The following is a 48,024-nucleotide window of genomic DNA, read 5'->3' as shown; positions in this document are numbered from 1 at the left end:
CCGGGCCCCGCCGGGGGCCCCCCCCCCCCAAATTGCGCGGCGGGGGGCGGGGGGCCGGCGGCCCCCCCGGCCCCCGGCCCAACCCGGAGGGAGCGCCGTGGGCGTCAGCCTCAAGGACGTCGCGCAGCGCGCGGGAGTGTCCATCAAGACCGTCTCGAACGTCGTGAACGGCTACCCGCACGTCACACCCGCGATGCGCGCGCGGGTCCAGCAGGCGATCGACGAACTGGGCTACCGGCCCAACCTCACCGCCCGGCACCTGCGCAAGGGCCGCACCGGCATCATCGCGCTGGCCCTGCCCGAGCTCGGCAACCCGTACTTCGCCGAGCTGGCCGGCGCCGTCATCGACGCCGCCGCACGCCACGACTACACCGTGCTGCTCGACCACACGGCGGGCGAGCGGCGCAAGGAGATCCTGGTGACCCAGGGCTTCCGCACCCATGTGATCGACGGACTGATCCTCTCGCCGATCGAACTGGAGGCGTCGGACCTGCTCGCCCGTGACGACAGTTCACCCCTGGTGCTCCTCGGGGAGCGCGAGTACGACGCCCCGTACGACCACATCGTGATCGACAACGTGGCCGCGGCGCGCAGCGCGGTGCGGCACCTGGCGGGGACGGGACGCCGGCGGATCGCCTTCATCGGCGCCCGCAGCGAGGTCGCCCGGCAGCCAGCGCACCTGAGACTGCGCGGCTGGCGCGAGGAGCTGGCCGCCTGCGGGCTCCCGCACGGCGACGACCTCGTCGCGACCGCCTCCGGGTACGGCCGCGCCGACGGCGCCCAGGCCATGGCCGACCTGCTGGACCGCGGGTCGCTGCCGGACGCGGTCTTCGCCTACAACGACCTCCAGGCCATCGGGGCCCTGCGGGTGCTCGTCACCCGGGGCCTGCGCGTGCCGGAGGACGTCGCGCTCGTGGGCTTCGACGACATCGAGGAAGGACGCTACGGCACGATCACCCTGACCACGATCTCGCCGGACAAGAAGGCCATCGCCCGCCAGGCCGTCGACTGCCTCGTGCAGCGCCTGACCGGCGCGCCGGACGCCCCGCCGCGCCGCGTGCGCCCCGGCTTCGACCTGGTCGTCCGCGAGTCCACCCTGGGCCGCGGTCACTGACCGGCCGTGCGCGCCGAGCGGGCCGGCTCGGCACCGTACTGCCCGGCGCCGAAGTGCAGTTCCGGCGGGGGCCGCGTGAACGGCCCCCGCCGGGCGGTCCACTCCACGACGGCGCCGCTGCGGCGTACGCGGACCGACAGGTGACCGCGGCAGCCGCCGGTGCACTCGGGTTCCCCCCGCTCGACGCGGCGGCCTTCGACGGTGGCGGCCGGCGGGCCCGGCCGGCCCGGCGGCAGCGCCCACACCGCGAACGGCCCGGGGGCATACGTCGGCGATACACGCTGCTGCCTAGGCTCCGGGTATGCACGTACCGACCGTCGAGGACGAGCCCCGCCTGGCCGGAGCGCCGGCGCTCGTGAAGAGACGCCCAGGGCTCAGCGCCCGGCTGAAGCTCACCCTCAGCTACGCCGGGTTCCTCGCCGTCGCCGGCGCGCTCCTGCTGGCCGTGGTGTGGGGGTTCCTGCTGCGCTACGTGCCCGACAACTCCCAGGGCCTTCTCGGGGTCTCTCCCAACCGCTACCTCCTTGTGCACACCTTCGCCCCCGCCGCGGCCGTCGCGATGGCCTTCCTGCTCTTGTTCGGCCTGCTGGGGGGATGGCTCCTCGCCGGCCGGATGCTCGCACCCCTCACTCGGGTCACGGATGCGGCACGGATGGCCGGGAACGGGTCACTGTCCCACCGGATCCGCATGACGGGCCGCCAGGACGAATTCCGCGAACTCTCCGACGCGTTCGACGCGATGCTGGAACAACTCGAGTCCCACGTCGCCGAGCAGCAGAGGTTCGCCGCGAACGCCTCCCACGAACTGCGCACCCCGCTGGCGATCTCGCGCACGCTCCTCGACGTCGCCCGCAAGGACCCCGCACAGGACCGGGGCGAACTCGTCGAACGCCTCCACGCCGTCAACACGCGGGCGATCGACCTCACCGAGGCCCTCCTGCTCCTCAGCCGCAGCGACCGGGGGAACTTCACCCGCGAGAGCGTCGACCTCTCCCTCGTCGCCGAAGAAGCCGCCGAAACGCTGCTGCCCCTCGCCGAACAGCGCCGGATCACCCTCGACGTCTCCGGTGGGGCCGCCCGGACCAGCGGCTCCGCGGAGCTCCTGCTGCGGGTGGTGACGAACCTCGTCCAGAACGCCATCGTCCACAACCATCCCGCCGGCGGCACCGTGACGGTCCACACCGAGACACACGGCGACACGAGCGTGCTGCGGGTGAAGAACACCGGCCATCCGCTCCCCCCGGAACTGGTACCGACCCTCACCGAACCCTTCCGGCGCGGAACGGAACGCGTACGCACCGACGAGCACGCCGGCGTCGGCCTCGGCCTGGCCATCGTGCAGAGCATCGTCCGCGCCCACGACGGGACCCTCGACCTGGCCCCCCGCCCCGCCGGAGGTCTCCTCGTCACGATTCGGCTTCCCGGCACGCCGTAGGGCCCGGCGGTCAGACCCTCCCGGCGTCCTGGCCCGTGATCGTCCGGCTCGGCGAGGACACCGCCGGGCGGCTCCTTCCGGCGCTCCCCCTCCTCCTCGCCCTGGCGGCGCGCTGATGCGCCCGGCGGACGGCGGAGTCGGCGTCGAGGTCCCACGTGATCAGCTCCCTCGCCTCCGCCCGCTCCTGGAGCTGGGTGAAGATCCGCTGCCACGTCCCGTCCCGCTGCCAGCGGTGGAACAGGTCGTACACCCGGGCCCACGATCCGTACTGCCCGGGCACGTCCCGCCAGGGGACCCCGGTGCGGACCCGGAACCGTATGCCGTCGATCAATTGCCGCCGGGTCCATATCGGCGGCCGACCGACCTTCTTGCCCTTCGGCAGCAACGGCTCCAGCACAGCCCACTGCTCGTCCGTCAGATCTCCACGCGCCACGAACCAAGATCATCTCACATTTTTTCTTTACCAACCGTTCGTTCCAGATTGTGTTAGCCTCCGATGACAGGCGGGACCGAGCCCGCGGAAGCCCCCTCGACACACACGCATGGAGCACACATGTCCCACCGTCTGGAATCCAAGGTCGTCATCGTCACCGGAGGGACGTCGGGGATGGGCGCCGCCTTCGCCCGCCGCGCCGCGTCCGAGGGCGCGACCGTCGTGATCGGCGCGCGGGACAAGGCCCGCGGCGAGGCGACCGTCGCCGGGATCGAGGCCGAGGGCGGCCGCGCGTTCTTCCTGCCGACGGACGTCACCGCCGAGGACGGGGTCGCCCGTCTCGTCGACTACGCGGTGACCGAATTCGGCGGCCTGCACGGGGCGTTCAACAACGCCGGCGGCGGCGACAACCAGCGCACCTTCGGCACCACCGACGCCGCCTTCTGGCACCACATGATCGCCACCAACCTGACCAGCGTCTTCTACAGCCTGAAGCACGAACTCCCGGCGATCGCCGCCTCGGGCGGCGGATCGATCGTGAACAACGCCTCGACGGCGGCCGTGGTGGGCGACGCGGGCATGCCGGCCTACGTGGCCGCCAAGCACGGCGTGGTGGGCCTGACCCGCTCCGCGGCGCTCGACTCGGCCAAGGCGGGCGTCCGCGTCAACGCGCTGGTCACCGGGCTGATCGACACCCCGCTGTGGCGTGCCGCCGTCCAGACGTACCCCGGGATCGAGGACCGGTTCCTGGAGCGGATCCCCGCCGGACGGGCGGGCGCGGAGGCGGACGTGGCCGCCTTCGCCGCCTTCCTGCTCAGCGACGAGAGCAGCTTCGTCAACGGCGCCGCGCTCGCGATCGACGGCGGCTTCACCGCGCAGTGAGCGGCCCGGCGGGCCCGGGTCAGCCGAGGGCGTCCAGGGCGGCGTCGACGACGGCCGTCAGCGCCTCCCGGTCGGGGTTGACGGCCCCCATGACCCGCAGGCCGTGCATCGTGACGACGAGGTACCGGGCGAGGTCCCGCGCGTCACGCTTGCCGGACACCTGGCCGTCCGCCTGGGCCTCCGCGACGACCTGGGCCAGCGCGTCCTCCAGCAGCGCGGTCGTCGACTCCACGTGCGCGGCGACCCGCGGATCGTGCGCGACGCGCTCCATGGCCGCACCGACGATCAGACAGGCCCGCCGGCTGCCGTCGCGCGCGATCTCGTCGACCGCCGCGACCAGGACCTCGCGCAGCAGCTCCCGGCCGGGCGCGCCGGCCCGGAGGGCCTCGACCAGGGGCAGGGCGTACTGCTCCCGGTAGCGGTCCATGGCCGCCAGGTACAGCCCCTCCTTGCTGCCGAAGGCCGCGTACAGCGAACCGCGCCCCACACCGGTGGCGTCGACCAGGTCCTGCACCGACGTGCCCTCGTAGCCCTTGCTGCGGAAGGCGTTCATCGCGGCCTCCACGGCCCTGCCGGTGTCGAACTCCCTCACGCGTGCCATGCGCCGGAGTGTACGCCTATCAGGAACGAACGGTCCAGTTTCTACCCGGGTCACGCCGGCCGCCGGAACGCCGGGGCCGGGACCGTGGACGAACTCGCCGACGCCCTCGTCCTTCACGCCGAGCAGTCCGCCACCCGCGGTGACGACACCGCCCTGCTGCTCATCCAGGCGCGGCGGAAGGGCGGTTGACGCCGCCCGGGGCATCACCGGCCGGCTCGCTCCGGCGATGCCCCGGGTCCCTCCCGGCGGGAGGAGTGACGGCCTTCAGCCGACGCGACGGGCCCTGACGCCGTCGGCCTCGAAGTCGTAGACGTACCGGTTGATCCGCAGGCCGTCGACCGCGCCGACCCAGATGTGGTCGCGGCCCTTGCCGACGGCGACGGTGTAGATGGTCGCCTGCGGGAGCGCGTTCTTCAGCGTCGTGAAGTTGCACGGAAGGGCCTGGGTGCAGGCGCCCTGCATCTCGCCGCCCGAGAGGAACCACTCGCCGGTCGTGGCGGCGTTCAGGTATCCGCTCCACTGGTTCGTCGGTGAGACCGCGGGCGGGAGCCACACCAGGGTGGTGTAGGTGTCGGTGGGCGTCAGCCTCGGATTGATCTCGATCCTGATGCTCGGCAGGTTCCGTGTGCCGCCGTAGCCGACGTTCTCCTCGGTCTGGAAGACGTGGAACCCGAGCGCGGTCAGGTCCCGGACCCGGCTGCCGTAGAAGTCGACCTCGTTGCCGAAGTCGACCTTCTCGCTGGGGGAAACCTCGATTCCGAGGCTGCCGTTGCCGTAGGGCGGCCTGGAGAGGGATCCCGTCGCACCGTACGCGTACGGGCCGTCCCTGAGGTCGGCGACGGGGGAACCGATCGTGTTGCGGGCGATGACGCCCCAGTGGCCGGAGTCTATGGAGCCTCCGGAGTATCCGTCCGCGACGGCGGACACCGATCCCGTGAGGGCCGAGGTGACGATCGTGGCGAGTGCAACGGCCACGAGCGTCCTTCCCCGGCTCAAGCCAAGACGAGCCTTCACAACCCATTCCTTCCGGGTAGCCGAAGGGTCCGGTGCGCCGCCCGTGCCGGTGCGCCGCGCGGCGTGTGGCAGCGCGGCACGACACGGCGGCGGCCGAGTCGTGACCCTTCGCGTTTCAGCAGAACTTGGTGAGTGGTGGTGGATTGCGGGGGATGCGTTCGAGGTCACTGCCTCCCGTACGACAGGGGTCGCTCCCGGGGGAGTTGACATCGACGTCGTGGGCGAGGCGGACGGTCATGCGACGGCCGGAGCCGTCCACGAGTCCCCTGGTCCCAGCCGAACCCGAAATGCACATGACGACCGTTACATGCGGTGACGTGGGACGCATCCCGGGTGGGCCGTTCGTAGCGGAGCGTGCACGCCTCAGGTCCCGGCGCTAGGCGTTTGCCTAATGACTTTAGGTATGCGCATAATCGCTTACGGAGGAAGGGAGGGCACACCGTGCCACGCGTAGGACTCACCGCGGAACGCCTGACCCGGGCGGGGGCGGAACTCGCCGACGAGGTCGGCTTCGCCCAGGTGACCGTCTCGGCGCTCGCCGAGCGGTTCGGCGTCAAGGTCGCGAGCCTGTACTCGCACGTCAGGAACTCGCAGGACCTGAAGACCAGGATCGCCCTGCTCGCCCTGGAGGAACTCGCCGACCGGGCGGCCGAGGCCCTCGCCGGCCGCGCGGGCAAGGACGCCCTGGTCGCCTTCGCGAACGTGTACCGCGCGTACGCCCGGGAGCACCCCGGCCGCTACGCGGCGGCGCAGCTGAGGCTCGACCCGCAGACGGCGGCCGCCAGCGCCGGCGTCCGGCACGCCCAGATGACACGGGCCATCCTGCGGGGCTACGACCTCCCGGAACCGGACCAGACGCACGCCGTCCGTCTCCTGGGCAGCGTCTTCCACGGCTACGTGAGCCTCGAACTGGCGGGGGGCTTCGACCACACACCCGTCACCGCGCAGGAATCGTGGTCGTGGGCCTTGGACTCCCTGGACGCCCTGCTGCGCGAGCGGTCGACGTCCTGAGGGCGCACGCCCCGGCACCTCCCACCCAACGGACGGGCACCCAGCCCACGGACAGCCACTGGACAGGCAACGCACCATGCACACGGACCGGAACCTGATCACCACCCCCGTCACCGAGGAACTGCTGCGCGGCGCCCTCGACGTGGAGCGCACCCGCCACGGGCTGCTCCCGCACCGCCTGCCCGCCGCGGCGCGCCGGCAGATCCCCGACGAGCAACTGGCCGTGGCGGAGGCCCAGCCGTCCGGCGTGCGGCTCGCGTTCCGCACCCGGGCCACCACGGTCGAACTGGACACGCTGCCCACCAAGCGGGTCTACCGGGGCTTCCCGGCCCCGCCGGACGGCGTGTACGACCTGCTGGCCGACGGCCGTCTCACCGCCCAGGCCACCGTGGCCGGCGGCAACGTCCGCGAGATCGTCGACATGGTCACCCAGGCCGCCGAGCTGCGGGAGGGGCCGCCCGGCACCGCCCGGTTCGGCGAACTGCCCCCAGGGGACAAGGACGTCGAGATCTGGCTCCCGCACTCGGAGATCACCGAGCTGATCGCCCTGCGCACCGACGCCCCCGTCGAGCCGTCAGCGCCGCGGGGCCGCAAGGTGTGGCTGCACCACGGCAGTTCCATCAGCCACGGCTCCAACGCCGCGCATCCGACGGCCATCTGGCCCGCGCTGGCAGCCGCCGAGGGCGGAGTGGAGCTGGTCAACCTCGGGTTCAGCGGCAGCGCGCTGCTCGACCCCTTCACCGCCCGTGCGATGCGCGACACTCCGGCGGACCTGCTCAGCCTCAAGATCGGCATCAACATCGTCAACACCGACGCGATGCGCCTGCGCGCCTTCACCCCGGCGGTGCACGGCTTCCTCGACATCGTCCGCGAGGGCCATCCCACGGCACCGCTGCTGGTCGTCTCCCCCGTCCTGTGCCCCGTCCAGGAGGACACCCCGGGCCCGCTCGCCCCGGACTTCGAGGGCGGCAGGCTGCGCTTCAAGGCCACCGGCGACCCGGCGGAACGCGCCGCGGGCCGGCTGACCCTCAACGTCATCCGCGAGGAGCTGGCCCGGATCGTCGCACAGCGGGCGGCCGACGACCCCCACCTGCACTACCTCGACGGGCGCGAGCTCTACGGTGCGGCCGACTACGCCGAACTGCCGCTGCCCGACGAGGTCCACCCCGATCCCGCGGGACACCGGCGCATCGGCCGGAACTTCGCCCGGCTGGTGTTCGCGGGCACCGGCCCCTTCGCCTCGGCGGGTCGCTGACCCGCAGCCGCGGGTCAGCGGCTCCGTTCATCGGCTTGTCGCATCACGGCATGAGATCCATCGATTTGCTTCACCTCATGCACGGATCCACCATGGCAGCGCTACCTCAGGTCGCCCCCGCAGAAGTCCGGCAGGCAGTACGGCATGTCGCGCGGAAGACGGCGAACACCGGAAAGGTGGAGACATGACCATGGACGCCGTGTGGGTCCGTGGCGTGAACGGCCTTCAGATGCACCACGTCACCGACCTCCAGGACGCCGGCAGGTTCCTGGGCAACGCAGCCATGGCCCTGCGGGCCGCCCACGTGCGGACCGGCGCAGAGCACTACGAGGGCCTCGCCGCCGAGCTCAAGGCCCTGGTCACCCGGGTACGGGAACTGGAGGACCAGGCCCGCTCCGCGATGCACGAGCTGCACGAGACCGACCCGGACCGCTTCGTCCGCTGCCGCGAGGGCCACGAGCCCTGGCCCGGCGAGATCCAGGCCGGGTTCATCCCCCGCCACACCTGCCGCGACGAGTGCCTCCACCACGACCGCGGCGTGCTCGAGGCGATCATCCAGTGCACCTGCGGCAGGCCGCCCTGCCAGGCCTGCGAGATCGACGGCCGCCTCCCCGCCCGTTGATCCCCGCCCGGATCACCTCTCGGCGGCCACCGCGCCGCGACCGCGCGCAGCCGAGGAAAGGACTCCCGATGCACAAGCCCCCGGAGCGGAGCGGGCTCGACCCGGCCGGCCACCGTCTCCACGAAGACACCGCACACCTCCTGGCGGCGGGCCCCGCCACCCCCGTCGAACTGCCCGGAGGCGTCCTCGCCTGGTCGGTCACCCGCTACGACGTACTGCGGCGGCTCGCCGACGACCCCCGGGTCTCCCGCGACGCGAGGCAGCACTGGCCCGGCCTCGGCGACCTGCCCCCGGACTGGCCGTTGTCGCCCTTCCTCGTCTCGCCGACGGTGCTGAACGCCCACGGTCCCGACCACCGCCGGCTGCGCGCCGTCATGGAGCGTGCGTTCACCCCCGGGCGGACGGCCGCCCTGGGGGCGAACCTGCGGCACAGGACGGAGGCCTACCTGGAGGCACTCGGCACGCCGGGCTCCGGGCGGGTCGTCGACGTCCGCGCCCGGTACGCCCGGGTCGTCGCGTGCGAGACGCTGTGCGACCTGTTCGGCGTACCGGAGGACCGCTGGGAGCAGGCCGTCCGGGCGATGCGCGCACTGCTGGAACCGCCCTCCGACCCCGGGGCCGCGGCCTCCGGCGCGGACGAGTCGATGGCCTTCTGGGCCGCGCTGCTCGCCGAGAAGGCACACCTGCCCGGCGACGACATGACGACGACCCTGGTCGAGGCCCCGGACATGACCGACGAGGAACGGCTCCTGGCCCTCGTCGTCACCGTCGCCGGGGGCGTCCCCTCGGCCACCGACCTGATCACCAACGCCGTCATCGGCCTGCTGCGCCACCCGGCGCAGCTGAGGGACGTCCTCGGCGGCGCCGTGCCGTGGCAGGCGGTCGTCGAGGAGACCCTGCGCGCGGACTCCCCCGTCCGGCACATGCCGCTGCGGTACGCCGTGGAGGACATCGACCTCGGCGCGGGCGTGCTGATCCGCCGCGGCGAGCCGATCGTCATGGGCTTCGGCGCGGGCGGCCGCGACCCGCGCAGGCACCCTGACGACACGGACGCCTTCGACGTCCGGCGGCGCGACAAGGACCACGTCGCCTTCGGCCACGGCGTCCACCGTTGCGTCGGCGAACCGCTGGGACGGCTGGAGGCGGAGGCCGCCCTCCCCGACCTGTTCGAACGCTTCCCCGGCCTGCGGCCGGCGGTGCCCCTGGAGGACCTGCGACCCCTGCCCACCTTCGTCTTCAACGGGAGGACGGAGCTGCCGGTCCGCCTCTAGAGCGCGCCCGCCGCGGTCCCCGGCGCACGCGGGCCCGTGGCGACGGATCCCAGCGCAGGCGGACGCCGGTGAGGCGGGCGATGGCCCGCAGGTGCGGGCCCGTGTTGCCGACGTACCAGATCCGCCGGTCCGCGTGCGGCCACGCGTAGGCCGGGACGCCGTCGTCCAGCAGGGCGGTCAGCCGGGGCCCCAGTCTCAACTCCTCTGACAAAGTCACAAACTGACGCGGTAGCATGTGAACCATGAAGGCCACCCTCGTGAAGCGGGCGTTCAAGTTCCGCTTCTATCCGACCAATGCGCAGGCGGCCGAGCTGTCGCGCACGTTCGGTTGCGTGCGGAAGGTCTACAACCTTGCTCTCGCAGCGCGTACCGAGGCGTGGACGCGGCGGGAGCGGGTGAACTACAACCAGACGTCGGCGATGCTGACAACCTGGAAGCAGACCGAGGAACTGGCGTATCTCAACGACGTCTCCTCCGTTCCGCTTCAACAGGCCCTGCGTCACCTGCAGACGGCGTTCACGAACTTCTTCGCCAAGCGGGCCAAGTACCCGCGCCTGAAGTCGCGGAAGAGGTCGAGGAAGTCGGCGGAATACACCACCAGCGCGTTCCGGTTCCGGGACGGCCGGTTGACGCTGGCGAAGATGGCGCAGCCGCTGGACATCGTGTGGTCCCGGCCGCTGCCCGAAGGCGTGGCTCCGTCCACCGTGACCGTGTCCCAGGATCCGGCCGGCCGCTGGTACGTGTCCCTGCTGTGCGAGGACCCATCCGTCGCGCCGCTGCCCGCGGGCGGCAACGCCGTGGGCGTTGATGTCGGCCTGGACCACCTGCTGACCCTGTCCACAGGAGAGAAGGTCACCAACCCGCGACACGAACGCCACGACCGCGCCCGGCTCGCCCTGGCGCAGCGGCGTCTGGCGAAGAAGGCCAAGGGCGACGGGGCCAACCGCCGCAAGGCCCGGCTCAAGGTCGCCAAGATCCACGCCCGCATCGCCGACCGGCGCCGTGACGGGCTGCACAAGCTGACCACCCGACTCGTTCGTGAAAACCAAACGATCGTGATCGAGGACCTGGCCGTGCGCAACATGGCCAAGAACCGGAGCCTGGCCCGCGCCATCAGCGATGCGTCGTGGGCCGAGTTCCGGAGAATGCTGGAGTACAAGGCCACCTGGTACGGGCGGGAAGTGATCGCGGTCGACCGCTTCTTCCCCTCGTCCAGGCTGTGCTCCGCCTGCGGCACCATGCAAGGCAAGATGCCGCTGCACGTGCGCACATGGACGTGCGACTGCGGCACGACCCACGACCGGGACGTGAACGCAGCGAAGAACCTGCTGGCCGTCGGACTGACGGTGTCAGCCTGTGGAGCCGGTGTAAGACCTCAACGGAGAACTCCGGGCGGGCAGCCGGCGACGAAGCAGGAAACCCTACAGCGCGAGCCGTAGGAACCCCCTCCTTTCAAGGAGGGGAGAAGTCAACATGAAGCGCTCCACCTGCAGTTCGGCGACGTCCAGTTCTTCGTGCTGCAGGTAGCCAGCCACGATGCTGGGGTTGTGTGGGCGGTACCAGCGGCCGGGCTCGGGCGGGCGGATGCACTCCAGCAAGAACTCGACACTGGGCGCCCCGGGGGTGCCGGGAGCTCCCGCGCACGTGCGTGACGCGCGGCAGGGTCGTCACGTACGGGCGCGACCCTTTCAGTAGCGTGTAACGCCGCCTCAGGCACGATGGCCCCTCCGGATCACGACCGTACGGCGGCCTCGCGACTGCGCAGGGGCTGTTCCGGCCGGACGGCCTGTGCCGGGGTCGGTGGAGTGTCCTCCGCGGTGGAAGGGGGTTTCGTGGGAACACCCATCCCCGATCTCGTACGGCTGCGTTCCCGGCGCACGGATGCCAGATCGGACGGGGCGGGCCGGGCTGTTTCCACCATACCCGCGACCGGTGCGCCCGGCGGCCCGTGACCTGCGACGACGGGCCGGGCCGGGCCGCGCCGCGGTCAGACGTCCGCCGGGAACCCGGGCCCGCGGGCCGGACCGGAGGCCGCGGCGGTCGCGGTCAGCGGACGGGTGGCGGCGGCCGCCTCCTCGGCGGGCGGTGCCGGCGCCGGCACCACGACGGGAGGCCTGCGGACGACGGCTCCCGAGACGACCGCCAGCAGGGCGAGCACGACCACCCCGGCCCCGTACACCGTCGCCGTGGAGTGCAGACCGAAGGACGGCACGGCGAGCCCGGCCACTACGGCGGGAACGCTCAGGGCCAGGTAGCTCACGACGTAGACCGAGGCGAACAGTTCCGCCCGCTCGGTGGGCTGGGCCAGTGCCGCCAGGGAGCGGAAGGCACCGAGGAAGGCGGCGCCGAAGCCGAACCCGGCGAGACCGGTGCCGAGGAAGAACAGCGCCGTCGAGGGCCCGGCGAGGGCGAGCAGCGTGAGCCCGGTGCCCACGGCGAGCACCGCCGAGCCGCCGGTCATCATCCGCCGCGGCGTCACGTCGCGCACCACCAGCGAGGCGACGGCCGCCACGCCGAAGAGGGTCGTCACCACCAGGCCGCCGACCAGGTGGCTGCCGATGTGCAGCACCCCGGCGGTCAGGGAGGGGCCGAGGGCGAGGTAGAGACCGCCCATCGCCCAGGTGGCGACGAGGCAGGGCGTCGCCGCCAGGAAGGTCCGGCGGGCCTGGACCGGCACGGCCGCCCGGGGCCGCAGCGAGGCCCAGGCCCCCGGGCGCGGGGAGACGGGATCGGGCAGGAACAGCATCAGCGCCGCCAGCACCACGAACACGGCGGTCAGCACGACGAAGACCAGCCGGGTGGGGGCCGGGGCGTACTGCACCAGCAGACCCGCGCCCAGCGCCCCGCCGGCCAGTCCGGTGGCGGGCGCCACGGTGTTCAGCAGGGAGCCGAGGGGCGAGGTGGGCGACGGCTGCAGGTCGATCAGCCCCGCGCTGATGGCCCCGGCGGCCGCGCCCGTCGCCACGCCCTGCAGGATGCGGGCCAGGAACAGCGGTCCGACGCCGTCCGCGGTGAGGAACACGAGCATGGCCGCGGCCTCGACGACCAGCGCCGCCAGGAGCACCGGCCGCCGGCCGACGTGGTCGGACAGCCCTCCGACGGTGAGCAGCGCCACCAGCAGCGCCAGCACGTAGACCGCGAAGACCGTGGTGAGCACGATCGGCGAGAAGCCCCATTGGTGCTGGTAGACCACGTAGAGCGGGGAGGGCGCACTGGAGGCGGCCAGGAAGGCGAGCAGGGTGGCGGCCAGCAGCCAGAAGCCGACCGGACGCGGCATCCGCCTCGCGGTGCGCTGGGTGTGCATATCGGTACTCCCGAACGGTTCCAAAAATATCGAACCATTCGAGGGTAAGCACACACGCGCCGATTGTTCAACTATTATCGAACCATGACTGGAGCCCCCCGGGAGCTGCCGCACCCCGACGCCGCGGACCTGGTGCTGACCGACGTCCTCTTCGCCCTGAGCGACCCCTCACGGCTGGATCTGGTGCGCCGGCTGGCCGACCGTCCCCTGGAGGGGTCGGCCTGCCAGCCCGTCAACGGGGAGATCCCCAAGTCCACGCTCTCCCACCACCTCAAGACGCTCCGCGAGGCCGGGGTCGTCCGCAACGACCCGCACGGCCGGCAGCGCCTGGTCAGTCTGCGCCGCGAGGACCTGGAGCGCCGCTTCCCCGGGTTGATCACCGCCCTCCTCGACGAGCCGGGCGCCGCACCGCCCGGGCCGATCGAGTTCTGACCGGGCGGCTCAGCCGGCCACCGGGGCGGTGCGCGACGCGGGCCGTGCGTCCCGGTAGAAGATGTCGATGTCGACCTCCTCGCCGCCGACGGTGACGGTGTCCCACGGACCGCTGTCCCGCAGGGTGCGCAGCGTCTCGCTCCCGAGCCTGTCCAGCTGCTCCCGCAGGGTGGTGTCGTCCGGCATCCCGGCGATGCGCGGGGCGAGCCGGTCCCGGATCGCGCGGAGCTGCTCCATGAGGGCGTCGAGGTCGGCCTCGCGGTCCGGCTTCCCGGCGGCGGACTCCTCGATGCTCCGCGCGATCTTGTCCTTGATCGCCTGGCCCACCCCGTTCTCGTCCGTGGTGATCATCGCGTTCCAGGCGCGGCTCTTGTGCCGGTACTGGAGCATCGACATCGCCGCCTCGTGCCGTACGAAGTCCGCGTCGCGCAACGGCCTGCCGCGCCAGGTGCCGCTGAGCGTACGGGCGAGCGAGACGGCCGAGGCCAGGCCGCTGTTCAGGCCGCGCCCGGGCCAGAAGTGGATGGCGTTGGCGGCGTCCCCGAGCAGGAACCCGTACGTCCCCGGGGTGGCCGCGGTCGCCGGGTGGAGGCGCGCCGTGAAACGCGGCCGCTGCACCATGTCCAGCCGGAAGGCGGTGATCGCGGTCAGGTCCTGCTCGTCGACGTCGAAGAGCGTCAGGCCCTCCTTGACGCGCTGCCAGAGCGCCGAACCCTTGATGAGGGCGGGCAGGAAGAACGTGCTGTGGGTGGAGCAGTGGAAGTCCCCGTGGCCGTCGCGGCTCATCACGCAGGGGCGGGAGGCGATGCACTGCTCGAAGACCTGCCGCACGGGGTCGATCCCGACGACCTCCCGCGCCTCGGCGTCGGTCAGACGCATGTTCAGGAAACCCTCCCCGCGCAGGGAGTTGAGGAGGAAGCGATTCTGCGCGACGGTCAGCAGGACCGTCATGGGGTCGGAGAGCCCCGACTTCACGCGCAGGCCCAGCACCACGTCCTGGAGGTGCTCGCCGTCGAGCGAGTAGATGGACGTGTCGGCGGTCCCGAACCTGGCGGCGAAGTGCTCGCGCGTGCGGGACCGGCCGCCCTCGCAGATCGCCAGGACGTGGTCCTGGGCCACCGTTTCCTGCCGCTCCGCCGCGTCGAACCGGGCGGGCACCAGGCGGATGCGGTCGCGCTTGGCGTTGGCGAGGTCCAGCAGCGTGTCCTCGACGTAGGCGATGCGTATGTTGCGCGGGTTGAAACCGCGGATCGAGTCGGGCCCCGCGGGCCACATCTCGGTGTACGTGCCCTCGGTGAACAGCCGGTCCTGCACCTCCTCGGGCAGGTTCAGGTACTGCCGGCTCTGCACCGTCACGACCTGCTGCCGGCGGACGTTGCCCTGGCCCTCGTCCTTCCAGACGACGCGGTCCCCGTCCTGCGCCCAGCGGGCGTCGTAGACGGTGACGGAGACCCGCCGGCCCATCAGGTTCTCCAGCAGGAGCGCGAACGCGAGCCCCACCGGGCCGCCGCCCGCCACCGTCACCTTCAGCACCGGCCCGGGTTCCTCAGGTTCCGCCGGCGGCATCAGCGCCTCCAGCAGGGAGAGGTCCAGGATGGTCTCCATCGCGTCGGCGGCCTCGAAGCCGAAGGTCTCGTCGCCGATGGAGATCTCGTCGCCCGGCTGCAGAACGTGCGACGTCACGCGCTCCCCGTTGACCCGCGTCCCGTTGCTGCTCGCCCGGTCGTAGAGCACGAACCCGTGGCCCTCGCGGCGCACCTCCGCGTGCAGACGGGAGACGCTGACGCTGGCGATCACCACCGTGTTCCCGGCCTTGCGCCCGAACGTCAGGGGCTTGTCGCCGATCCCGAACCTCTCCCCTGCCAACGAGCCTCGACGCCCGACTATCTCAGGAGGCATTGGTCCCTCATCTCCACGTGTCAACGAACCCCGGGGAACGCACGCGCACAGTCCCTGGCTGCCCAACCCGCCCACCATGGGAAACACCCCCGGCACAAGACGGCGCGGAACCACCCCCCGCGCGGCCGTCACCTACGACCACCGGGCCCTGCCACCTCCGTCATCCGTCGGATTGACGGGCCCCGGGAACGCACCCGGCGGCCGTCAGCCGGCGCCGCCGGTGCTCCGTGGCGACCGTGCGACCGGGGCTCCATCCGGCCGCGCGTCCGTGCCGACCGCGACCGCGTTCGCGGCGACGATCACGAACGTGGCGAGCCAGGCGGCCGGGTCGAGGTGCTGGTCGAGGACGACCAGGCCGACGAGCGCGGCAAAGACCGGGTTCACGCTCATGAAGACGCCGAAGAAGTGCGCCGGGACCCGGCGGAGCGCCAGCAGGTCGGACAGGAACGGTACGGCGGAGGAGAGGATCCCGGCGGTCACGGCGCAGGCCAGGGCGGTGAGGGTGGGCGGACGCCACCACAGGGCCAGCGCGCCGGCGGGCAGGTAGGCGGCGCCGGAGACGGCAGCGGCGGCGGCCGGGCCCTGCAGCCCGGGCAGCCGTCCGCCGACGACGCGGTTGAGCACGATGTAGCAGGCCCAGCAGGCCGCGGCGAGCAGCGCGAGCCCGATGCCCGGGTAGTCGGTGGAGGGCTGGGGGCGGGTCAGGACGACCACGGCGGCCGCGACGGCCAGCGCGCACAGCACGTGCGTGCGGCGGCGCGAGCCGATCAGGGCCACGGCCAGCGGCCCGAGGAACTCCAGGGTGACGGCGAGCCCCAGGCCGATGCGGTCGACGGCGGTGTAGAGGGAGAGGTTCATCGCCGCGAACACCACCGCCAGGGCGAGGACCGGGCGCCACTGCGCGGCGGTGAAGGCCCGCATCCGGGGCCGGCCCGCCCCGCACAGCACCGCCGCGGCCACCCACTGGCGGACCGCCACCACGCCCAGTGGCCCGATCACGGGGAAGGCCAGGGCGGCGACGGAGGCGCCGACCTGGTTGGACAGGCCGCTGCCCAGCATCAGCGCCACTCCGCCGAAGCGTCCCGCGGCCCCGGCCCCCGCCGCGGCGGCCGGCGCGACGTCGCCGGAGGTCTCCATCGTCATGCGGGCCACTGTCCCGCCGCGGGTGGCCATACGCGAAATGCATACGACGCACCATCGATACGCTGGACGCATGGACGAGCACCGTGGAGGAGCGGCCGCACTCGAGCTCCGGCACCTGCGCTGCCTGGTCGCCATCCTCGACGCGGGCAGCTTCACCGACGCCGCCATCGACCTCGGGATCTCCCAGGCGGCGGTCTCCCGCAACCTGCTGGCGCTGGAGCGCGTCCTCGGGGTGCGACTGCTGCACCGCACCAGCCGCGCGGTCGCCCCGACCACCGCGGGCGTGCAGGTCCTCGCCCGCGCCCGGGTCCTGTTGGGCGGTGTCGACGAGCTCGTCAGGGAGGCCACGATCGGTCACACCCGCCTGCACATCGGCCACGCCTGGTCCGCCTTCGGCCGCCGCACCACCGAGTTCCAGCGCGTCTGGCGCGACCGCCACCCCGGCGTGGAGCTCCAGCTCATCCGCCACAACACCCCCACCGCCGGTCTTGCCGAGGGCCTCTGCGACCTCGCGGTCGTCCGCGCCCCCATCGACCTGGACCGCTGGTCCCACGCGCTCGTCGGTCACGAACCGCGCTACGTGGCCCTCGCCGCGGACGACCCTTGGGCGCGACGGCGCAGCGTCCGGCTCGCCGAGATCGCCGCCCGCACGCTGGTCGTCGACCGGCGGACCGGCACGACCAGCCCCGACCTGTGGCCCGAGGACGACCGGCCGGCCGTCGAGTACACCCACGACATCGACGACTGGCTCGCCGCGATCGCCACCGGCCGCCGCGTCGGGGTCACCCCGCGCTCCACCTCCGCCCAGTACCGCCGCGACGGCATCGTGTACCGCCCGCTGCGGGACGCCGCCCCCGTCGCCGTGCACCTCATCTGGCGTCGCCACGACCCGCACCCGGCCACCCACGCGGCCGTCGCGCTGGCCATGGAGTTGTACCGGGCCGACGACCGCCGGGCCTAGCCGGGGCCGCGGGCCCCACAACCTGTGGCCAGGGGTCGTGCCGCGTCATCCGTTCGGAGCATCGGGGCGGCGGGGCCGCGGCCCTCGTCGCGACCTCGCGGCGGCGGCGTGAGCAGGAGTGGGACGGGCGGCGGCGGTTCACTCGATTTGCGTACGACACGGCCGGGAGGACGATAACGGACGGAGCCCGTTTCATCCGGTCCGGTCGGCGGACCACCGTCCCCCGACCGTTGTTCGCGCCACCGCCGGCGCGACGGCCGCACGGAAGGGAGCAGCCGTGTTGATATCCGCCGTGCTCGTCCCGCTGATCATGCTCGCCGCCGTCCTGGCGCCCAACTGGTACCAGGCGTGGAAGACGTACTGCGAATCGGTCAGGCTGCCCGTGTCCCCTCCGGAGGCTTCCGAAGCGGTGGGTGGCCGCCGCAGCCGGTGGTCGGCGGAACTCGCCCGGCTGCGGAGCCGCTGGACGCAGGACTGAGGGGCCGCGTCCCGCCTCGGTCCTGGTGCGCGGACGCGGTCCCGCCCCGGGCTGAACCCGGGGCGGGACCGCGTCGGGCGGCAGGGGCAGTGCCGGGTGCGGTCACGCGCGGGGCGTCATGAACTCCGCTGGCTCCAGGGCGCGTTCGACGATGCGGGTGTCGCCGATCCAGCCGTAGAAGCCCTGCCCGAACTGCTCCGCGAACTGCGTCCCCCCGATGACGAAGGGCTTGCCCAACGTCTCGATGCCGGTGGCCGGCTGGGACGGGTTGCGGGCGATCTTCGAGCCGTCGACGTACATCACCGTGCGACGGCCGTCGTTGACGACCGCGATGTGGGTCCAGCGGCCGACGGGCAGGGCGTGGCTCCACGAGGTCGGGTCGGCGTCCTGGACGTCCGGGTAGAGGACGAACTGCAGGAACCGCTCGGGCGTGACGTTGAGGCTGCACGTGGGCTCGTCGGTCGACCAGCCCGTGGTCTTCCCGGCGTCGCCGTTGCGGCCCTCCCAGCTGAGGATGCCCATCCAGGCGTGGTCACCGTCGAAGGGCTCGGGAAGCCTGATGAAGGTCTCGATGGTGAAGCCCTTGCGGAACTTCATGCTGTTGAGCGGCGCAGTGGCCTTCGTGGTGAGGACCGCGCCCCGGTCGGGGCCCTTGCCGCCGTCGAACCGCAGGCTGGCGTGGGCCGGCTGGCCGGTGTGGTGCTCCGCCGACCAGGTGAGGACCTCGGCGGCGCTGTCGTGCAGGAGCCGCACCGCCAGGTCGTTGCCGTTGCCGCTCAGGTCGCGCGCCACGGTGCCCGCGGCGACGGTGGAACCGGGGCGGCCCGCGCCGGCCAGGCCCTCGGCGTCGAAACGCCAGTACGCCACCGTGCCCTTGGGCATCACGCGGTGCGCGGGACGGGGCTTCGGCGGGATCACCTGGTCGAAGCCGCGGAAGCGCTCGGCGAAGTCGATCGCGAGGCTGAACCGGTCCACGTCGCCGGTCAGTTCGATGGTCTCCGCTTCCAGCGGCGTCCGCTTGGCGGGGTCGCGGGCGAGGAACCAGGGGGAGAAGGTCTCCACGTCGACGACGTTGCGCACCGTGTCGAAGGCGTAGAGCCGGACCATGCCGGCGCCGCCGTAGTAGCGGTCCTGGTAGTTGGTGATGTGGACGTGCACGTCGTGGCCAGCGTCGTTGGTGAGCACGGTCCGGCCGGGCGGCCAGTAGTGGCCGCCCAGCGCGAGGAAGATCTGGTCGTTGCCGCGGATGATGCGGTCCCACAGGCGCTGCCCGTTGTCGGACAGGTGCGCCTCGCCGTCGTCCTCGGCCCAGGCGATGTCGTGCGTGGTGAGGACGGCGGGCAGGGTCGGGTGGGCGTCGAGGACGCCCTGCGCCCACGCCAGGCCCTTGTCCGAGGCACGCCAGTCCAGGGCGAGCACCAGCCACTCGCGGCCGGCCGCGCGCAGCACGTGGTAGCTGTTGTAGCCGTCGGGCGAGGAGCCGCCGAACGTCGGCATGGCGGTGAACCGCTTCGGCCCGAACGCCCGCAGGTACGCGGTGTCGCCCCGCTGGTCGTCGGTGCCGCCGTTGATGTCGTGGTTGCCCGCGAGGACGCTGTACGGGACCTTGCCGTGGATGGTGCGGAAGGTGTCGGCGGCGAGCTCGATCTCCTGCTCGGTGCCGTGCTCGGTGACGTCGCCGAGGTGGGTCATGAACGCGATGTTCACCTCCTCGCGCTCCGCCACCAGGTAGCGGAAGGTCGCCTTCAGCGGCTCGGGGTCGGCGCTGTCGGCGTCGAAGAGGTACTGCGTGTCGGGCAGCACGGCCAGGGCGAAGCGGGGGCTCTCCTCGTCGAAGCCACGGTCCCGGGAGCCGGCCGTGCCGGGGTCCTGGTGCCGGGGCGCGGCCTGCGCCGTGCCGGTGCCGAGGACCGACGCCGCGGCGCCCACCGCGGGCACGGCGACCGCCGCCTGCAGCAGCGATCGGCGTCCCGGGCTGGGATGGCGGGGATTGCTCATGTACGTCTCCGTGCTGGGGGGAACTGCTGTCAGCACGGATCGTGCGCGGCCCGGGCGAGGGCCCGGCAAAGCGATCTTGAACATCCGGCACCCTGAGCCGGTCCGGACCACCAACTTGTTCTCGGATGCGACCCCCGCTCCGGGCGCCCACGGCCGGTGGGCGGCTCGGCCTGTCAGAGGCGGACGACGACCACGGCCGTGTCGTCGGTGCCGGCGCTCAGGGCGATCAGGGTGTCCGCCAGGTCCTCGGGGCCCTGCCGGCGGTGTTCGGCGAGCCGCTCGGCGAGGCGCCGCAGGCCGAGGTCGATGTCCTCCCCGCGGCGTTCGATCAGCCCGTCGGTGTACAGGACGAGGGTGGAGCCGTCCACGTAGGTGGTGGTGGCCTGGGGGCGGGGGGTGTGGTCGGAGGCGGCACCCAGCGGTGGGTCGGTCGCCCGGTCCAGGAAGCGCACGGTGCCGTCGGGGCCGGCCAGGGCCGGCGGCGGGTGGCCGGCACTGCTGTACGTGATGCGGTGGCCGGATCGGGCGACCACGGTCTGCACCGCGGTGGTCGACAGGGCCCCGTCGACGGAGCGGGCGTACAGGTCCAGCCCGTCGAGCGCCTTCGCGGGGCCGTCCACGACGCGGATCGCGGCACTGAGGGCGCTGCGCAGCTGGCCCATGACCCCGGCCGCGGCCAGACCGTGGCCGACGACGTCCCCGACCGCCACGGCGTCGTCACCGGAGGGCAGTTGGGTCACGTCGTACCAGTCACCGCAGACGCCCAGGGCGTGGACCGCGGGCCGGTAGCGGACCGCTGCCCGGTGGTGGGCCAGTGCTTGCGGGGCGGGCAGCATCGCCTCCTGGAGGGCGAGGGCGACCTCGCGTTCGCGTGCGTGGGACTGGCGCAGCCGCTCGTTGACCTGCCGCAGCTCACGGGAGCGGGCGTACAGGTCGGCCTCCATCTGCAGGCGCCGGTCGTCGACGGCGGGACCGCCGGAGCGCACGAGGTCGGTGAGCTCGGCGAGCCGGTGCACGAGCAGGACGACGCGTCCTGCGGCGTCCAGGACGGGGGCGTTGATGGGGCTCCAGTAACGCTCGGCGAACTCCCCCGGCCGGTCCGGGTCCTCGACGTCGTAGCGCATGGGACCGGCGGCGTCCGGGGCGCCCGTCTCCACCACGCGGCGCATCGACGCCTCCATGTCCCCGCGGCCGGCACCGTGCGGGTCGTCGGGGTTGTCGGGGTAGGCGTCGAAGACGTAGCGGCCGACGAGCTGGTCCCGGCGACGGTCGAACAGCCGCCGGTAGGACGCGTTCGCGTCCACGATGACCAGCGCGAGGTCCAGCACCAGCATCGCGCTGGGTGACGCCTCGAAGACGGCCTGGTAGTCGATCCCCGGTCCACTCACCGCGCTTCCCGCACCCGTTCCCGGCCGGCCGGGCATCCCCGGTCGCTCCTCCCCCAGTATGCGCTCCGGCCGGTGGGTCACGGCTCGTCGGGGAAGTCGGCCACGACGCGGTTGAACGGGGCCGGGTTCTCCCGGAACATGAGGTGGCTGCCGCCTTCGGCTGCGGAGAAGGCGCGTGCCCGCGCACCGGGGATGAGGGAGGCGACCCACTCGCTCGTGCCGGGCGGGAAGATGCTCGGTTCGCCGCCGATGACGAGGGTGGGGACGTCGATCCGCGACAGGACGTCCCGCCAGTCGCCCCCGTAGTGGTCCAGGTGCAGCGCGGCGCCGTGCCCGCGGCGGGAGGAGCCGGTTCTGCTCCACGAGCCAGTCCACGTCCGCGTCCGGGAGGGACGGGCCGTGCAGCATGCCGACGACGACGGCACGTGACGTGGCGGCGGCGCTGTCGGGCGTACCGCGCAGTCCGGCGGCGATGCCCAGGGCCGTCTCCGGGGTGAACACCGCCGACGGCGGCGCCTCCTCTCCGGCGCCGGCCAGCGCCGAGGAGACCACGGGCGGCTGGTCCACCAGGACCAGGCGGGAGATCCGGTCGCCGCGGAAGAGGTCCCGGTGGCACCAGAGCACCGCGCAGCCCACGGAGTGGCCGAGCACTGCGACCTGCCGCAGGGCCAGGGCCTCCAGGAGGTTGTGCAGGCCCATCGCCGGCCGGGCGATCCGGTAGCCGTGGGCGGGTCCCGCGGACCGGCCGTGGCCGCGGTGGTCCGGCGCGATCACGCGGCGGCGGTCGCTCAGCCCGTCGATCTGCGGGCCGAACTCGGCGGCGCTCTGCGCGAAACCCGGGACGAGGACGAGCGGCTCCCCGGCGCCCTCCTCCGTGTAGCGCAGGCGCACTCCGTCGTCGGTGACCACCTCGCCCTCGCGGCGTTCCGCGGGCGGGCGGCCGGTCGTCGCGTCGTCCATGGCACCTCGTGCGCCGCGTGGGCGGCGCCCTTCCCATGCCGGCGACGGGCACCGAAGGAGGTATGAAGGGAACCATGACCTTGCCATTCAGTGTGCTGACGCATCTGGAGTGCGCGCGGTGCGGCCGCCGCCACGACGCCGACCGGGTGCAGAACCTGTGCGCGTGCGGATCCCCGCTCCTCGCCCGCTACGACCTGGACCGGGTCCGGGACTCCCTCACGCCCGCGGACCTCGCGGGCCGCCCGCAGAACCTGTGGCGCTACCACGAACTGCTGCCCGTACGCGATCCGGCACACGTCGTCACCCTCGGCGAGGGCATGACGCCCCTGGTGCCGCTGCCGCGGTACGGCGCGGCGATCGGCGTGCCGGGACTGGTGATGAAGGACGAGGGGCTGATACCCACGGGCAGCTTCAAGGCGCGGGGCGCGGCCGTCGGCGTGGCCAGGGCCCTCGAACTGGGCGCACGCGGGATCGCCATGCCCACCAACGGCAACGCGGGGGCGGCGTGGGCGGCCTACGCCGCGCGGGCGGGCCTGGAGGCGCTCGTCGCGATGCCGGCTAACGCGCCGTCGATCCCCCGGGCCGAGTGCGCTGCCGCCGGGGCCGAGCTGTACCTGGTGAACGGCCTGATCGGCGACGCGGGCCGGCTGGTGGCGGAGAAGATCGCCGCCGAGCCCGGTGTCTGGATGGACGCGGCGACGCTGAAGGAGCCGTACCGCATCGAGGGCAAGAAGACCATGGGCCTGGAGATCGCCGAGCAGCTCGGCTGGCGCGCGCCGGACGTCATCGTCTACCCCACCGGCGGCGGAGTCGGTCTCATCGGCATCCACAAGGCCCTGGTCGAACTGCGGGCCCTGGGGTGGCTGCAGGGGCCGATGCCGCGGCTGGTGAGCGTGCAGGCCTCCGGCTGCGCCCCCATCGTGCGCGCCTTCGAGAAGGGCGAGCGCACCAGTGAGCCGTGGCAGGACGCGCGCACGGTCGCGTTCGGCATCACCGTGCCCAAGGCGCTGGGCGACTTCCTCGTCCTGGACGCGCTGTACGAGACCGACGGCCGGGCCGTCGCCGTCGACGACGAGGAACTGCTCGCCGACCGCGACAGGTGCGCCGCCGCCGACGGTGCCCTGCTGTGCCCGGAGGGCGCGGCGACGCTGTCGGCGGTGCGGGTCCTGCGCGAGCAGGGCTGGCTGTCCGGCGACGAGGAGGTGGTGGTGCTGAACACCGGGGCGGCCGCCAAGTACCCGGAGACCTTCCGGGTCGACCCGCCGGTCCTGGAGCTCACCGACCGCATCCCGTAAGTCCTCGCCGCCGCCGGGCGTCCCCGCCCGGCGGCGTCCGGCGCGCGCCACGGCGGTCGTGACGGGGCGTCAGCCTTCCGGCGCCGGGGCGGGCTCCCCCGCGGCACCCGGGGTGGTGGGCATCCAGACGCGCATGGTGGAGGGCCCGCGGCTCGCCCAGGTGAGGTACGGCACCAGTGTCAGCTCCGTGCGCTCACCGGCCGGGACCGGGGGGCGGTCGTGCGCGTAGGGCCACCACCCCGTGGCGTGCGCAGCGGTCAGCTCACCCGCGACGACCACCCGGTCGTCCTCCCCGTCGCGCGGCGGGACGGAGGGGTCCACGGCGACGGCGTCGACGTCGCGGCCGTCCGGCAGGTCGGGGGACTCGACGCAGTAGACCACGGGCCCGCGCTCCAGGGCGATCGCGCCCCGTACCGCGTCGACCCGCGGATCGGGGTGCACCCACCGGGGGGCGACGGGGAGTTCGAGGCGGACCTCGTCGCCGGGGCACAGCGTCCCCGGGACGACGGCCATGCCGGACGGTACGGGCCGGCGCTGTCCGTCGGGGGTCACGAGCCGGGCCCCGGCGCCCGCCCAGCCGGGCACGCGCAGGGACAGGCTCCACCGCGCCGCGGGCGCCTCGTCGACGGTGACGGCGACCGTGCCGTCCGCGGGGTAGCCGGTCCGCACGCGCAGCGCGAGGCGTTCGCCGCCGGCCGTGCGGGTGGTGATCTCGGCGTCGGCGTACTGGTACAGCTGCAGCCCGTCGGCGTCCGCGGTGGCGACGTAGCCGTCGAGCGCGGCCAAGGTGCGCGCCACGTTCGGCAGGCAGCAGGAGACGGCGAACCAAGGGGCGCGCAGGCCGGATTCGGGGCGCGGGCGGTCACTGTCGTGCGGGGGGACGGTCCGGCGCACGCGCTGGTGGAGGGTGTTGGCGTAGAAGAATGAGCGGCCGTCGTCCGCGGGCGAGGTGGCGATGACGTTGTAGAGGGTGCGTTCGGCGAGGTCGGCGTAGCGGGGGTCACCGGTCGCCAGCAGGAGGCGCCAGCTGAGCATGACCGAGGCGACGGAGGCGCAGGTCTCGGAGTAGGCGCGGTCCGGGGGCAGGACGAAGTCCTCGCCGAACCCCTCGTCGCTGTGGTGGGAGCCCATGCCCCCGGTGAGGTAGGTGCGGCGGGCGGTGGCGTGCTCCCACTGCCGGACGACGGCGGAGAGCAGTGCGTCGTCGCCGGTCTCGACGGCCACGTCGACGGCGCCGGACGCCAGGTACAGGGCCCGGACGGCGTGCCCGTGCAGGGTGTGCGCCCGCCGTACGGGGACGTCGTCCTGGAAGTACCCGGGGCCGAACTCGCCCTCTGCCAGGCTGCCGTGGCCGCGGCGGTCGAGGAAGAGGGCGGCCTGGTCGAGGTAGCGGCGTTCGCCCGTGGCACGGTGGAGTTCGGCCAGCGCGGTCTCGATCTCGGGGTGCCCGCACAGACCGGGGTTGGCGCCCCCGGGTCCGAAGACGTGGCAGATGTGGTCGGCGGCGCGGATCGCCGCCTTGGCCAGCGCGCCGTCGCCGCGGGTGCGCAGCTGGGCCACGCCGGCCTGGATGAGGTGGCCGGAGCAGTAGAGCTCGTGGCCCCATTCGAGGTCGCTGTAGCGCGGTGGCCGGCCGGGGTGCCCGAAGGCCGTGTTCAGGTAGCCGTCGGCCTCCTGGGCGGCGACGACGGTGTCGGTGAGTTCGTCGACGGCGGCGTCGAGGGCGCTGCCGGGGGTGCGGGCCGCCTCCCACACCATGGCCTCGAGGAGCTTGTAGACCTCGGAGTCGGAGAACTCCCGTCCCCGGCGGCGTTCGCCGAGGGGGCCGCCCTTCGCGGCGACGCGGAAGTTGTCGATCCAGCCGACGCGTTCCATCCACTGCCGGCAGTGTTCGAGGGTGGCGGAGGCGTTGACCTGCTGGCGTCGGGCCCAGAAGCCGCCGGTGATGCGGACTTCACCGAGGCCGAGAGGACGTCGGCTGCCGTGGGTGGGCAGCACGGGAGCCGGGATCGGCTGTGTCATGGGGTCTCTTTCGGTCGTGGAGCCGGGGCGGGGTCAGCCTTTGAGCGCGCCGGACATGAAGCCGCGGATGTAGTGCCGCTGCAGGAGCAGGAAGAGCACGAGGCAGGGCAGGGCCAGGAAGACGACCCCCGCCTCGGTCGTCCCGTAGTCGATGGCCCCCATGGACCGCTGGCGCAGGTTGGCGATGGCCAGGGGCAGCGGCGCCTTGGCGCTGTCGGAGATCAGGATCAGCGGGGCGATGAAGTCGTTCCACGCGGCGAGGAAGGCGAACAGCCCCACGGTGACCAGGCCGGGCCACACCGCGGGCAGGAGGATGCGGACCAGGGCCTTGGCCGTGCCGCAGCCGTCGACGAGCGCGGACTCCTCGAGTTCGTGCGGTACCGACTCGAAGGAGATCCGCATCATGAAGGTGGCGAACGGGAGTTGGTACACCGTCAGCACCAGGCTCAGCCCGAACAGCGAGTTCTGCAGGCCCAGGTCGCCCAGCAGCACGTACAGCGGGATCAGCAGGGTGGCGTACGGGACCATGAGGATGGCGAGGGTGAGCAGGAACAGGGCGTTCTTCCCGGGGAAGGTGAAGCGGGCGAAGGCGTAGCCGCCCATGAGGGAGACGAGCAGGGTGAGGGCCACCGTCAGCAACGAGACGAGGGTGGAGTTCCACAGGTACTGCGCCAGTCCCGCGTCGTAGTGCAGGAGCGAGCGGTAGTTGCCGAGCCCGTAGCCCGACTGCTGCGCGGTGCCGGGCTGCCCGCTGACGGAGGCCCAGGCGCTCCAGGCCAGCGGGAACAGGAAGAGCGCGGCCAGCCCTCCGACGAGGACGTGGTGGGGGGTGCGGCCGAGGCCGTGGGGTTTCATGGCGGGTCCCTGTCCGCTAGGTGTCCGTGCCGCGCAGTCCGCGGAACTGGGCGACGTTGAGGATCAGCAGCACGGCCAGCACGACGACGGACAGCGCGGCCGCGGCCCCGAGATCGAGCCGCTGGAACGCCTCCCGGTAGATCAGGGAGACCACCGTCATGGTGCTGTTGTCGGGTCCGCCCTTGGTGAGGATGAAGAACTGGTCGAAGGCGAGCAGTGAGCCGGTGACCGACAGCAGCAGCGTCAGCGCCAGGGAGGGCCGCAGCAGCGGGAGGGTGATGCTGCGGAAGGTCTGCCAGCGTCCGGCGCCGTCCATCCGCGCCGCCTCGTAGACGTCCTGCGGGATGCGCTGCAGTCCGACCAGCAGGATCAGCATGTAGAAGCCGGCGTACTTCCAGACGATGAGGGCGACGGTGGACCACAGGGCGGCGGTCGGGGTGCCGAGGAAGGAGACCGGCCCGTCGACGAGGCCGACCTTCTCGAGCAGCGGGCTGATCGGGCCGACGTTGGGGCTGTACATGCCGAGGAACAGCAGCGACGCGGAGGCCAGCCCGAGTGCGCTGGGCAGGAAGAAGACGGTGCGGAAGAGCCCGGTCCCGGGGCGGGTCTCCTGGACCAGCAGGGCGAGCAGGAGGGCGAGTCCGAGCAGCAGGACCGTGACGAGCGCGGTGTAGGTGAGGGTGAAGCGGACGGCGGGCCACAGCAGGTCGTCGCCGGCGGCCTCGGTGAAGTTGTCCGGCGCGTTGAGGCCCCGGTTCCCGGCCAGCAGCGGCCAGTCGCTCAGGGATATCCGGCCGACCAGGACCAGCGGCACCACGAAGAAGACCACGACGAACAGGGCGGTCGGCGCCGCGTAGCCGATGCCCTGTGCCGGGCGGGTCCGCCACCAGGGCACGCGGTGGACGGGGCGGGCCTTCCCGGTCCCGGACGGGGACCGGGAAGGCGGCTCCCCGCCGGGCGCCGGGGAGCCGGAGCCGCGCGATCGCGCGAGCAGCATGTCGGTCAGTCCTTCAGGGACTCGGTGATGGCCTTGTTGTCCGCGTCGACCTTCGACGGGTCACCGAACACGGCGTCCCGCATCAGGGCCAGCCACGGCCCGTTGGGGTCGTTGAAGGTCTGGCCGAACTTCTCGGCGAAGGGCGTCGTGCCCTTGGCCACCAGGGTGTTGATCACCACCTGGCGGGGGTCTGCCTTGGCGTACTTGTTCTCCGCCAGGTCGGTGCGGGCGACGATGTCCTTGTGGGCGGCGAGCACCTCGACCTGGGCCTCGTCGCCGAGCGACCACGCGAGGAAGTTCCAGGCCTGGCCGGCCTTCTTGCTCGTGGCCGAGATGCCGAGCGAGTCACCGCCGACGAACGTCGACTGCCCGCCGTCCGGGCCGGGGATGGCGGCGACGCCGAAGTCCAGGTCCCCCGGCATCAGGCCGAGGGTGGTGGACGGCATCGGCATCACGCCGATGGTGCCCTTGGGGAACAGGCCGGTCCAGGTGGCGCCGGTCTCCTCGGCGGCGCCGGGGGCGGTGATGCCGTCCTCGGCCCAGCCGCGGTAGGTCGCGTAGACCTCCTTCGCCACGGGCGAGTCCAGGGTGGCGGCGGTGCCGTCCTCGTTCATGACCTCCTCCCCCGCGGCCCAGATCGACGGCCACCAGGTGAAGACCCCGCAGCCGCCGCAGTTGCCGCCGAAGAAGGTGCCGTTGACGTCGCCGCCCAGCTTGTCGACGGCGCGGGCCTGTTCGTCCCACTCCTTCAGCGTCGTCGGCGGCTTCTCCGGGTCCAGCCCCGCCTTCTTGTACAGGGTCTTGTTGTAGAAGAGCACGGAGGAGTCGATGGTGTGGGGCACGGTGTACTTGCGGCCGTCGAGCGTGCCGGCCGCCATGTGCGCGGGCGCCAGGTCCTTGCCGTACGGCAGGGCGTCGAGGCGGTCGGTGATGTCGGCGTACAGGCCGCTGGCGGTGTAGTTCGGCACGAACACCACGTCGGAGGCGAGGATGTCGGGCAGCGACTTGGAGCCGGCCGCGGCGCCCACCTTCGCCTGGTAGTCGTCGGTGGGGATGACCGTCAGCTTCACCTTGTTCCGGTGGGACTTGTTGTAGGCCCCGACCAGGGCCTGGCTCTGCTGCTGCGTGGCGGCGCGCGTCCACATCGTCAGGGTGGCGCCGTCGTCGGGGCCCATGACCCCGCCCTTGTCCTCGGTCGAGCCGCTCCCGCCGGAGCCGCAGGCCGCGAGCGCGGTCGTGACGGTGAGCAGCCCCACGGCCGCGGCCAGGACCCGGTGGCGCCTTCGTCTCCGTACGTCGGTGGTGTTCATGTCTCGCTCCTTGCTCGGAGGGCCTGGCCATGTCGAAGGGGCGGCGCCGGCCGCCTAAACGCACCGAAAACGTTTTCCGTAAAGTTAGAAGCGGCACCCGTGGGCGTCAACCACCCTGCACGCATCACGGAAAAAGACTTTCGAGTAGCCTTTCCCCCACCTGCGGGCGCCGTCCCGCGGGCCCGCGACGGGCACGAGGAGGGATGCAGCCATGGTTCAGCCGGCCGAACACACCGCAGGCCGACCCGCGACGCTCAACGACGTGGCGCGGCTGGCCGGGGTCTCCCCGGCCACGGCCTCCAAGGCGCTCAACGGCCGCAGCCAGGTGCGCGAGCAGACCCGGCAGCGCGTCATCGAGGCGGCCGAGCAGCTGTCGTTCCGGCCCAACCCCGTGGCCCGCAGCCTGCAGGCCGGACCGACCCGCACCGTCGGGCTGCTCACCGGAGACCTCGAGGGACGCTTCAGCATCCCGATCCTGATGGGCGCCGAAGACGCTTTCGGCGCGGGTGAGCTCGCCGTCCTGCTGTGCGACGCGCGCGGCGACGCGATCCGCGAACGGCACCACGTCCGGGCCCTGCTGGACCGCCGCGTCGACGGGCTGATCGTGGTCGGCGCCCGTACCGACCCGCGCCCCTCGCTCGGGCGCGGGCTGCCCGTGCCGGTGGTGTACGCGTACGCGCCGTCCGAGGACCCGGACGACCTGTCGATCGTCCCCGACAACGTCGACGCCGGGCGGACCGCGGCCCGCCACCTGCTGGCCTGCGGCCGCAGCCGCATCGCCCACATCTCGGGCGACCCGACCTACGCCGCGGGCCGCGACCGCGTGCGGGGCGCGTTGGAGGTGCTCGCCGGCGCGGGCGTCCCGCCGGTGGGCGAGGCCCGCTTCGGCGAGTGGTCCGAGGGCTGGGGCCGCGCGGCGACCGTCATGCTCCTCGACCAGCACCCCGAGGTCGACGCCATCGTGTGCGGCAACGACCAGATCGCCCGCGGCGCGATCGACATCCTGCGGGAGCGGGGACGCACGGTGCCGGACGACGTCGCGGTCATGGGCTTCGACGACTGGAAGGTCATCACCACCGCCTCCCGCCCTCCGCTCACCAGCGTCGACATGCAGCTGGAGCACCTCGGCCGGGTGGCCGCCCGCGCCCTGTCCGCGGCCATCGCCGGGCAGCGGCGCTCCGGGACCGAGCCGCAGCCGTGCCGCCTGGTGATCCGCGGCTCCACGGCGCCGCTGGGGTAGGCCGTGTCGTCACATGCCCTCCCCCAGCTCCGCTGGGAGGTGCCCCCACCGCCCGGCGGCCGGGACGGTCACAGGGGGCGGGGCTCCTCGTACGGGATGCGGTTCAGGTGCCGGATCTCGCCGAGCGTGCCCCACTCGTCGGCGCCGAGTTTGGTGAGCGGCCGCAGCAGCGGGGCGCTCGGGCGGCCGTCCGCCAGGACCTCCCGGTCCGCGACGGCGTGCACCACCCGCCCGAAGACCAGCGTCGAATTGCCCATCCGCAAGGTGGTGTGCGAGCGGCACTCCAGGGCGACCGGCGAGGCCACCACCCTGGGCGGACGCACCCTCAGGCTAGGTTCGCGCTCGATGCCCGCGTGGTCGAACTCGCTGACGTGCCGCGGGAAGTCGGTGGCCGTGACGTTGACCAGCGGCATCAGGGCCTCGGAGGCGAAGTTCACCACGAACTCCCCGGTGTCCTCGACGTTGCGCAGCGAGTCCTTGCGGCCGATCGAGGTGAACTGGACGATCGGCGGATCCGTGCTCGCGATGCTGAAGAAGGAATGCGGCGCGAGGTTCTCGTACCGGCCGTCCGGGGTGACGGTGGAGATCCACGCGATCGGCCGGGGTACGACCACGGAGGTCAGGAAGCGGTAGAAGGCGAAGCCGCCCATGGCCTCGGGATCGAAGTCGACGCGCATGGCCGCAGTATCCACGGCCGCCCCCGCCGTCCCGCCCCCGCGGCGAACCCCGGCGTGTCGGGCTCCCGGCGGTGCCGTGGCCGCGGCGAAGTCGGGCACGTGCGCGCACGCGGCTGAGTACGCGTACTCAAGCGCCCCGCGCTGCCCGATCCGAGACTGTCCGCATGACACGAACTCCCGCACTCGCGATGGCGGTTCTGACCGCCCTGACGCTCGCCGCCTGCGGCACCGAGCACACGAACCCAACCGACGCCGTCGGGGTGCGGCCCGCCGGGGCGCCGTCGGCTGCGGAGGATCCGCAGCCGGCGTTCATGGAGATGGTCAACACGGTCGCGCGGCCCTGCGCCCCGGAGGTCCCGTCCGGGGACGACGGGCCGGTCGCCCCGGGCGAGAAGCCGCGGACCGGTCCGGCGCAGGCACTGCCGACCGGTGACGGTGCGCCCGCGCTGCCCACCGCGGGCCCGGAGGTGGAGCTGAACGCCGTGGAGTGGTGCGCGGGGCATCTCCACGTCGAGCGTGTCACCCAGGCGCTGATGGGTGTGGCGGACCCGACCCCCGACAAGGTGAGGCGGGTCCTGAACGGTCTCGGGTACGTCGACGAGCGCATCCACGGCCTGAAGCGGTCCGGTGCGACCACACGGTTCTCCATCGACCTGCGGGTCATGGGCGGCGCGCTCGGCTTGAAGGGCACGGCGGCCGGCACGTACACCGACGTCGAGTTCTTCGCGGCCCCCGAGACCGGCCCGTTCGAGCCCGGCGCCGCGGGCCGCTGAGCCCGCGGGCGCCCGGTGCCGGCCCGGGGACCACATCGGCCGGCAAGGTGCTCCTGGTCACAAACGGCCGGTTGGTGTCATAGCGGCGGGCACTGTCCGGTCGTGGTGGGTGAGGGCTCCCCCAGGGGAGCCGGAGACACCCCCGCAAGAGGAGAACGTCCATGACCACACCCGTCGTCGCGATCGCGTACCACTCCGGCTACGGCCACACGACCGTCCTCGCCGAGGCCGTGCGTGACGGTGCCGCGGAAGCCGGCGCCGTCGTCCACCTGGTCAAGGTCGACGAGATCACCGAGGAGCAGTGGGAGCTGCTCGACGCCGCCGACGCGATCGTCTTCGGTTCGCCGACCTACATGGGCACGGCCTCGGGTGCCTTCCACCAGTTCGCCGAGGCGACCTCCAAGCGCTGGTTCGTCCACTCCTGGAAGGACAAGCTGGCCGCCGGCTTCAGCAACTCCGGCGCCAAGAGCGGCGACAAGCTCCACACGCTGCAGTACTTCTCCATCCTGGCGGCCCAGCACGGCATGACCTGGGTCAACCTCGGCCTGCACCCGGGCTGGAACAGCACCACCGCCTCCGAGGACGACCTCAACCGCCTCGGCATCTACCTCGGCGCGGGTGCCCAGACGCACACCGACGTCGGCGCGGACGAGGTCCACAAGGCCGACGTCGCGACCGCCGCGCACCTCGGCCGCCGGGTCGCCGAGCAGGCCCGTATCTACGCCGCGGGACGCTCGGTCGTCGGCGCCTGAGCCCGTCCCGCCCCACCACGCGGCCGGTGCGCCCCCGGGTGTGCCGGCCGTCGTGTCCCGCGGGAGACGGAGAGCCGCGTCACGTGCGCCGCGCTGTCACATTCCGCGGGGCAGCCCGGTCAAAGCTGCGTATCGCACCCCACAGCAGAGGAGATCACCATGGAAGCCCGCGTGAACTACTTCGGCCACCCGCTCGCCGGCAAGGTCATGAGGCACCTGAACTCGGCGAGCAAGGTGCTGGCGGAGTCCACGCTGCCGGTCCTCACCCAGGAGCTGGTGAAGATCCGCGCCAGCCAGATCAACGGCTGCGGCTTCTGCACCGACATGCACACCAAGGAGGCCGCCGCCGCCGGTGAGACCTCGGTGCGCCTGAACCTGATCGCCGCCTGGCGCGAGGCCACGGTCTTCACCGACGCCGAGCGCGCCGCCCTCGAGCTCGCGGAGGAGGCCACCCGTGTCGCCGACGCCGCCGGTGGTGTCTCGGACGCGGTCTGGGGGAACGCCGCCAAGCACTTCGACGAGGACCAGCTGGTCGCACTGATCTCGCTCATCGCCGTGATCAACGCCTACAACCGGATCAACGTGATCAACCAGCAGCCTGCGGGCGGCTACCAGCTCGGCATGTTCGGCTGACCTGCGGTTCCCACCGCCGACGCCGCACAGGCCAGGCCGTCCGTCCCCCTCCCGCTCCCGACCGCGGGGCGGGGACGGACGGCGTTTCCCGGCCGTCCCCACGGCGCCGGCGGCGGTTCAGCGCGTACGGAGGTACTCCAGTCCCTTCTCGCGCAGCGACCGGTGCAGGCCCTCGTACGCGGGCGGGCCGTCCAGCACGGTCTTCGGCAGCTTGGCGACCACGGTGTAGTTGGTGTCGACCACGTTCCCGATGGGCGCCAGCCCGGCCTGGCTGACCAGCTGGTACGCGTCCAGCTGGTGCAGGCCGGTCAGGGAGGACGTCCAGCCGACCAGGTCGTGCTGGCTGATCCGGTAGGCGTCCTCCAGCGGCCGTACCGACCCGGTCGACATCAGGAAGCGGTCGTCCTCCAGGCGCGGCCAGGCGGGCGCGCCGCCCTTGAGCAGGTCGATCACGACCACGGTGTGCATCGCGGCCTCGACCGCGGTGCCGCACACCTCGCCCTCGCCCTGCCGGCAGTGTCCGTCGCCGATCGCCAGCTGCGCCCCGGGCACGTTGACGCCCAGGTAGAGGGTGGTACCGGCGCGCATCTCCGGGGTGTCCATGTTCCCGCCGTGCGCGCCCGGGGTGATGCTCATGACGACCTCGCCGGCGGCGGGGGCGACCCCGACGGTGCCGTGCATCGGGTCGAGGGGCAGCTCGACCGTGTGGTCGGAGAAACGGGCCTGGAACCGGCAGCTGTTGCGCTCGCGGTCGATCCCGTACCGCCAGACGACCTCCTCCAGCGGGTCGTGCAGCATCGCCGTGGAGTGCGTCGCGGTCAGCGCGCCGAAGTGCGGGAAGGTGGTGGACACCGCCCAGTCCCGGGCCGGCGCGATGTCGACGAAGTGGACGGCCAGGGTGTCCCCCGGCTCGGCGCCCTCGACGTGGATCGGGCCGGTGACCGGGTTGAGGTACGGGAACTCGCACACCTTGCTCGGGAGGTCCTCGGGGCCCCGGACCAGGCCGCCGAAGCAGTCCTCCGTGAAGAGCTCCACGATCGTCCCCGGCCGTACGCGCAGCAGGGGCTCGCGGCCGCCGAAGGCGTAGGCGTACTGCTCGGGCGACGGGTGGAGGCGTACCACTTCGAGGTCGCTCATGACGGTTCGGCCTCCTCGGCCAGGGTGGTCTCGGAAGGCTCGGCGGGCAGTTCCGGGCGCCGGCCCGCGATCAGCAGCCCCACCAGCAGGGCCGCACCGATCGCCAGCCAGAGGAAGCCGAGCCGCTGGGCGGTGACCTTCGCGTTGACGACGACGAAGGTGAGGATCCCGAAGCCGATCACCGGCGCGATCAGGTGGCGCCACCAGTCGCGGCTGCCCTGCCGGACGACGTAGTGGACGACGACCGAGACGTGCAGCACCAGGAAGGCGGTCATCGCGCCGAAGTTGACCAGCGAACTGAGCAGGGTGATGCCGTCGTCGCGGGAGTTCATGTACAGGCCCAGCCCGAGCGAGACCACGGCGACCAGCAGCGTCGCGTTGACCGGGACGCGGCGACGGGGGTCGATCTCGGCCAGGAAACGGGGCAGTTGACGGTCCCGGGCCATCGCGAACAGCAGCCGGGACGTCGCCGCCTGCGCGACCAGCGAGTTGGCGAAGCCCCAGGCGATCGCGGTGGCCAGCGCGCTGAGGGTGCCCAGCCAGCGGCCTCCGGCGACCTCGGCCGCCTGGTAGAAGGCGGTGCCGTCCGGGTCGCCCTCCTTGATCAGCGTCGGCGCCTCGGGCACCAGCATCGCCGCGATCCAGGTCTGGACGATGAACAGCACTCCGGCGAGCAGCAGCGCGGCCATCATGGCCCGGCCGATCGCACGGGCGGATTCGCGGTTCTCCTCCGCGAGGGTGGAGATGCCGTCGAAGCCGAGGAAGCTGAGCACGGCGATCGACACCGCCCCGAAGATCAGGGACCAGGAGAAGGTGCCGGAGTCGTAGAAGGCGTGCAGGCTGAAGCTGCCCCTGCCCTGGGCGAGCGAGGCGATCCCGAAGGCCACGAAGATCGCGAGGACGACCAGTTCGGCCACGAGCATAATCTTGTTGATCCGGGCGGTCATCTCGATGCCGAGCCAGTTGACGACGGTGTTGAGGACGACGAACCCGATCAGCCAGATCCACACGGGCACCGACTCGACCTGCGAGTTCATCGCCACCGCGGCGATCAGGTAGAGCAGCGCCGGGACCAGGATGTAGTCCAGCAGGATCATCCAGCCGGAGAGAAAGCCGAACGGCCTGCCGATGCCCCGCCCGGCGTAGGAGTAGACCGACCCTGCCATCGGGAAGGCCCGGGACATCTGCGCGTAGGAGTGCGCGGTGAACATCATCGCCAGCATGCCGATGGCGTAGGCGAGGGCGACCATGCCGCCCGAGCCCTGGAAGACGCCGCCGAAGATGCCGAACGGCGCGATCGGCACCATGAAGACCAGGCCGTAGACCACCAGGTCCCGGAAGCCCAGTGACCGCGCCAACTGCTGGGTGTAGCCGTACTTCTCGAGATCTTGCCCTTGAGGTGCGCTGTCGCTCACGTCGCCTCCCCGGCGGCCGCGGTCCCCTGACTGGCGGGGTGATCTTAGGGTCCGCGGCCGACGCAGGGGAACGCCTGTGCACAGGGATTCTGACGGAACATGAGATGTTCCCGGACACCGTCACCCGGTGGGGCCGGACGACCCGATGACGACCACGCGCGCCCAGTCGGGCGGCGTGTCCGGCACGTAGTCGGGATCGTGCTCGCGCCACGAGCGGCGCCCGCCCTGGCGGGGGAACAGGCCCACGACCGTGCGGCAGGCCGGGCGCGCGTCCGGCCAGGGCGTCTGACCGTCGGTCAGCACCACGACGACGTCCGGCCGGGGCCGTGTGCGCAGCGCCCGCGCGAAGCCGCTGCGCAGGTCCGTACCGCCACCGCCCACGAGCGGGATGTCCTCGGCACGGCACAGCGGGTGGGCGATCCGGGCCGCGGCGTCGCACGGCACCACGGTGACCATGTCGCGGCGGCCGCCCACGGCGCGGGCGATGGCGGCCACTTCGAGGAGCGCGCTGCCCAGTTCGGCGTCGCTGACGGAGCCGGACGTGTCGATGACCACGCACACCCGGGGCGGCCTGCGCCGCAGGCTCGGCAGGACGACGCCGGGCACACCGGCCGACCGGCGCGAGGGCCGTCCGTAGCTGTAGTCCTGGCCCGCGCCGGAACCGGAGGCCGCCGAGCGCACCGCGGCGCCCAGCAGTTCCCGCCACTGCTGCGGCGGGTGGAACGCCTCCTCCGCCCACCGCCGCCAGCTCTTCGGCGCATGGCCCGGGCGGCCGTTGATGGCCTGCGCCACGCGGAATCGGACGCCGTCGCGTTCCTGGTCGCTCAGGCCGTGGGCGCCCTCCGGGCCGAGGTCCCACTCGCGTTCCAGGCCGTCCGCGCCGCTGCCGCAGTCCAGCCAGACGAAGTCCTGCGTGAGCGGGCCGATCCCGAACCGCCCGAGGTAGTCCTCCATGAGCTCTCCGTCGGGGAGCCCCAGGGTCCTGGGGAGGACGGCGCCCCGGGGCGTGTCCAGCCCGTCCCCGAAGGCGTCGTCGTTGACCTCGCAGTCCGCGGCGATGTTCATCCGCAGCCGCTCCGCCGGGCCCTCCAATCCCTGCTCCCGTGCGACGCGGTCACCGCGCCCGTGGTGGTCGCGCAGCAGGTGCGACACCTCGTGCACCCACACCCCGGCCAGATCTTCGAGCGGCGTGCGGTCCACGAACCCCGGTGAGACGTAGCACCGCCAGTGCGGGTCGACGGCCATCGTCGGTACCCGCCGGGACTCCACGACGTGCAGCGCGAACAGGGCCGTCGCCAGGTAGGGGCGGACCCGGGCGGCGTACAGCCGGGCGGCGAAGAGCTTCTCGAGGTCCAGCGCCACCGGCGCCTGCGCGTTCACCGGCCGGCCTTCGCGACGAGCCCGGCCCCGGTCCGGTCGGCGGCCCGGTCGGCACGCCGGGACAGGGACACCACTCCGGCGAGCCGCTCGATGGCCGCGGGGACGTCCCAGTCCTCGCGGCGCAGCGAGGCGAGCGTGGTGGCCGGGACGACGACCAGATCCGGGGCCCCGGTCTCCAGGGCCCGGACCAGCAGGGCCCACGCCGCGTCCCAGCGGGACTTCTCCGGCCGGTTGCGGACGGCGTCCACCACACCGTCCAGGACGGCCTGGCGCAGGTCCCCGCGCTCGGGCAGGACGGCGCCGGCCGGGTCCGCGAGCAGTTCCTCGGGGTCGGGGAGGTCCATGCGGTCCATGCTCGCCAGCAGCTCCAGCCCCGGACCGTCCCCGACGGCACCCCTGACGAGCAGGGAGAGCACGTCCCGGGAGGCGTCGGCCGCGGTCGCGAAGGCGATCAGGCACAGCGTCATCTCCCAGCTCCGGGGGGACGGCCAGGCGCCGCCGCGGCGGGTCTCGTTGGTGGGGAGGCGGTGGACGAGGCCGGGGCGGGCGGCGAGGAGCCCGCACACCGCGCGGCGGGCGAAGTCCACGGCACCGGGCAGCTTGCCGGGGTCGAGCCGTGGCAGCGTCGCCCGGGGCCAGGTCCCGCCGAGGCCGCGGACCACGACGTCGTGGTCGTGGGTCCACTGGAGGTGGACGAAGCGGTTGGCCAGCGGCGCGCTCAGTTCCCAGCCGTCGGCCGCCGAGGAGCGGGGGTTCGCGGCGGCCACGATCCGGACCCCGGGCGGCAGCCGCAGGGCGCCGATCCGCCGTTCGAGCACGAGACGGAGCAGGGCCGCCTGCACGGCGGGCGGCGCGGTGGACAGCTCGTCGAGGAAGAGCAGGCCGCGCCCGGCCCGGACCAGGCGGACCGCCCAGTCCGGCGGGGCCATCGGGACGCCCTGTTCGGCGGGGTCGTCCCCGACGACGGGCAGCCCGGAGAAGTCGGACGGCTCGTGGACGCTGGCGATCACCGTGGTCAGCGGGAGGTCGAGGGCGTCGGCGAGCTGGGTGAGCGCCGCGGTCTTGCCGATCCCGGGCTCGCCCCACAGGAGCACGGGCAGGTCGGCGGCGACGGCCAGGGTGAGGGCCTCCAGCTGGGTGTCGGGGCGCGGTTCGGTGGTGCTGTCGCGCAGCAGGGTCAAGAGGGCGTCGGCGACGTCGAGTTGGGGCGCGGCGGTCGGCTCGGCGGGCAGGGTGGACAGGGCGGACGTGGGCATGGGTGATCACCTTGGGGGTTCGTGAAGCCGAAAGGGGTACGGGGGCGCGCGGGACACCGCGCACGCCCGGGGTCAGCGGGAGGTGCGCTGCCGCGGCTGCGGCCGGCCGGGGCGGGAACGGGTGCGGGGTGCCGGGAAGCGGTCGCGCGGCGGTACCCGCCCGGGGGCGGGCCCGGCGAGACCTGCCCTGAACAGGCCGTAGGCGATGCGCCGTTGGGCGGCCGCCTCCAGTTCGTCCCGCAGCGGGCCGTCGCGGAGCACCGCGCCGGGACCGAGCAGGCCCTCGACGACGGCCAGCGCGCCGGCGGTGTCGCCGTGGTCCAGGCGTGCCCGTACGTCGGCGAGGGATTCCGGACGCCGGTGCGCCCGGTCGATCGCCTGCAGGCAGGGCAGCGGCGTTCCGGTCAGCGCGACCAGCAGTTCCTCGCGGCGGATCTCGTCCGGGTCGTGGTCCAGCGCGGTCAGGATGCCGTCGACCAGGCCGATCCGGTGCGGTGCGCCCCGGCACTCCACGACGCGCGGTCGTCCCGGCCGCCCCCGCGGCAGGGATGGACCGGACGGCATGTGATCCGGCACGAGCGCGGCGGCGACCAGCGGGTGCAGCCCGTCGGCGCCGATCAGACCGGCGTCGAGCAGTTCGAGGTCCGGCGGCACCCAGGTCGCCGCGTCCGGCAGCACCGGCAGCGCCCATGCGCCGCCGCCGTCCGCGGGCGCCGCCGTGATCCGCGCGGTGGGCGCCCCCTTGCCGTCACCGTCGCCGGTCACGTCCACCAGCAACCGGTGGCGGGAGCCCAGGCGCACGGTGACGGCACCCGTGGTCCGGCCCTCGGCACGCAGCACCAGCCGCGCCTCGTCCTCCCACCGGTCGACCGCGCAGCGCTGCTGCGGCGGCAGTGGCCCGGGCGGGTCCGGGTCCGGGAGGGGAGGCAGGTCGGCGGCGGGCCGGCGGCCGGTTCCGGCGCGCAGCGGCAGTTCACCGGTTCTGCGCGCGTCCCACAGGTGGCGGTGCAGGTCGAGACGGAACCGCCGGTGGGGACGCGCGTGCGGATGGTGGAGGGCACCCGCGTCGGGGTGGTCCGGGTCCCACAGCGCGAGGCTGATCCGTTGCCCGCCGTCCGCCCACGCCGGCGGGGTCCGGACGACGAGGTGCACGTGGCCGCCGCCCTCCGGCCCCGCGGCCCCGTACCGGGCCAGGGCGATGGTCAGGCCCGGACGCAGCAGACCGTCGGGGGCGACCCTGGGCATGTGCCAGCGCAGCAGGTCGGGGACCAGCTGGCGGAGGTCGGCCCGTACCCGGGCCGCGAGTTCCCGGCCGCGGGTACGGGCGAGGGAACGCAGGTTGATGTCGACGTCGATGCCGGCGGCGGCGCAGGCCCCGGCCCAGTCACCGTTACGACGGCGGGCGGTCGCGGTCTCGACCATGGAGGGCGGCACGGCGAACTCGCGCACGCGCAGCCAGAAGGAGAGGCGGGAATCCTCGTTCGCGGTCTGAGTGAGCATCAGCACTCACCTAGCGCGGACGGGTCCCCCAATCTGGAAGGAGAGTCAGTTGTCATCGCGGGGAGCATAGCGTTTCCCGTCACGATCTGTCAGGCCCTCACCCGGCACCAACGTCCCGGCACCGGGCCCCGCCGGGCTCCGCGGGGGCCGGGGTCACGTCACGGAGCGGATGGTGCCGCCGTCCACGCGGATCGTGGCGCCGCTGATGTAGTCCGCGTAGGGGCTCGCCAGGTAGGCGACGGCGCCCGCGATCTCCTCGGGGCGGCCGAAGCGGCCGATGTCGTTGGGCACGAAGTCCCGCGCGGCGTTGCGCTCGATCTCCTGCCACGACCGGCCCCAGCCGCGCTCCGGCGCGAGTCCCGTGATCAGGTCCTGCACCGCGTCGACGAGGATCGCCCCGGGGGAGACCACGTTGGAGGTCACCCCGGTGTCCTTCAGCTCCCGCGCCAGGGAGACGGCCAGGTTGTGCCGCGCGGCGAGCGACGCGTTGTAGTGGGGCTGCATCGCGATCGGCTGCGAGGCGAGCCCGCCGCCGATCTGGATCACCCGGCCCCAGCCGCGCCCGCGCATCCCGGGCACCAGCCGCCGGATCATGCGGACGCCCGAGACCACGTTGACCTCGTACGTCCGCAGCCACTCGGCCGCGGTGGCCTCGGCCCAGCCGACGTGGTCGTACGCACCGGCGTTGTTGACCAGGACGTCGACCTCGCCCGCGACGCGGGCCACGGCGTCGGCGCCGTCGTCCGTGGCGAGGTCGCCGATCGCCACGGCGACCGCGCCGATCCTCTCGGCCACCTCGCGCGTCCGCGCCTCGTCCCGTCCGTGCACGACGACGTCGGCGCCCTCCGCGGCGAGCAGCTCGGCGATCGCCGCGCCGAGGCCGGAGCTGGAACCGGTCACGAGGGCCCGGCGGCCGGTCAGGTTCAGATCCATCGCAGTGTCCTTCCGATCACGTATACACCTGTAGACATGACTCCAGTCTACACTCGTCGACATGACGACTCCGCGACGCCGTGATGCGGCCGCCACCAAGGAGGCGATCCTGCGTGCGGGCATCGAGGCCTTCACCCGGCACGGCTACGACGGTGTCGGGGTGCGGGAGATCGCCAAGGCCGCCGGGGTCACCGCGATGCTGGTGGGCCGCTACTTCGGCTCCAAGGAAGGACTCTTCGCCGAGGTGGTGGAGGCGTCCATGACCGAGCGCACGGTCCTCACCAGCGACCCGGCCACTCTCGCCCGTGACGTGGCCGCCGCACTCGTCCGCCGGACCGCGCCGGAGGCCGACAGCCTCGACCCGTTCCTCCTCATGCTGCGCTCGGCGCCCAACCCCCGCGCCGCGGAGATCCTGCGGGCCGGCATCGAGAACCACGTCGAGGCCCATCTGCTCGACGTCGCACCGCAGTTGCGGGGGACCGACCGCGCCGCCATGGCCCTCTCGGTCGTCGCGGGCTTCTGGCTGATGCGCACGATCATCGGCAGCACCGCGCTCAACGGCACCGACGAGCCGGCCCTGGCCCGGAGGCTGGAACAGGTGTTCGCCCTGCTCCTCGGCGACTGACAGCCCTCCCGTTTTGCCCGGTCTTTGCGGCCCCGCGGAAACAGAATCGCGGGGCCCGGGGTTGCGACCTACATGGCGACTCTTGGACTGATCGGCAGCGGATCCATCGGCGGCACCCTGGCGCGGCTCGCCGTGGACGCGGGCCTGGACGTGGTGCTCAGCAACTCACGCGGACCGGAGACCCTCGACGGCCTGGTGGCCGAGCTTGGCCCCCGGGCCCGCGCGGCGACCCCGGCCGAAGCCGCCGCGGCGGGCGACTGGGTCGTGGTGACGATCCCGCTCAGGGCCTTCGACCAGGTCCCCGCGGCCCCGCTGACCGGGAAGACGGTCATCGACACCGGCAACTACTACCCCCAGCGCGACGGCCGGATCGCCGCGCTCGAGGACGGGACCAGCACGGAGAGCGGGCTGCTCCAGGGCCATCTGCCCGACGCCCACGTGGTGAAGGCGTTCAACAACATCTTCTTCCGCCACCTCGCCGCGCTCGCCCGCCCGAAGGGCTCGCCCGACCGGACCGCCCTGCCGATCGCCGGCGACGACCCGGTCGCCGTCGCGCACGCGACGGAACTCCTCGACGTGCTCGGCTACGACGCGGTCGGCTACGGCACCCTCGCCGACAGCTGGCGTTCGCAGCCCGGCACCCCCGTGTACGGCCTGCCCTACGCGGGCGGCGAGGCCGACTTCTCGAAGGCCACGGCGACCCCCTCGTCCGCCGACACCATCCGGGCCGCTCTCGCCGCCGCCACCCGCTGAAGGACGGACCCCGCGGCACCGCCGACGGCGCCGGAGGACACGTGACCGATCCCCTTACCGACGTCCTGGGCCTGCTCGACCTGCGCAGCGCACACTTCGCCCGGCTGGAGGCCCAGGAGCCGTGGGCCGTCGGATTCACCGGCTACCGGCACATCAAGTTCGGCGCCGTGCTGAACGGCGACTGCCGGATCGCGGTGGCCGGGAACCCGGAGCCGGTCATCCTGAAGGAGGGCGACTGCTATCTGCTCGGCGGCGGCCGCGGCTACGAACTGGCGGGCGGTCCCGAGGTCCCGGCGGTGCCGAGCGACGAGGTGTTCTCCGGCTTCAGGCCCGGGAACACGGTCCGGATCGGCACGGCGCCCGACGCGGTCCTGGTGGGCTGCGGATTCGACCTCGACGAGGCCAACGCCGCCGTGCTCCTGGACGTGCTGCCGCCCCTGATCCACGTCGGCGCCGGGTCCACCGCGGCGGAGGGTATCCGGGCGGCGCTCGAACTGCTCCGCGCGGAGACCGGCGAGCCCGCGCTCGGCACCCCCTTCGTGACCGAACGGCTGGCGCACGTGCTGCTGGTCCACCTGCTCAGGGCGCACGTCGCCGAGCACGGGCCCGAGGGCGGCGCCTGGCTCACCGCGCTCGCCGACCGGCACGTCGGGGCCGCGCTGGGGCTGATGCACGACCGGCCCGCGCACCCCTGGACCGTCGCCGAACTCGCCGGGAAGAGCGGGATGTCGAGGTCCCGGTTCGCCGACAGGTTCACCAAGGCCGTCGGCGTCCCGCCGCTGGAGTACCTCGCGGGCTGGCGCATCCGCTCCGCGGCGCGGGAGCTGAGGACCGGCGACCGCACCGTCGCCTCGATCGCGGCGCGCTGGGGCTACGGCTCCGAGAGTTCGTTCAGCCACGCCTTCAAGCGCGTCATGGGGTCCTCGCCCGGGCGCTACCGCGCGGCGGGACCGCACCCCCCCCTCGGGGGGGGGTGCGGGCCCCGTCTATCCCCGGGGCCCTCACCGGCCGGGACGCGCCGGTCAGTGGCCGGCGTCGGTGGTGATCAGCTCGGCCAGCTCCACGGGCATGGACAGGAAGGGCGAGTGGCCCGAGGGCAGCCGGTGGGTGCGCTGCGCGCGGGCCGCCATGGCCTCCTGGAACTCCGGGGCGAGCGCCGTGTCCCGCTCGGTGAGGATGTAGGTGGAGGGCACGGTCTTCCAGGCGGCGGCGGTGAGCGGTTCGCAGAAGGACCTGGCGGTCTGGAGGACCAGGCGCGCGGTGGCGTCCTCCGCGTCGTGCGGTGCGGCGTCCCCGTAGAAGGCGGCCTTGGCGTCCTCGTAGTGCCCGTGCGCGGACAGCGAGGCGACGCCGGCGCCGGAGATCTTGCCACCGCTCATGCCGTCGATGGACTCGCCCTCGTCGAGCACGAAGGCGGAGAGGTAGACGATGCGGGAGACGTTCGGCGCGTCCGCGGCGGCCTGAGTGACGGGGATGCCCGCGTAGGAGTGGGCGAGGACGGTGACCGGGCCGGCGACGGCGTCCAGGCGGTCGCGGACGGCCCGTGCGTCGTCGTGCATCCCGGCCGTGTTCCCTTCGTCGGGCGAGGCGCTCGGCAGGTCGACGGTCTCGACGCGCCAGCCCAGCGCGGTGAGTTCGGGGACGAGCCGGTCGAAGCACCAGGCGCCGTGCCAGGCGCCGTGGACGAGGAGGATGGCGGGCCGGCTGTTGTCTGCAGTGGTCATGTGAGGCCTTTGGTACACGGTCGGGAACGCGGACGTCGGTGACGCCGCCCGTCACCGACCGTAGTTCCGGGGCCTGCGGCGGACCATGCGCGTCCGTCCGGCGTTCTTGAGCGCACGTCCCGCGTACGCGCGCGGGGCGGGGCGGCACCCGGCACCGGGGGCCGGTGTCCGGGCGCCGCCGAGGAGTGCGGCGAGCGTCAGCTCGCGCCGTGTGCCGTGTCCCCGTTCCCGTAGCGGCGCCGGAACCGCTCGACGCGGCCGGCGGTGTCCACCACGCGTGCGGTGCCGCTGTAGAACGGGTGGCTCGCGGAGGAGATCTCCACGTCCACCACGGGGTAGGTGTTGCCGTCCTCCCAGACGACGGTCTTCCCGCTGGTCATCGTGGAGCGGGTGAGGAAGGCGAAGTCCGCCGCGCGGTCGCGGAAGACGACGGGACGGTAGTCGGGGTGGATGCCGGGTTTCACGGGTTCTCCGGGACGTGTCGTGCGGCCCGCGGGGGCCGGTGGTGGGGTGTGCCGGGGGGCGGTGTCACCAGGAGGCCTTGCGCACGCCGGGGAGGTGGCCCGCGTGGGCCTGGGCGCGCAGGTTGATCCGGGAGAGGCCGAACGCCCGCAGGTGACCGCGGGGCCGCCCGTCGAGGGCGTCCCGGTTGCGGAGCCGGGTGGCGCTGGCGTCGCGGGGCTGCCGGTCCAGCTCCCGCCGCGCCGCGGCCTTCTCCTGCGGGGTGGCGGTGGGGCGGCGCAGGACGTCCTTCAACTCGGCGCGCCGGGCGGCGAACCGCGCGACGACGGCCTTGCGCCGCTCGTTCTTCGCGATCTTGCCGGTCCTGGCCATCAGACCTTCCCTCCCCGCGCGCGGATGACGGCGACGGCCTTCTCGATGCCGATGCGGTCCACCGTCCTGATGCCCTTGGCGCTCAGCGTGAGCCGGACGGTGCGGCCCTCGCCGGGCAGCCAGTAGCGCTTGTGCTGGACGTTCGGGTCGAAGCGGCGCCGGGTGCGCCGGTGCGAGTGCGAGACGGAGTTGCCGAAGCCGGGCTTGCGACCGGTGAGTTGGCAGTGTGCGGGCATGACGGTCCGTTCTGTCGTCCGGTGGGCCGGCGGAGCACCCACCGAGCTTATTGGAAATGAAAACCAGTTCTGTATAGTACCCGCCATGGCTCGCACCGATCTACGCCCCGTCATCAAGCTCCGCTCCACCGCCGGGACCGGCCACACCTACGTGACCCGCAAGAACCGCCGGAACGACCCGGACCGCCTGGTCCTGCGCAAGTACGACCCGGTGGTCCGGCGCCACGTCGAGTTCCGCGAGGAACGCTGACCCGCCCCGCCCACCCGCCCCTCCCCCGACACGAAAGGCACCTCCCGTGGACAGCAGCCCCAAGCTGCCCGTCGTCCTCGTCGGCGGTCTGCACGCCGAGGCCCGTCGCGCCGCGGTGCGCGAACTCCTGCACTCCACCGCCGGAGCCCTCGCCCTCCACCACGACCTGCGGCCCGCCGTCGGCGGCCCCGTCCGGCGCGTGCTCAGCGACCGGGACGGCGTCATCTCCCGCACGGACACCGAGCTCGTGAACGACTGCGCCTGCTGCGCGCTCCGCGCGGACCTGCTCCCCGAGCTGCTGCGGCTGGCCGCGGACCCGTCCTGCCGGCTCGCCGTCGTCGAGCTGTGGGACTCCGTCGAACCGCAGGCGATGGCCGAGGTCCTGGTCGGCACCCCGCTGCCCGACGGCACCGCCTCGGGGCGCCTGCTGGCGGCGGCCGGCGTGGTCACCTGCGTCGACCCCGCCCTCCTGCCCGACCACCTCGGCTGCGGCGACGACCTCACCGAGCACGGCCTCGCCGTCGCCCCCGGCGACCACCGGACCGTCGCCGACACCCTGGCCCGGCAGCTCGAGTACGCCGGCGTCCTCGCCCTGGCGCCGGGTGACACCGCGGACCCCGGGGACATGGAACTGCTCACCCAGCTCCACCCGACGGCCCGCCAGGTCACCATCGGCACGGGCCGGCTGGCCTCCGCCGCCCGCTCCGGCTTCGACGTCGCCGCGGCCGCCGCACGGCAGCATCCGGCCTGCGCCCTGCTGCCCCAGGAGGCCGACGCCCACGGCGTCGCCACCCTGGTGTGGCGCGCCGCCCGCCCCTTCCATCCCGGCCGGCTGCACGCGGCGCTGGAGGACCTCAGCTGCGCCGCCGCCCGCAGCCGCGGCCGCTTCTGGCTGGCCGACCACCCCGACACCCTGTTCTCCTGGGAGGCGGCCGGTGGTGCGCTGTGCATCGAGGACGTCGGGCCGTGGCTCGCCGCGCTGCCCGACGCGGCGTGGGAGACGGTGCCGGCCGAACGGCGCGTGGCGGCCGCCCTGGACTGGCATCCCGAACACGGCGACCGCGGCCAGCACCTCGCCTTCACCTCGCCCGGCCTCGACCGCGAAGGGCTGACGGCCACCCTCGACCGCTGCCTGCTCACGGACGCCGAGTACGCGGCCGGACCGGCCGGCTGGCGCCGCCTCCCCCACGCCTTCGACGACTTCCTCGACCACGCGGCCTGAACCGCACGCCGCCACGACCACCGGAGACAGCACCATGACGACCGTCCACACCGCCTCGGCCAAGGGCTGGGGCAGAGGCAGGGGCAGGGACGCCCGCAAGCCCCGCCCCAATCCGCTCATCGCCGCGGGCATCGAGTACGTCGACTACAAGGACACCGACCTGCTGCGGAAGTTCGTCTCCGACCGGGGCAAGATCCGCAGCCGGCGGGTCACCCACGTCACCGCCCGGCAGCAGCGGGCCCTCGCCCGGGCGGTGAAGAACGCCCGCGAGATGGCCCTGCTGCCGTACGCCTCCCGCTGACCGCGCGCCCACCCGTACAGGAGACCCCCATGGCCGTACCCAAACGCAAGACCTCCCGCAGCAACACCCGTCACCGCCGCGCCCGGTGGAAGGCCGTGGCTCCCCACCTGGTCACGGTCACCGTCGACGACCGCGAGCAGTCGGTGCCGGTCCACCTCGTCGCCGCGTTCCGGCGCGGCCTGCTGCCCGGGCGGGACTGACGGCGCCGCGCCGGACCGTCAGCGCCGGTGCCACTCCTCGGCCAGGAGCCGGTGGGAACGGACCCGGTCCTCGTGGTCGTGGGTGATGGTGGTCACGATCAACTCGTCGGCGCCGGTGGCCTCCTGGAGCTGCTCCAGCTGGTCGGCGACACGCTGCGGCGAGCCGACGAACTGGGTCTCGACCCGGTCGGCCACCAGCGCCCGGTCCGCCTCCGTCCAGGGGTGGGCCCGGGCCTGTCCGGGGGTGGGGAACTCGATGGCGCCCTCGGCGGTCCGGATGCTGCGGACCCAGGGGGCGTAGCCGGTGGCGAGCTCGCGGGCCCTCGCGTCGTCCTGCGCGACGACGACGTCGGCGGAGACGCTGACGTAGGGCTTGTCGAGCACGCCGCCCGGCTGGAAGGCGGCACGGTAGCCGTCGACCGCCTCCAGGACGCTGCCCGGGCTGACGTGGTAGTTCGCGGCGAAGTGCAATCCGTGGCGGCCCGCGACCTCGGCGCTCTGGCCACCGCTGCTGCCGAGGATCCACACCTGGACGTCGGCGCCCTCCCCCGGCACGACGTGCGCCTCGACGCCGTCCGCCGAGCGGTAGGTGCCGCGCAGCAGCGCCAGGATGTCGTCGACCTGCTCGCCGTAGTCCTGGGAGCGGGCGCCCGGCTGCTGGAGCAGGTGCCGCTGGAGCGCGATGCGCGGTGAGCCGAGCAGGTGCTCGAAGGAGAACTTCGGCGGGATCCGCAGCCCGCCCGGCGTCCGGCCGTCCACGACGGGTGTCGTGGTCGGCACCGGGTCCGGCGTGCCGCCCGGCGGGCGGCCGCCGGAGCGGCCGAGCCCCAGGTCGAGCCGCCCCGGGTGCAGGGCGTCGATGAGGCCGAACTCCTCGACCGTGGACAGGGCGGTGCGGTGGCCGAGCTGGACGGCTCCCGAGCCGAGCCGGATCGTGGAGGTCGCGGCCGCGGTGAGGGCCAGCAGGACGGCGGGCGAGGTGCCGGCGACACCAGGGTTGAGGTGGTGCTCGGCGAACCAGTAGCGGGCGTAGCCGGACTCCTCGGCCCGCCGCGCGAGGTCGATGCTGTTGCGCAGGGCGTCGGCGGCGGTGGAGCCGGAGGATATCGGGACGAGGTCGAGGACTCCGAGCGGTGTGCGGGACACGATGGGCGTTCTCCTCAGCGATGGGCGGGTTCGGGCGAGGACGGGGCCGGGCCCCAGGCGAACGGCGGGTCAGGGATGGCGCGCCGCAGCACCGGGGCGACCTCTGACTGGAAGAGTTCGAGCGAGCGGCGGTGCCGGTCGTGGGACAGCCCGCCCGCGTCCGCGTGGACGTGCAGCACCGTGTGGCCGAACCGCTCGTGGTAGCGGTGGACCTTGTCGACGACCTGCTGCGGGCTGCCGACCAGCGCCGAACTGCGCTCCACGAAGTCCTCCAGCGTCGGGAAGACCGGTTCCAGGCCGAGCCGCTTCTGGAACGCCGACTGCCCCTCGAACACCGGACGGTAGGCGGCGACCGCC

The 48,024-nt window shown here is 73.2% G+C and carries 48 protein-coding genes and 2 pseudogenes (1 of these 50 running past the window's edge); 23 read left to right on the top strand and 27 right to left on the bottom strand.

Annotated elements, in window-relative coordinates; genetic code table 11:
• Positions 1-97: 97 nt before the first annotated feature.
• Both ACFV3E_RS28130 and ACFV3E_RS28125 read left to right on the top strand, forming a co-directional pair.
• The gene (locus tag ACFV3E_RS28130) at positions 98-1,114 is read left to right on the top strand and encodes a LacI family DNA-binding transcriptional regulator (protein WP_500362763.1); all 1,017 of its coding nucleotides are present in this window, start codon (positions 98-100) and stop codon (positions 1,112-1,114) included.
• A 355-nt stretch (positions 1,115-1,469) separates the two neighbouring features.
• A complete protein-coding gene (locus ACFV3E_RS28125) occupies positions 1,470-2,549 on the top strand; it encodes a sensor histidine kinase (protein WP_500537218.1) in 1,080 nt (359 codons plus the stop codon).
• 10 nt (positions 2,550-2,559) lie between these two features.
• Here the strand turns inward: ACFV3E_RS28125 and ACFV3E_RS28120 are convergent, their stop codons facing one another.
• Complete coding sequence (locus tag ACFV3E_RS28120) at positions 2,560-2,982, bottom strand: transposase (RefSeq protein WP_500537191.1); 423 nt, start codon at positions 2,980-2,982, stop codon at positions 2,560-2,562.
• A gap of 120 nt (positions 2,983-3,102) precedes the next feature.
• On the opposite strand from ACFV3E_RS28120, the gene ACFV3E_RS28115 reads away from it, so the two are divergent.
• Complete coding sequence (locus tag ACFV3E_RS28115; RefSeq protein ID WP_500537190.1) at positions 3,103-3,864, top strand: SDR family NAD(P)-dependent oxidoreductase; 762 nt, start codon at positions 3,103-3,105, stop codon at positions 3,862-3,864.
• A gap of 19 nt (positions 3,865-3,883) precedes the next feature.
• Here the strand turns inward: ACFV3E_RS28115 and ACFV3E_RS28110 are convergent, their stop codons facing one another.
• Both ACFV3E_RS28110 and ACFV3E_RS28105 read right to left on the bottom strand, forming a co-directional pair.
• Positions 3,884-4,465, bottom strand: coding sequence for a TetR/AcrR family transcriptional regulator (locus ACFV3E_RS28110; RefSeq protein ID WP_500537189.1), 582 nt, complete (start codon positions 4,463-4,465; stop codon positions 3,884-3,886).
• Between the two features lie 264 nt (positions 4,466-4,729).
• Positions 4,730-5,440, bottom strand: a complete 711-nt coding sequence (locus ACFV3E_RS28105; protein ID WP_500537188.1) for a hypothetical protein — start codon at positions 5,438-5,440, stop codon at positions 4,730-4,732.
• A 480-nt stretch (positions 5,441-5,920) separates the two neighbouring features.
• Between ACFV3E_RS28105 and ACFV3E_RS28100 the strand changes: the two genes are divergently transcribed.
• The 4 genes from ACFV3E_RS28100 to ACFV3E_RS28085 all read left to right on the top strand — a co-directional run bounded on the left by ACFV3E_RS28100 (position 5,921) and on the right by ACFV3E_RS28085 (position 9,638).
• Positions 5,921-6,490 carry a TetR/AcrR family transcriptional regulator gene (locus tag ACFV3E_RS28100; protein ID WP_500537187.1) on the top strand — a complete coding sequence of 190 codons (570 nt, stop codon included), beginning with the start codon at positions 5,921-5,923 and terminating at the stop codon, positions 6,488-6,490.
• Between the two features lie 76 nt (positions 6,491-6,566).
• On the top strand, positions 6,567-7,745 hold the full coding sequence (locus ACFV3E_RS28095) for a GDSL-type esterase/lipase family protein (RefSeq protein WP_500537186.1): 1,179 nt from the start codon (positions 6,567-6,569) through the stop codon (positions 7,743-7,745).
• Positions 7,746-7,935: 190 nt separating this feature from the next.
• Positions 7,936-8,367 (top strand): hypothetical protein, encoded by a 432-nt coding sequence (locus tag ACFV3E_RS28090; protein ID WP_500537217.1) that lies wholly within the window; start codon positions 7,936-7,938, stop codon positions 8,365-8,367.
• 68 nt (positions 8,368-8,435) lie between these two features.
• A complete protein-coding gene (locus ACFV3E_RS28085) occupies positions 8,436-9,638 on the top strand; it encodes a cytochrome P450 (protein WP_500537185.1) in 1,203 nt (400 codons plus the stop codon).
• Here ACFV3E_RS28085 and ACFV3E_RS28080 read toward each other — a convergent pair.
• A complete protein-coding gene (locus ACFV3E_RS28080) occupies positions 9,604-9,855 on the bottom strand; it encodes a hypothetical protein (protein WP_500537184.1) in 252 nt (83 codons plus the stop codon). The two genes, ACFV3E_RS28085 and ACFV3E_RS28080, sit on opposite strands and share 35 nt — an antisense overlap.
• Before the next feature lie 25 nt (positions 9,856-9,880).
• Between ACFV3E_RS28080 and ACFV3E_RS28075 the strand changes: the two genes are divergently transcribed.
• The gene (locus tag ACFV3E_RS28075; RefSeq protein WP_500537183.1) at positions 9,881-11,077 is read left to right on the top strand and encodes an RNA-guided endonuclease InsQ/TnpB family protein; all 1,197 of its coding nucleotides are present in this window, start codon (positions 9,881-9,883) and stop codon (positions 11,075-11,077) included.
• Positions 11,078-11,625: 548 nt separating this feature from the next.
• Here ACFV3E_RS28075 and ACFV3E_RS28070 read toward each other — a convergent pair.
• Positions 11,626-12,942, bottom strand: coding sequence for an MFS transporter (locus ACFV3E_RS28070; RefSeq protein ID WP_500537182.1), 1,317 nt, complete (start codon positions 12,940-12,942; stop codon positions 11,626-11,628).
• Between the two features lie 84 nt (positions 12,943-13,026).
• Here ACFV3E_RS28070 and ACFV3E_RS28065 point away from each other — a divergent pair, with 84 nt between their 5' ends.
• Positions 13,027-13,374 carry an ArsR/SmtB family transcription factor gene (locus tag ACFV3E_RS28065; protein ID WP_500537181.1) on the top strand — a complete coding sequence of 116 codons (348 nt, stop codon included), beginning with the start codon at positions 13,027-13,029 and terminating at the stop codon, positions 13,372-13,374.
• Between the two features lie 9 nt (positions 13,375-13,383).
• Here the strand turns inward: ACFV3E_RS28065 and ACFV3E_RS28060 are convergent, their stop codons facing one another.
• Positions 13,384-15,273, bottom strand: coding sequence for an FHA domain-containing protein (locus tag ACFV3E_RS28060; RefSeq protein WP_500537180.1), 1,890 nt, complete (start codon positions 15,271-15,273; stop codon positions 13,384-13,386).
• A gap of 204 nt (positions 15,274-15,477) precedes the next feature.
• Positions 15,478-16,332, bottom strand: a complete 855-nt coding sequence (locus ACFV3E_RS28055) for an EamA family transporter (RefSeq protein WP_500537216.1) — start codon at positions 16,330-16,332, stop codon at positions 15,478-15,480.
• Between the two features lie 154 nt (positions 16,333-16,486).
• Here ACFV3E_RS28055 and ACFV3E_RS28050 point away from each other — a divergent pair, with 154 nt between their 5' ends.
• Both ACFV3E_RS28050 and ACFV3E_RS28045 read left to right on the top strand, forming a co-directional pair.
• Positions 16,487-17,377 (top strand): LysR family transcriptional regulator, encoded by an 891-nt coding sequence (locus ACFV3E_RS28050; RefSeq protein ID WP_500537179.1) that lies wholly within the window; start codon positions 16,487-16,489, stop codon positions 17,375-17,377.
• A gap of 277 nt (positions 17,378-17,654) precedes the next feature.
• Positions 17,655-17,855 carry a hypothetical protein gene (locus ACFV3E_RS28045; protein ID WP_500362777.1) on the top strand — a complete coding sequence of 67 codons (201 nt, stop codon included), beginning with the start codon at positions 17,655-17,657 and terminating at the stop codon, positions 17,853-17,855.
• A 102-nt stretch (positions 17,856-17,957) separates the two neighbouring features.
• Here the strand turns inward: ACFV3E_RS28045 and ACFV3E_RS28040 are convergent, their stop codons facing one another.
• From ACFV3E_RS28040 to ACFV3E_RS28030, 3 genes and pseudogenes are all read right to left on the bottom strand, one after another.
• Positions 17,958-19,853: a laminin G domain-containing metallophosphoesterase family protein gene (locus ACFV3E_RS28040; RefSeq protein WP_500537178.1), complete on the bottom strand. Its 1,896-nt coding sequence runs from the start codon at positions 19,851-19,853 to the stop codon at positions 17,958-17,960.
• A gap of 173 nt (positions 19,854-20,026) precedes the next feature.
• Positions 20,027-21,241 (bottom strand): PP2C family protein-serine/threonine phosphatase, encoded by a 1,215-nt coding sequence (locus ACFV3E_RS28035; RefSeq protein WP_500537215.1) that lies wholly within the window; start codon positions 21,239-21,241, stop codon positions 20,027-20,029.
• Positions 21,242-21,787: 546 nt separating this feature from the next.
• A pseudogene (locus ACFV3E_RS28030) lies at positions 21,788-22,201 on the bottom strand (alpha/beta fold hydrolase); the annotation flags it as partial.
• Positions 22,202-22,275: 74 nt separating this feature from the next.
• Between ACFV3E_RS28030 and ACFV3E_RS28025 the strand changes: the two are divergent.
• A complete protein-coding gene (locus ACFV3E_RS28025; RefSeq protein WP_500537177.1) occupies positions 22,276-23,496 on the top strand; it encodes a threonine synthase in 1,221 nt (406 codons plus the stop codon).
• A 69-nt stretch (positions 23,497-23,565) separates the two neighbouring features.
• Here the strand turns inward: ACFV3E_RS28025 and ACFV3E_RS28020 are convergent, their stop codons facing one another.
• Genes ACFV3E_RS28020 through ACFV3E_RS28005 form a run of 4 tightly spaced genes read right to left on the bottom strand, consistent with a single transcriptional unit; the run spans position 23,566 to position 28,680 of the window.
• The gene (locus ACFV3E_RS28020; protein WP_500537176.1) at positions 23,566-25,518 is read right to left on the bottom strand and encodes a glycoside hydrolase family 127 protein; all 1,953 of its coding nucleotides are present in this window, start codon (positions 25,516-25,518) and stop codon (positions 23,566-23,568) included.
• Positions 25,519-25,551: 33 nt separating this feature from the next.
• Complete coding sequence (locus ACFV3E_RS28015; protein ID WP_500537175.1) at positions 25,552-26,373, bottom strand: carbohydrate ABC transporter permease; 822 nt, start codon at positions 26,371-26,373, stop codon at positions 25,552-25,554.
• Positions 26,374-26,389: 16 nt separating this feature from the next.
• Positions 26,390-27,370: a carbohydrate ABC transporter permease gene (locus ACFV3E_RS28010; RefSeq protein ID WP_500537174.1), complete on the bottom strand. Its 981-nt coding sequence runs from the start codon at positions 27,368-27,370 to the stop codon at positions 26,390-26,392.
• Between the two features lie 5 nt (positions 27,371-27,375).
• Positions 27,376-28,680, bottom strand: coding sequence for an ABC transporter substrate-binding protein (locus ACFV3E_RS28005; protein ID WP_500537173.1), 1,305 nt, complete (start codon positions 28,678-28,680; stop codon positions 27,376-27,378).
• 211 nt (positions 28,681-28,891) lie between these two features.
• On the opposite strand from ACFV3E_RS28005, the gene ACFV3E_RS28000 reads away from it, so the two are divergent.
• Positions 28,892-29,920 carry a LacI family DNA-binding transcriptional regulator gene (locus ACFV3E_RS28000; RefSeq protein WP_500362785.1) on the top strand — a complete coding sequence of 343 codons (1,029 nt, stop codon included), beginning with the start codon at positions 28,892-28,894 and terminating at the stop codon, positions 29,918-29,920.
• A gap of 68 nt (positions 29,921-29,988) precedes the next feature.
• Here ACFV3E_RS28000 and ACFV3E_RS27995 read toward each other — a convergent pair whose 3' ends face one another.
• On the bottom strand, positions 29,989-30,597 hold the full coding sequence (locus tag ACFV3E_RS27995; protein WP_500537172.1) for a flavin reductase family protein: 609 nt from the start codon (positions 30,595-30,597) through the stop codon (positions 29,989-29,991).
• 164 nt (positions 30,598-30,761) lie between these two features.
• Here ACFV3E_RS27995 and ACFV3E_RS27990 point away from each other — a divergent pair, with 164 nt between their 5' ends.
• From ACFV3E_RS27990 to ACFV3E_RS27980, 3 genes are all read left to right on the top strand, one after another.
• Positions 30,762-31,370 (top strand): hypothetical protein, encoded by a 609-nt coding sequence (locus ACFV3E_RS27990; RefSeq protein ID WP_500537171.1) that lies wholly within the window; start codon positions 30,762-30,764, stop codon positions 31,368-31,370.
• Between the two features lie 161 nt (positions 31,371-31,531).
• Positions 31,532-32,122: a flavodoxin family protein gene (locus ACFV3E_RS27985; protein WP_500537170.1), complete on the top strand. Its 591-nt coding sequence runs from the start codon at positions 31,532-31,534 to the stop codon at positions 32,120-32,122.
• Positions 32,123-32,281: 159 nt separating this feature from the next.
• On the top strand, positions 32,282-32,755 hold the full coding sequence (locus tag ACFV3E_RS27980) for a carboxymuconolactone decarboxylase family protein (protein ID WP_499516057.1): 474 nt from the start codon (positions 32,282-32,284) through the stop codon (positions 32,753-32,755).
• Positions 32,756-32,872: 117 nt separating this feature from the next.
• On the opposite strand, the gene ACFV3E_RS27975 is transcribed toward ACFV3E_RS27980, so the two are convergent.
• From ACFV3E_RS27975 to ACFV3E_RS27950, 6 genes are all read right to left on the bottom strand, one after another.
• Complete coding sequence (locus ACFV3E_RS27975; RefSeq protein WP_500537169.1) at positions 32,873-33,892, bottom strand: acetamidase/formamidase family protein; 1,020 nt, start codon at positions 33,890-33,892, stop codon at positions 32,873-32,875.
• Entirely contained in the window at positions 33,889-35,307 is a 1,419-nt protein-coding gene (locus tag ACFV3E_RS27970; protein WP_500537168.1) for an APC family permease, read from the bottom strand. The genes ACFV3E_RS27975 and ACFV3E_RS27970 overlap by 4 nt, the downstream gene beginning before the upstream one ends.
• A gap of 120 nt (positions 35,308-35,427) precedes the next feature.
• Positions 35,428-36,687 carry a vWA domain-containing protein gene (locus ACFV3E_RS27965; protein ID WP_500537167.1) on the bottom strand — a complete coding sequence of 420 codons (1,260 nt, stop codon included), beginning with the start codon at positions 36,685-36,687 and terminating at the stop codon, positions 35,428-35,430.
• Positions 36,684-37,943: an AAA family ATPase gene (locus ACFV3E_RS27960; RefSeq protein WP_500537166.1), complete on the bottom strand. Its 1,260-nt coding sequence runs from the start codon at positions 37,941-37,943 to the stop codon at positions 36,684-36,686. The genes ACFV3E_RS27965 and ACFV3E_RS27960 overlap by 4 nt, the downstream gene beginning before the upstream one ends.
• Positions 37,944-38,015: 72 nt before the next feature.
• Positions 38,016-39,443, bottom strand: a complete 1,428-nt coding sequence (locus ACFV3E_RS27955; RefSeq protein ID WP_500537165.1) for a hypothetical protein — start codon at positions 39,441-39,443, stop codon at positions 38,016-38,018.
• Positions 39,444-39,596: 153 nt separating this feature from the next.
• Positions 39,597-40,376 carry an SDR family NAD(P)-dependent oxidoreductase gene (locus tag ACFV3E_RS27950; protein ID WP_500537164.1) on the bottom strand — a complete coding sequence of 260 codons (780 nt, stop codon included), beginning with the start codon at positions 40,374-40,376 and terminating at the stop codon, positions 39,597-39,599.
• 61 nt (positions 40,377-40,437) lie between these two features.
• Between ACFV3E_RS27950 and ACFV3E_RS27945 the strand changes: the two genes are divergently transcribed.
• The 3 genes and pseudogenes from ACFV3E_RS27945 to ACFV3E_RS27935 all read left to right on the top strand — a co-directional run.
• Positions 40,438-41,001 (top strand): TetR/AcrR family transcriptional regulator, encoded by a 564-nt coding sequence (locus ACFV3E_RS27945; protein ID WP_500537163.1) that lies wholly within the window; start codon positions 40,438-40,440, stop codon positions 40,999-41,001.
• A 72-nt stretch (positions 41,002-41,073) separates the two neighbouring features.
• Entirely contained in the window at positions 41,074-41,754 is a 681-nt protein-coding gene (locus tag ACFV3E_RS27940; RefSeq protein ID WP_500537162.1) for an NADPH-dependent F420 reductase, read from the top strand.
• A gap of 41 nt (positions 41,755-41,795) precedes the next feature.
• Positions 41,796-42,686, top strand: a pseudogene (locus tag ACFV3E_RS27935) (AraC family transcriptional regulator); the annotation flags it as partial.
• A 90-nt stretch (positions 42,687-42,776) separates the two neighbouring features.
• Here the strand turns inward: ACFV3E_RS27935 and ACFV3E_RS27930 are convergent.
• The 4 genes from ACFV3E_RS27930 to rpmB form a co-directional block, all read right to left on the bottom strand.
• Positions 42,777-43,478, bottom strand: coding sequence for an alpha/beta fold hydrolase (locus tag ACFV3E_RS27930; protein ID WP_500537161.1), 702 nt, complete (start codon positions 43,476-43,478; stop codon positions 42,777-42,779).
• 197 nt (positions 43,479-43,675) lie between these two features.
• Entirely contained in the window at positions 43,676-43,942 is a 267-nt protein-coding gene (locus ACFV3E_RS27925; protein ID WP_500537160.1) for a type B 50S ribosomal protein L31, read from the bottom strand.
• A 64-nt stretch (positions 43,943-44,006) separates the two neighbouring features.
• The gene (gene rpsN, locus ACFV3E_RS27920; protein ID WP_500362802.1) at positions 44,007-44,312 is read right to left on the bottom strand and encodes a 30S ribosomal protein S14; all 306 of its coding nucleotides are present in this window, start codon (positions 44,310-44,312) and stop codon (positions 44,007-44,009) included.
• Positions 44,312-44,548, bottom strand: a complete 237-nt coding sequence (gene rpmB / locus ACFV3E_RS27915) for a 50S ribosomal protein L28 (protein WP_499516046.1) — start codon at positions 44,546-44,548, stop codon at positions 44,312-44,314. Before rpmB ends, rpsN begins: the two co-directional genes overlap by 1 nt.
• 85 nt (positions 44,549-44,633) lie before the next feature.
• Here rpmB and rpmG point away from each other — a divergent pair, with 85 nt between their 5' ends.
• Genes rpmG through rpmF form a run of 4 tightly spaced genes read left to right on the top strand, consistent with a single transcriptional unit; the run spans position 44,634 to position 46,521 of the window.
• Positions 44,634-44,798, top strand: a complete 165-nt coding sequence (gene rpmG / locus ACFV3E_RS27910; protein ID WP_089223718.1) for a 50S ribosomal protein L33 — start codon at positions 44,634-44,636, stop codon at positions 44,796-44,798.
• A gap of 46 nt (positions 44,799-44,844) precedes the next feature.
• On the top strand, positions 44,845-46,020 hold the full coding sequence (locus tag ACFV3E_RS27905) for a CobW family GTP-binding protein (RefSeq protein ID WP_500537159.1): 1,176 nt from the start codon (positions 44,845-44,847) through the stop codon (positions 46,018-46,020).
• Between the two features lie 34 nt (positions 46,021-46,054).
• Entirely contained in the window at positions 46,055-46,321 is a 267-nt protein-coding gene (gene rpsR / locus ACFV3E_RS27900; protein ID WP_500537158.1) for a 30S ribosomal protein S18, read from the top strand.
• A 29-nt stretch (positions 46,322-46,350) separates the two neighbouring features.
• Positions 46,351-46,521 carry a 50S ribosomal protein L32 gene (gene rpmF, locus ACFV3E_RS27895; protein ID WP_500537157.1) on the top strand — a complete coding sequence of 57 codons (171 nt, stop codon included), beginning with the start codon at positions 46,351-46,353 and terminating at the stop codon, positions 46,519-46,521.
• Positions 46,522-46,539: 18 nt separating this feature from the next.
• Here rpmF and ACFV3E_RS27890 read toward each other — a convergent pair whose 3' ends face one another.
• Together ACFV3E_RS27890 and ACFV3E_RS27885 are read right to left on the bottom strand one after the other, a co-directional pair.
• Positions 46,540-47,667, bottom strand: a complete 1,128-nt coding sequence (locus ACFV3E_RS27890) for an LLM class flavin-dependent oxidoreductase (RefSeq protein ID WP_499516042.1) — start codon at positions 47,665-47,667, stop codon at positions 46,540-46,542.
• Between the two features lie 14 nt (positions 47,668-47,681).
• A protein-coding gene (locus ACFV3E_RS27885) for an LLM class flavin-dependent oxidoreductase (protein WP_500537156.1) crosses the window boundary here: on the bottom strand, positions 47,682-48,024 show its end. 737 nt of this gene lie beyond the right edge of the window; 343 of the gene's 1,080 nt are visible here — the last part of the coding sequence; the start codon falls outside the window, past its right edge; its stop codon occupies positions 47,682-47,684.

It is taken from the genome of Streptomyces sp. NPDC059718 (assembly GCF_042733315.1).
Classification (GTDB): Bacteria; Actinomycetota; Actinomycetes; order Streptomycetales; family Streptomycetaceae; genus Actinacidiphila.
The sequence above is the reverse complement of the archived record's forward strand: the minus strand, read 5'-3'. Positions and strand labels throughout refer to the sequence as shown.

Excerpts from the sequence above, each read along its gene's own strand:
- ACFV3E_RS28115 (WP_500537190.1), top strand. The coding sequence starts at position 3,103 with ATGTCCCACCGTCTGGAATCCAAGGTCGTCATCGTCACCGGAGGGACG.
- ACFV3E_RS28110 (WP_500537189.1), bottom strand. The coding sequence starts at position 4,465 with ATGGCACGCGTGAGGGAGTTCGACACCGGCAGGGCCGTGGAGGCCGCG.
- ACFV3E_RS28095 (WP_500537186.1), top strand. The coding sequence starts at position 6,567 with ATGCACACGGACCGGAACCTGATCACCACCCCCGTCACCGAGGAACTG.
- ACFV3E_RS28090 (WP_500537217.1), top strand. The coding sequence starts at position 7,936 with ATGGACGCCGTGTGGGTCCGTGGCGTGAACGGCCTTCAGATGCACCAC.
- ACFV3E_RS28085 (WP_500537185.1), top strand. The coding sequence starts at position 8,436 with ATGCACAAGCCCCCGGAGCGGAGCGGGCTCGACCCGGCCGGCCACCGT.
- ACFV3E_RS28075 (WP_500537183.1), top strand. The coding sequence starts at position 9,881 with ATGAAGGCCACCCTCGTGAAGCGGGCGTTCAAGTTCCGCTTCTATCCG.
- ACFV3E_RS28070 (WP_500537182.1), bottom strand. The coding sequence starts at position 12,942 with ATGCACACCCAGCGCACCGCGAGGCGGATGCCGCGTCCGGTCGGCTTC.
- ACFV3E_RS28065 (WP_500537181.1), top strand. The coding sequence starts at position 13,027 with ATGACTGGAGCCCCCCGGGAGCTGCCGCACCCCGACGCCGCGGACCTG.
- ACFV3E_RS28060 (WP_500537180.1), bottom strand. The coding sequence starts at position 15,273 with ATGCCTCCTGAGATAGTCGGGCGTCGAGGCTCGTTGGCAGGGGAGAGG.
- ACFV3E_RS28055 (WP_500537216.1), bottom strand. The coding sequence starts at position 16,332 with ATGCTGGGCAGCGGCCTGTCCAACCAGGTCGGCGCCTCCGTCGCCGCC.
- ACFV3E_RS28050 (WP_500537179.1), top strand. The coding sequence starts at position 16,487 with ATGGACGAGCACCGTGGAGGAGCGGCCGCACTCGAGCTCCGGCACCTG.
- ACFV3E_RS28040 (WP_500537178.1), bottom strand. The coding sequence starts at position 19,853 with ATGAGCAATCCCCGCCATCCCAGCCCGGGACGCCGATCGCTGCTGCAG.
- ACFV3E_RS28025 (WP_500537177.1), top strand. The coding sequence starts at position 22,276 with ATGACCTTGCCATTCAGTGTGCTGACGCATCTGGAGTGCGCGCGGTGC.
- ACFV3E_RS28020 (WP_500537176.1), bottom strand. The coding sequence starts at position 25,518 with ATGACACAGCCGATCCCGGCTCCCGTGCTGCCCACCCACGGCAGCCGA.
- ACFV3E_RS28015 (WP_500537175.1), bottom strand. The coding sequence starts at position 26,373 with ATGAAACCCCACGGCCTCGGCCGCACCCCCCACCACGTCCTCGTCGGA.
- ACFV3E_RS28010 (WP_500537174.1), bottom strand. The coding sequence starts at position 27,370 with ATGCTGCTCGCGCGATCGCGCGGCTCCGGCTCCCCGGCGCCCGGCGGG.
- ACFV3E_RS28005 (WP_500537173.1), bottom strand. The coding sequence starts at position 28,680 with ATGAACACCACCGACGTACGGAGACGAAGGCGCCACCGGGTCCTGGCC.
- ACFV3E_RS28000 (WP_500362785.1), top strand. The coding sequence starts at position 28,892 with ATGGTTCAGCCGGCCGAACACACCGCAGGCCGACCCGCGACGCTCAAC.
- ACFV3E_RS27995 (WP_500537172.1), bottom strand. The coding sequence starts at position 30,597 with ATGCGCGTCGACTTCGATCCCGAGGCCATGGGCGGCTTCGCCTTCTAC.
- ACFV3E_RS27990 (WP_500537171.1), top strand. The coding sequence starts at position 30,762 with ATGACACGAACTCCCGCACTCGCGATGGCGGTTCTGACCGCCCTGACG.
- ACFV3E_RS27985 (WP_500537170.1), top strand. The coding sequence starts at position 31,532 with ATGACCACACCCGTCGTCGCGATCGCGTACCACTCCGGCTACGGCCAC.
- ACFV3E_RS27980 (WP_499516057.1), top strand. The coding sequence starts at position 32,282 with ATGGAAGCCCGCGTGAACTACTTCGGCCACCCGCTCGCCGGCAAGGTC.
- ACFV3E_RS27975 (WP_500537169.1), bottom strand. The coding sequence starts at position 33,892 with ATGAGCGACCTCGAAGTGGTACGCCTCCACCCGTCGCCCGAGCAGTAC.
- ACFV3E_RS27960 (WP_500537166.1), bottom strand. The coding sequence starts at position 37,943 with ATGCCCACGTCCGCCCTGTCCACCCTGCCCGCCGAGCCGACCGCCGCG.
- ACFV3E_RS27955 (WP_500537165.1), bottom strand. The coding sequence starts at position 39,443 with ATGCTCACTCAGACCGCGAACGAGGATTCCCGCCTCTCCTTCTGGCTG.
- ACFV3E_RS27950 (WP_500537164.1), bottom strand. The coding sequence starts at position 40,376 with ATGGATCTGAACCTGACCGGCCGCCGGGCCCTCGTGACCGGTTCCAGC.
- ACFV3E_RS27945 (WP_500537163.1), top strand. The coding sequence starts at position 40,438 with ATGACGACTCCGCGACGCCGTGATGCGGCCGCCACCAAGGAGGCGATC.
- ACFV3E_RS27940 (WP_500537162.1), top strand. The coding sequence starts at position 41,074 with ATGGCGACTCTTGGACTGATCGGCAGCGGATCCATCGGCGGCACCCTG.
- ACFV3E_RS27930 (WP_500537161.1), bottom strand. The coding sequence starts at position 43,478 with ATGACCACTGCAGACAACAGCCGGCCCGCCATCCTCCTCGTCCACGGC.
- rpsN (WP_500362802.1), bottom strand. The coding sequence starts at position 44,312 with ATGGCCAGGACCGGCAAGATCGCGAAGAACGAGCGGCGCAAGGCCGTC.
- rpmB (WP_499516046.1), bottom strand. The coding sequence starts at position 44,548 with ATGCCCGCACACTGCCAACTCACCGGTCGCAAGCCCGGCTTCGGCAAC.
- rpmG (WP_089223718.1), top strand. The coding sequence starts at position 44,634 with ATGGCTCGCACCGATCTACGCCCCGTCATCAAGCTCCGCTCCACCGCC.
- rpsR (WP_500537158.1), top strand. The coding sequence starts at position 46,055 with ATGACGACCGTCCACACCGCCTCGGCCAAGGGCTGGGGCAGAGGCAGG.
- rpmF (WP_500537157.1), top strand. The coding sequence starts at position 46,351 with ATGGCCGTACCCAAACGCAAGACCTCCCGCAGCAACACCCGTCACCGC.